A 57671-nucleotide genomic window follows, 5' to 3' on the forward strand; every position below is an offset into this window, starting at 1 on the left:
CCGGTTTTAAAACCAGAATACTATCAAAAATCACTTCTTTAAAGGTTATACAATACATTAATAAAGTCATTTTTGATAGAAATATTAATAATATTAAAGTTAGTATTATTTAAAATGCACAACGGGTAATACTATATAAATATTTCTATTAAGGTAAGAAATAATTTTTATGGATTTGACATTGCTATTTTATGAATATTTTATTTTAACACTCTTTAACAAATAATTTTTATTTCTTATTTTTGTGGAATTTAATTTTATAAAATGAAATTACATAGATTTTCTTTATTGATGCTTGCTTTGGGTAATATAACATATGCTCAGACTCAACAATTCACCATGGCTGAAGCTGTCAATGGAATGAGAACTAATCTGGCAGTGAAAAATATTTCTCAGTTTTCATGGTCATCAGATAGTAGATCTTATGTTCAGGCTGTTAAAGATGGGTATTTAATTACCGATTTAAAGACAAAGAAGCAAGACACATTGATTTCTCTGAATCAGTTAAACCGATATTTTTCCGAGGAAAAATTTAAAGTCATTCCACAGATTAAGTTCGTGAGTCATTCACAAGGTTATTTCAGTGCAAATAATACAATGTTTTGGATTGAAAAATCTGGAAACGATTGGAAGGTTACCAATTCGAGTATTTTAGAGGAGAGTGCTACTAATGTAAAAGTCTTTGAGGATAATAAAACGGTAGCTTTTACCGTAAAGAATAATCTTTATATTAATAGAGATGGAAATTTGACCTCTGTGACCAATGACTCTGATCTCAATATAATTAATGGACAAGCAGTTCATCGAAATGAGTTTGGAATAGATACAGGAGTTTTTCCGGCTCCTAATTCTGAGAGTGTGGCATTTTATAGAATGGATCAAACGATGGTAGCAGATTATCCTATTATTGACTGGTCGGCAACACCTGCTGTTAATCAAAATATAAAATACCCAATGGCTGGGGAAGCTTCACATCAGGTTACCTTACATGTTTTTAATATTAAAAGTGGCTCTACTACAGTTTTAAAAATTGAGGGAGAAAAAGATCAATATCTTACTGCTGTTACCTGGAGTCCTGATTCTAAATATATTTTTGTAGGTGTTTTAAATAGAGAGCAAAATCATATGAAGATGAATCAGTATGATGTAGCAACTGGAGATTTGGTAAAAACTTTATTTGAAGAAAAAGATGCCCAATATGTAGAACCGCAACATTCTCTTATATTCTTTCCTAATTCTAATACAGATTTTATTTGGCAAAGCCAGAGAACAGGATACAATCATTTATTTCATTATAATTTAGAGAAGGGGTTGATTGCTCAGATTACTAAAGGTGATTGGGTAGTAACAGATGTTTTAGGTTTTAATGAAAAGAAAAAAGAAATTTATTTTACTTCGATTAAAGAAACACCTCTGGAAAGACACCTTTATAAAATAAACTGGACAAATTTTAAAATGCAAAGGCTGGAAAATGAAGAAGGTGTTCATAATGGAATTTTAAGTAATGATGGAAATTACTTGTATGATGTATACAGCAATGCATTTACCCCAAGGATTTCTAATATTATTAATACAAACACATTGAAATATGATCGCATTCTGATGGGGGAAAATCCCTTGAAGAACTATCAAAGACCTGAGGTGAAAAATGTGACTCTTAAGGCGGATGATGGAACACCTTTGTATGGGAAGGTTATTCTTCCAACCAATTTTGATTCGAATAAAAAATATCCTGTGATTGTTTATTTATATAATGGACCTCACTTACAATTGGTAACCAACAATTTTCCTGCTTCGGGAAATCTATGGTATGAATATATGGCCCAACACGGATACATTATTTTTACAATGGATGGAAGAGGGTCTTCAAATCGTGGATTGAAGTTTGAGCAGGCAGTATTCAGAAACTTGGGAACTAATGAAATGAATGATCAGATGAAGGGCGTTGAATATTTAAAATCATTACCGTATGTAGATGCCGGGAGGATGGGAATTCATGGTTGGAGTTTTGGTGGTTTTATGACTACAAGTTTTATGCTTCGTAATCCTGAAGTTTTCAAAGTAGGTGTAGCTGGTGGTCCTGTAATTGATTGGAAAATGTACGAAATTATGTATGGTGAAAGATATATGGATACTCCACAAGAAAATCCGGAAGGGTATGCTAAGGCTAATTTGTTGGATAAAGTTCAAAACTTGAAAGGAAAATTACTGATGATTCACGGAGCTCAAGATGATGTGGTGGTATGGCAGCATTCTATTAAATTTATAAAGTCGGCAGTTGATAATGGGGTTCAGATGGATTATTTTGTTTATCCGGGACATCCACATAATGTAATGGGTAAAGATAGAGTGCATTTGATGCAAAAGGTGACAGATTATTTTGATCAATATTTAAAAAAATAACAATATAATCCGGCCAGCAAGGTCGGATTTTTTATTGTTAGGGTAAGTGGAATTCTTGTTTAAAATATAAATGAAATTTCATATATCATGACTCATTGTTCTTATCAAATATCAATGTTTTTGGATTTTATTAATTGTAATTTTGGAAATCTAAAAATTTAAAAAACTAAAATATGGAATTAGGAATAGGAATGTTTGGTGACTTGGCTTTCGATAGGGAGACTGGGAAATATAGAGATGCAGGGGTGAAAATTCATGAAATTCTTGAACAAGTGAAGCTTATGGATGAGGTGGGTATAGATGTTTTTGCTATGGGAGAACATCATAGGCCTGACTATGCAATTTCATCTCCTGAAATCTTATTGGCAGCAGCAGCAAGTATTACAAAAAATATAAAACTTGCAAGTGGAGTAACTGTTTTGAGTTCCTCAGAACCTGTAAAGGTATATGAAGATTTTTCGACATTGGATCTGATTTCGAATGGAAGAGCCGAAATATTTGTTGGTCGTGGAAGTTTTATTGAGTCTTTTCCTCTGTATGGTTATTCTTTGGATGATTATGAGAAACTTTTTGAAGAGAAATTAGAGTTGTTACTAAAAATTAATTCTGAAGAAAATGTGACTTGGTCTGGCCAGCTAAGAGCCCCGATGAATAATCAAACGGTATATCCAAGAGCGAAAAATGCAGGCAAACTTCCAATATGGAGAGCTGTAGGAGGCACGCCTCAATCTGTTTTAAATGCAGCGCAATTAGGAATGCCTTTGGTGGTAGCAATTATTGGAGGAATGCCTATTCAGTTTAAAAGTTTGATTGAATTTTACAAACAAGAATATAAAAATGCTGGTCATGATATTGCTAATATGCAAATTGCAGTTCATTCACATACTTTTGTAAGCCATGATCAAAAAGTGATAGATGGATATTTTCATAGTTATAAATCTCAAATGGATAGGATTGGATCTTCAAGAGGGTGGGCTCCCTATACAAAAATGCAGTACGAGAGTGGAAGAGGTAAGGATGGGGCTTTGTTTATTGGGAATCCATCTGAAGTGGCTGATAAAATAGCATCCATAAAAGATCTTTTTGGGATTACTCGATTCATAGGGCATATGGATGTTGGAGATCCTACGCATGATATTATGATGGAATCTATTAGATTGTTGGGTGAAGAAGTAAAACCGGTTATACAGGCTTTATAAAAATTAACGGATAGTATTGCTAGATGAGATGAGGGTATATTTCATTCCGAAGTGCTTTTTAGGTAATAATAAAATCCTTGCGGGAGAGATTAGAAGGTGTGTTTTTTAGTTTATAATGTTAAATTTTAAAAATAATGAAGAAGGAGAATATCCCTATTTTATTAGATAAATTGTATTAAATGTTGATTGTGAATATGTATAAAATGCATGTTAATAGTATTTATTTTCTTGTTTTTGAATATTATAGTTATTTTTGCAGAAAATTTTTCATGATTATTGCGGCCGTGATAAAAAAGTAATATTGCTTTTGTAGACGTTAAATATTGTTTTGCTCTATTTTTATGGATATTTCTTTTATATAAAGGAGAAATTTATTAACTTTATGATTATAGTAGCGTGTTAATTATACTAATATTTAATTCTTTGTGGAATATTTTTAATGTATGATGGTCGAATGAGGTATAAGTTAGGGTTTTTAGAGTGATCTAAAAATGTCAAATTGATAAATATTAAGAACTAAAACTAAATTAGCTATGATGAGAAAAACAATTCTAACGCTTCTGTTCCTGAATTTTTTTTGTTTTTTCTTGGCACAAAGTACTAAAGCGTCCAATATTAACAGTAATGGGCTGAAGATATTAGTGTCAGAATATAAAATAATTTACAAAAAAATAAAAGGAACTGTAGAATCTTTACTTGCTCAAAAAGGACAACACTCAAATTCTGAAGATTGGAATCTTATTCTCAAGTCCGATAAAAGCCTTGCTTCAGTGAAGGCTAATAAATCAGAAGAAAAAAAAGATATTTTCAAAAAAATAAGACTCAATTGGATATCCGATATGGCATATAATTTTAAGCCAGGTATATTGGACGATGAGTTTTTCTTATATAGAGCTAGGATCTCGACGGGTATAGATTGGCTTGCTTTGGGGGAAGGTAGTTATAAAAATTATTATACAAGAAATGCTTTGGTTGCCAAGCAAAATGAAGTGGATGTACTGGAGAATATTTTACAGAAAAATCAACTTAGCACCAAAAGCAAACAGATAGAGGTACAGCGTTTCTTTGATAATGAAAAACTAAAGGTAGTTTCCATGTATCAGGATATTCTTGAAAAGCTTTATCATTTTAATGCCTTAGAAAAAGAGCATGGTTTGTTTAATGATGCTGAACTTGCTCTTTCTAAACATCAATTAGATAAAATATCGATTGAGAAAAAATATCTAGAGACTAAGTATGGATATGGTAACAATTCATTTCAAAACTATACTTCTCTTTTGTATTCGGAGATGCCTGATCTGCCTGCAGTTGAAAGTATTGATCTTGATTATATTATAAAAACAAAAGAACTCTCTTTACAATTGCAGAAAGATATGCTTAAAGAAAGGGAAAAAAATAGAAAGCAACTCGATGTAAGATTGAAGTTTAGATATAATTATTATGTTGCTGAAAAGAATTGGAATTTTGCTAGTGTCGGAGCAACCATTAACCTTCCTCTAACTTCAGAGAGTACAAAAAAAGCAGATGAATATATGATCAATGCAAAAGCAGATGAATTGAAAGACATGCGTTTGCTATATAAGAATACGCTTTATGATCTGTATAGAGAATATTATGATGCAAAGAAGGAGATAGAAATTATGGAGAATAAAGTAAATTATTTTCAAGCTTCTTTATCTCTAAAATCGGCAGATGAAAATAGCGATACTTTTAGCCCAGCCGGATATTTAAAAGATGCTGGAGGATTTATGGAAAATGAACTTAGTATCTTAGAAAAAAAGGCTGATTTATGTGATAAATACCTTGCCTACATGATGTATGCTAATAACCAAAATCAAGAAAAAATGACAACCATTACTAATCCTGATAATGTGGGGAAAGATACCTATTTGTGGAGTAGTTTTTTTAATAATAATACGAATACTTATCTTATTAATCTACTTAATCATTGGCATATTACGAGAGTGTATGTGTCTGCGGGAAGTTCTACAAATCAAACCAAATTGGCTGATTTTAGATCTCTTGCTCAAACGAATAATATTCAAGCATACAGACTTATAGGTGAAAACTCTTATGCAGCAACGGATAGTGGCTTTGTCAATCTTCAAAATGCCCTGATCGCTACAAAAAATATGGGATTTGAAGGGGTTCATTTGGATATTGAACCACATGTATTTCCTGATTATAAAGATAATGTAGAATTATATGCGCAGAGGTGGATTAATCTATTTACGAACTCCAAAGCTTGGTGCGATGCAAATAATATGCACTTGAGTGTGAGTGTGCCTATGCATCTTCCTTTGAGTGTAGCGACTGTATTGAGTCAAAATAATATATTAACTTATATCATGGCCTATGATTCATTAAGTTTGGATAAAAAACTAAATAAAACAGCAGATATGAGGACTATTTTGGGAAGTAGTAATTTTGTTTGGGTATTTCGAATAAATGATTTTACAGATTTTAATGCTCTTCTCAGTGCCGAAACAACGGTTAGTGGAGCTGGTGTCACCCAAATTGGGTATTATGATTTATCACAAATGAATTTATTTAAGCCCTAATGGAAATAGATTTCACTAAAAAAAATATTTCAGATCATTACGATGAAAAACCATTGAAAAAACGAAAGTGGGATAGATGGCTTTATATCGCGATTTTATTAATACTTCTTTTTTCTCTTTTAAAATGGCTTATATCTCCTTGGATATTCAATTACGCTGATGGGTTTTTATTGCAAAATCAGTTTGATGTTAAATTTGCTAATGATATTCGTGTATTGGAATATAAAGTAAAGCAAGGACAGACCGTAAGAAAAGGAGATACGATATGTATTTATGAACTTTATTCCGATACAGATATGGGGAAAACGTTTATCCAAGATTCGATAAAATCAATAATGGATGGACAGGGTTCAATAGAGAAGGGAATTGCATTGGATAACGAAATTAAAACGAAAGATCTTATTATCCAAGAATTGACTCAAAGGCTTGCCTTTTGGAAGAAGGAGAGAATCCGAAAGGAGAAGCTAGTTTATCTTAATTATATTACTCCTAATGAGCTTGCGAATGTAGATCGATCAATAGATGATGTTAATTTTCAGCTTCAGAGCCTAAAGGCTGAGGTTAGGGTGCTAAAAGGGCAGTATGGAGGCTTAACTGAAAATGATAATAAGAGAATATTACTGTCTCAGGAAAGAAATAATATATTAAAAAAACAGCGTGTTTTTGTATCTCCTGTAAACGGTAAAATAGATCGGTTACGAATTCTGGAAGGGCAGGTATGTTACAAAGGAGAAATTGTAGCTTCTATTGTTCATTCCGGCTATTTTGTAAGAGCTTATATTGAATTAAGCGACCTGGATGATTTTAGTGAAAATGATATTGTGGCAATAAAGCTTCCTTATGGATTTAATAATACATTGAAGGGGAAGGTTAAGAAAATATATTATGTATCCGAGCTGAAAGATATTACACTAATGAATAAGTATATGAATGATAACCAATACGGTGTTGTCGTTGATATTTCCCCGGAAGATGAGCGTACTTGGCAAAAAGTGAAAGTGAGTAACATACCCGTAAAGGTCAGAAAACTTAAATTTGATTAGCACATGGCAGAAAGAATTATCAATATAAAAGATTTTACTGTTCTTCTTCTTGAAGATTCTATTGAAAATAATATTTTGCCTGAAGCGACATCTGCTGATATTTGGATTGTAAATCATAAGAGTGCATGGCATGTACTTCGTTTTTTAAAAAAAATAATACGTTCTTCAGATCCGAGAATTTATTTGAAGCCAGTTTTTCTCCAAAGAGAATTTAAAAGCTTTTATAAATTTAATAGAGAGTATAATCTGAAACAACTATGCGATGGCTATATAGAAAATTTGGATATTTCAAAAAATATAATTGGGATACAGCATATTTTTGATTTTATTTCTGAATTGAAGAAACGATCCGGCTCCTTGTATGAAAATAATAATGAACATTTTTGCCGAATAGCTTACTATTGTTATTCCCGCCAGAAAGATATTAAGATATTTGAAAGCCATGACTCTTTAACAGGTTATTCATATCCACGATTGGAAGCGCATTTTTCAGATCGAAATGAAGCTTACTTAAAGGGAAGGAGGATTTTAAGAGAGGCACATAAAAATAATTTCTTAAAAAGAGAATATGTAGATACCACTCATATTTGCAAAAAATGTAATTCAGGTTTCTTGATTTATCGGGAATCATGTCCTAGTTGTGGGGGCCACGATCTACAAGTGAGATCCCTTATTCATCATTTTAGATGTGCGTATGTGGGACCGGAGGATGAATTTAGAAAAGAGAACCATCTTTCATGTCCTAAATGCTCGGCACAGCTAAGGAACTTAGCTGTAGATTATGATAAGCCAGGTAAAATATTTTATTGTAAAAATGAGAAATGTGGCAAAGAGTTTCAAAAGCCTCTTATCGCTGTACATTGTGTAAATTGTAGTACTGAGCAGATGCCTTACGAACTTAAAATTGAAAAAGTATATCAATATGAGCTTACTTCTGAAGCTATAAATGAAATTATAAATATAAAATCGTATTAGTGGGAAGCGTTTGGGGTTCTTTTTTTTCTCATTTGAGTGCGTGGGATTGGGAAACTATACTCCACTGGGGTTGGTATGTGTTTGTTATTGACATACCTAGATTCTTGATTTTAGAAGGTATTGTTTTATTTGCCAATTTTAGAGATCGTTTTTTTACGCGTGATGAATGGAAAGAAGCGCATAAAAAACTATTAAAAGAAGAGCCGTTGGTTACGATTTTGGTTCCTGGGCATAATGAAGGGAAGCATCTCTATAAATTAATTGTTTCTTTGAAGGATCAGACTTATAAAAACTTTGAAACAGTTATCGTAGATGATGGTTCGACAGATGATACAGCAGTTATAGGAAGGTATTTTGAAAAAACAGGAGCCGTAACTCAATTTCTTAGATCGGAAGTGAGAGGAGGAAAGGCTTCAGCTGCTAATTTGGGACTTAAGTATTCAAAAGGAAAGTTCATTGTTCACATAGATGCAGATTCTTCTTTGGCGCATGATGCTATTGAAAAAGCATTAATCCCTTTTTACAGATATTCTTCTGTGGGAGGATTAGGAGGTAACCTTGTCGTTCGAAATGAAGAAGACTCTTTGACTACTACGATGCAATATTTGGAATATCAACAATCTATTTGTACTTCAAGGATTGTGCTGTCTAAGCTTGGAATTTATAAAATTATTTCCGGTGCTTTTGGAGTTTTTCCCAAGGAAGTGTTAACTCGAGTGGGAGGTTGGGATGTAGGGCCGGGGCTAGATGGTGATATTACGGTTAAGATACGTAAACTAGGTTATAGAATTCTTTTTGAGGAGAGAGCTGTATGTAAAACGCATGCTCCTATAACATGGAGAGCGCTTGTAAAACAAAGGATTCGTTGGTCTCGTTCTCTTATCCGGTTTCGAGTAAGAAAGCACCATGATATTTGGGTTCCAAATAAGAACTTTAGGTGGTCTAATTTCTTCTCCTTTTTTGAAAATGTTTTTTTCGGCTTAGTGTTAGATATTACGTGGATTTTTTATATGCTTCGAATAATAATTGAAAATCCTGATTTTTTAATTGCTTGGATACCAGTTAAATATTTATTATATTTGTGCCTATATTTTGGTCAGTTTCTGATTTCTGTGAAAATTGTTAATGATCGGAAAAAGTTTTTTTCAAAGATATTATATGTACCACTTTATCCCATTTATATGGGAGGTTTTATGAGAATAGTAAGAACTATCGCATATATTGATGAATTCTTCTTTTACGATTCTTATCATGATTCATGGAACCCTCAAAAAACATCCAAAAAAGCAAGAGAGTATGGTGCTTAATAAAAGCATTTATACGTTTTTAATTAACTTTTATTTTTTTATAGTGTTTAAACAACTAATAACTGAAAAAAAACTTATGTATAAAAAACTGACTTTGGTGTTCGGGTGTTTATTGCTTTTAGTAGCAGTAAACTGTTCTGATGAGAATAATTTATTGCCCGAAAACAATGTAACTTCTGGAAATGAAATTACTGATGGATCTGTTACTCTAAGATATGGAGGAGGGGATTTGGATAAAAACCTTAATTTTGTCAATACTAAACTCTCTTTTGTCAATCTTAGTGAGGATGCGGGTGAGCTTTCTAATGCGAGCGCACAGGCGTCTGTAACCTATACGCCAAATCTTTCTGGAGCTATCGCAGCAACAGGAAGCAACTGGTATAATATTAATAATAGTGAAACGTATTATATTCCTGAAGGAACAACATTTACCGGTGGATTTAATTTTAATTCCGCAGGTAAAATAATTATTTTAGGAAATTTAGGAGGCTCTAACTGGATTAATGTACCTAATAACGGTAGAGTAGAGGTTGGTCCTACAGGAAAAATTTTAAGTACAGCTAATTTTCATTTAAATAATGGAGGTTTGCTTTACAACTATGGGGTGACAAATTATACAACAAACTCTGTAGATGGTACAATATACAATTATAATGAACTGGCTTTTAAAAATGCAATAAGCCTTAATAGTAGTTCTACTGTTAATAACTATTGTAAAATGACCTTTGAATCTCAAACAAATTACCTTAATGCAAAGCTTAATAATGAAGGGTATTTGATATTTACCAAAGGTTTTCATATCAATAGTTCAGGAAACTTGAATCTTATCCCTGGGTCTTATACTGAAGTTACGGGAGGTACAGTTTCTATGGATGGTAAAATTTCCAATTCAGGATCGGGATATGCAAGAATGGACTTCAGTAATGCAAGTTTGGGATATCTTAATGCTACACCAGCTGTAACAGGTTCTGTTGATCTTAATTTTACGAATACTAACTATACTATCTTCCAGGGAACTAACAATACGAAGATTACTTCACAGGTTACTCTTAATGGAAATACGGATATCGCTGCTAGCGGATGTGTACCACAGAAAGGAGTTCCTCCATGTAATAATAGTCAGCTTCAATTTACTCTTCTAGCCAATGTAACGAGTCCAACAGTGAATAGTGCTATCTTGAGTGCTACTTCAGTGAAAATGTTAAATGGACTAGCTTACGTATCTTATCATACTAATGATAACCTTTATGGAAGTAGTCCGTATGGAGCATTAAGAGTGTTCAATGTCTCTGATAATGCTAATCCATCCTTAATTAGCGAAGCTATATTCAATAAAGTTGAATTTAACGACGTAAATGTAGATAATGGAATCCTATATGCTGTGGGAGGAGATAAAAATGGGGCTAGATTGGTAACTGCACCGCTTGCGAATGGAACATTCAATACTCAAGATCTTACCTTGTTTAAAGATTATAAGCTTCCAAGTTCTTCTGGTAAAGGTTCTATATTCTATAATAATAGTCTTTGGGCAGTAACAGGAGCAACAGGAGGTGGATACTTTAAATTAAATCCTGCAAGTAATTATTCTGTTTCAGAACAAGTTTACTCTACAGGAGATAGATCTAAGTATGTAGCACGTAATGATGCTTATCAAGTATTCTTTGCGGTTGAAGCGAATGGAGCATTTGTAAGAATTGCAAATTCAGATGGCTCTAGCCCTAGAACTTATAGCTATTCAGGTCTTGCACAAACTGTTGTAGATGGTAAAAATACTTTAGTTTTAGATACTGAGTATGCCTATATTGCTTTAAGTGATAAAGGGGTTGCTAAAATAAAACTAAGTACAGGAGAGCTAGTGAGTCACTTTGTTCCAAGAAACTATATGGTAAACAGTGCGAAAGTATTCAGTCAAACTGGTCTTACCAATGGGGTGGCGGTGAATAATTGTTATTTATATTTGGCAAATGGTACTGACGGTGTTATTGTATTAAATAAAAATACATTTAACGTTGTAGGTTACTATAAGCTTAGTGCTTCTGCTAACTTTATCCATATTAACAATAATGTCGCATTCGTTGGAAATGGACAAAATGGATTAAGCATAATCAAAATTAACTAAGCGGATTGATTTTAATTTAAACAATATAAAAGAATAAAGTATATATGATGTCTCCTATATTTTGTATAGGGGGCATTTTTATTGCAAATGTATCTCAATGAGTCTATATAATGTTATTAATAAAAGCCCCAGGAAAAACTTTTTTCTGGGGCTTTTATTAATAATTTGAGGGCTTTATTATTTAATAAATCCTCGACTTCTCAAAAGAGGTTTAATATCGGGATCATGTCCGGTAAAATCTCTAAACGCTTGGTTAAGGTCTACCGAGTTTCCAACAGAAAGAATGTATTTTCTGAAGCGATCGCCATTCTCTCGGGTTAATCCACCATTATTGGTTATCCATTCCCATGCATCATTGTCTAAAGTTTCAGACCATAAGTAAGCATAATAGCCGGCAGAATAACCGCCTCCCCATATATGAGCGAAATAAGGAGTGTGGTATCTCGGTGGAACTGTGGGTAAAGTAAATCCATGGTTAGATAAAGATTGTTGTTCAAAATCTAGAACCGGAATAAGTTGAGCTTCATTAGATACCGTATGCCAGTCCATATCAACCGTAGCTGCAGAAACAAGCTCTGTCGTCATATATCCTTGGTTGAAGGTAGCTGCTTTTTTTATTTTATCCACTAATACTTGTGGTATAGGTTGCTTAGTTTCGTAGTGGATGGCGTAGTTCTTTAAAACCATAGGATCAAGTGCCCAGTGTTCGTTGATTTGGGATGGGAATTCTACAAAATCTCTTGGTACATTGGTTCCTGAAAGAGAAGGGTATTTTTGGCTCGCAAACATTCCGTGGATAGAATGTCCAAATTCATGGAAAATAGTTGAAACATCATCATAGCTGATTAATGAAGGTTTTCCCGGTGCTGGTTTCTGATAATTATAGCAATTTACAATAACTGGTTTTGTACCTAATAAATAAGACTGCTCAACAAAGTTGCTCATCCATGCTCCTCCGTTTTTAGAATCTCTCGTATAGAAATCAAGATAATAAATCGCAATAGATTTACCATCGTGATCGAAAACTTCATAGGTGACAACATCCGGATGGTAAGTTGGTAAATCAGTTCTCTTTTTGAATGTTAATCCATAGAATTTTTCGGCAGCGAAGAAAACGCCTTTTTCCAGAACTGTAGTGATTTCAAAATAAGGCTTTATTTCACTTTCATCCAGATCAAATTTTGCTTTTCTTACCTGCTCAGCATAGAAATTCCAGTCCCAAGGCTGCACCTTAAATCCTCCATTTTGCTGGTCAATTAAATCCTGAATATCTTTTGCTTCACGCTTTGCCGTTTCTACAGCAGGTGTAGCAACCTGATTCATTAGCTTAATAGCTGCGTCTGGTGTTTTAGCCATTTGATCCTGTAGTTTCCATTCTGCGAAACTTTTTTTGCCTAAGGTTTGGGCTTTTTTTAGTCTAAGCTTCGCCAGTTTTTCAATGGTTTCTCTAGTGTCATTTCCATCATTTTTTTCAGCTCTTAGCCATGATGCTTTAAATAGTTTTTCTCTGCTATCTCTGTTTTTGAGGTTTTGAAGCTGGGGTTGTTGTGTTGTATTTTGAAGAGGTAAAAGATATGAGCCTTCTTTACCTGCGTTTTTAGCATCTACAGCAGCTGCAGCAATTTCATCGGTAGATAGACCCTCTAATTCTTTTACATCTGAAAAGAATACACCTCCTTGTTTTCTAGCTTCAAGTAATTTATTGGAATATTGAGTAGAAAGAGACGCTAGTTCTTGGTTAATTTGTTTTAATTTTTCTTTATCCGCTGCAGATAGGTTAGCACCTGCAATTTCAAAGTTTTGTTTATAATATTGCAATAATTTTTTACTTTCAGCATCTAGGCCATTATCTGAAATAGACTTGATTCTTTTGTATAGATTTTCATTAAGGTATATTTTGTCAGTATGAGCAGCAAAGATTGGAGCATATTCTTCATCCAGGGCTTGTAGAGTAGGATTTGTGTTTGCACTGGTTAAATTTGAAAATACAATTACGGCTCTTTTAAGAACTTCACCGCTTTTTTCTAAAGCGATAATCGTGTTTTCAAAGGTTGCAGGTTGAGTATTGTTTGCAATGCTGATTATTTCAGCCTCTTGTTGTTTTAACCCAAAATCAAAGGCAGGCTTAAAATGTTCATTTTTAATTTTATCAAATTCCGGAGCTTCATATTGAAGCTTACTTTTTTTCATAAAAGGATTTGATGATAAAGCTGCTGGAATAGACAGCTCGTTTGGGGTATCGGTGTTTTTCATTGTAGTACAAGATTGATTAAATGCCAAGGTGGAAATTAATAATACCGATGAAATATTTTTCATAAATTAGTTGTTATTAAAGTATAAAGATATTAAAACTTAATTTTATAAAAACGATAAACATGAAATCAACAGCTCTTTTTATTTTTTCGGCTTTTCTATTTTTAACCTCTTGTAATGAAAAGCATGAGAAAAGTAACAGTGAATCAGGAGGATGGGTGGATAGGGTTATAAATAAAGATAATGGCCCTATAAAAGAAAAAGAATTTAAGGGAGATTTTGATGAAATTGAAGTTTCCCAAGCTATTGATGCAGAAATTATAAAATCAGATATAGAAAAAGTTGTTATTTCAGCACCTGAAAATATAATGAATGAAGTAATGGTAGATAATAATGGAGGCAGGCTTCATATTCATTATAAACCAGGTATTAGGATTATGAACTCAACAAAAGTTTCAGCAAAAATTTATGCCAAAGATTTTTCAAAACTGGTGGCTAATTCTGCGGCAAAAATTACGGTAAAAGATAAGTTCATGCAGGAAAAAACAGATATTACCATATCTAGTGCAGCAAGTATTTTAGGTGATCTTGAAGCCAATGATTTTGATATTTCTGCGGATAGTAGCAGTAGTTTTGACGGAAAAGTTTGGGCTGTAGATTTAGATGTGGAGACATCTTCTGCAGGGAGTATTACTATTTCAGGAAAAGCTAAAAATGCGGAGATCACTTCATCGTCAGGAAGTAGTGTTTCTGCAAAGGGCGTTATTGCAGATCATGTAAAAGCTTCAGCTTCTAGTGGTTCAAGCATTGAAATAAGCGCTACATCAAGTGTAAAAGCAGATGCTTCTTCTGGAGGAAGTGTACATGTGTCCAAAAAAGGGAATATAACATCTATTAATAAAGATGAAAGTAGTGGGGGAAGTGTAAGTATTCAATAAAAAAATAAAAAGGCCGGAAAAATCCGGCTTTTATTTTGTACTTAAAATTATTCTTTCGTTAAGTGGTTGTAAAGGTCTGTTATTACTCTTAGGAAGATGTTTAGAAATGTCTTCTATTTCATCCTCTGTCATATCAATTGGATTTTTAAAAACAATCCATGTCACATTATCAGAGCAAGGAGGGGTCGTTAAAGAACCAAAGTAGGTATAATATCCTTTATTTTTAGGAAACATATTTTCAGGATTGAATACAATGTCGGTATCCTCTTTTGCGTTTTTTGCTAATCCTTTGAATATTTTTAATTTTTCGAAATATGAATTTTCAGATCCTTCTTTTACCATAACAGCTATAACTAATACGGATCCATCAATTGCTTTGTGTACGAAATGCAACTCTAGAGGGTAACGCAATCCGTTGATAGTATGTTCGGATTCTTCATGAGCATGAAATTGAATTAAATTATATTTTTTTCCTCCATAATTGATGAAACTTCCTTCTTTGAAGTCAAATTGTAAAGAATGACCATTATCTTCAATTTCTTTAATATCGCCAGGAGTATAATTAAAAAATAGTTTCTCTAAATTTTTATCTTGTTTTGTTTTTTGCGTAACAATATTAATGGGTGATTGGCTTTTACTTTGTCCACATTTTTCGTTGCCTTCCATTTCGCTCCAGTGTTCAGGTGCTTCTTTTCCTTGATAACTCCAATGTTGTTGTGCTGAAATAGTAAGGGCTATAAATAAAGCCATCAGCATAATGATTTTTTTCATTTGAGTGTGTTTAAATTATTGTGACTATTTAGCTTACTAAAACTGTACCATAAATTTTATTCATTATTAATTTAAATTATAATGAATTATTTTCAATCTTGAAAATTGAAATATCTGGGAATAGATAATAAAGTATTAATTTTCTTCTATCTCGTCGTCTTCGTTTTCGTCAAAATAAGAGCCTTCCCAATTTTTGTTATCAAAGTTGAGATTATCATAGGCTAATAAATCTTCTTCTCTTTGAAGTATTTCTTTGGTAGTCAGGAGACTAAAGTCATTGTTTTCCTCTTTCATTTTGGCTAGTTTCCTTACAGAAGCTTTATCAATTGCCATGAATCTTTGTCCAAGACGTCTTGCTGCATATTTTCTCATGCCAGTTTCATGAAGAACATCCACAGCCATATTAACAGCAGTACCTAAGGTTTCACGATAGATATTCTCAATGCCGTTATTGAGATAATTATAAGCGTCTATTCTATTTTTTGCCCGAACAAAAATTTTTACTTTTGGGTAATGTTCGCGAACCAAGTCAGCAATGAATTTATTATCATTAGGATCATCCAAACAAAGGACTAGTAGTTCGGCTTCCTCAATCCCTGCAGCCCTTAATATAGGAATTCTGGTAGCGTCTCCATAGTATACTTTAAAGCCATAGCTTCTCAATAGTTTTACACGATCTGAGTCTCTATCTAAAACAGTAGCTGAGATTTTATTGGCTTTTAATAAACGTCCCACTGTACTTCCGAAATGCCCAAAACCGACAATAATAATTTTCTTCTGGACGATATTACTATCGAGAATATTAAAATCATATTCTTTTTCTTTGGGTATTTTTTTTATAAATTTTGAGGTAATTATTTTGTCGTTAATAATTAAAAAGAAAGGGGTAATGCACATCGTAATGGCAGTGACAGCCATCATTTGTGCATTGAGTTCAGGGCTTAAAAGATAAAGGTTAGAGGCATAATTAATCAAAACAAAAGCAAATTCACCCACCTGAGAAAGGGCAAAGGCATAAAATAAACTTTGGGTATTGTTTATTTTAAAGAATCTTCCTATTGAGTACAAAACAATAAATTTGACCATCAATACCGCAAAAACAGTACTGAAAATAAAAAGAGGGTCTTTCTGAATGATACTAAAATTCATGGTAGAGCCTACACTCACAAAAAAGACGGCAAGCAATAATCCTTTGAAAGGATCGATTTGAGCTTCCAGTTCATGACGAAATTCACTGTTGGCAAGCATTACGCCAGCGATAAAAGCCCCCAAAGCAGGAGATAGCCCTATGGCAAACATTAACTCTGAAACTCCAATCACTAAAAAAAGTGAAGAAGCAGTCAATAGCTCTGGCATATTTGACTTTGAAACATATCGTAAAAAAGGAACAAAAACATATCTTCCTAGTAATATTAAAATGGCAACCCCTAAAATTACCGTTCCGGCTTGCAACCATTCAGGAAGATTTTGGATGAGAACCTGAATGTCATTATCATGGTGCTTAGCTTTGTAATTAGCGATAATCGGAAGAATGGCTAATATAGGAATCACGGCAATGTCCTGAAATAGGAGAGTGGAAAATGAGGCTTCTCCCGCCATGGTTTTAAGATTGTTTTTCTCCTGTAACGTTTGTAAAACAATAGCGGTAGAAGATAATGCAAAACACATAGCAATTGCGATCGCTTTATCAATCCGCCAACCTGCCCATATAAAAATTAAGAAAAGTAGAGAAATGGTCAAAAGCATTTGAGTTAACCCTAAACCAATAATTTTCTTACGCATTTCCCAAAACTTTCGGGGTTCGAGCTCTAGGCCTATTAAAAATAGAAGCATAATTACACCAAACTCACTTACGTGCATTATACCATTAGCATTTTTTCCGGTAAGCCGAAGTACATAAGGTCCTATAATTATTCCTCCCACAATATATCCAATAACAGAGCTTAATCCCAATTTTCTTACAAGCGGAACCATAATGATGGCTACGCCTAAGAAAATAAGTGTACTTATGGCTAAACTCCCTTCCATATCTTATTGATTTAGGAGTGTGGTAAATTCCTTTTTATGTAAAATGATTTCTTTTTTTGTAAGCTTATTGGCTTCATAAACCACCTTTATGCCTTTGATGTTGGCTTTAAAAACTTTTAAACAAACAATAAGACCACTAATTAATTCTTCCACTGTAAATTCATAAGTGCCTTCTTTTGTGAAGGATCTTTCTTTTCCTCCGGTTGTTACTAAAATATAGATTTCTTTCCCTTCCAAGGGGTTGTGTTTATCTTCTTTTAGCCATTCCCGATCAAAAACTTCATCTATCCATAGTCGTAATAAAGGAGGAATTCCAAACCAAATTAAAGGAAATTGAAAAATGAATCGATCATAGTTTTGTAATCTTTTCCTTTCTCTGAAGGCTGCAATATGAAAATTGGAATATTCTTCGTAAAGATCTCTTAAGGTAAAATGTTGGTGGCGAACGTAGAAATTGATGAGCTCTACATTCGAGTTTGAGTGCTCTAAATAAGGATGCGCAAAAACAACCAACGTCTTCTTCATAAACCTGTTTTTAGTAAATGTAATGAAAATTTTTTTTATTTTATGTTGATTTTTGCTTTATTTATTAATTTATTAACATTGAAATGTGAAATTATATTTAAAAATGTCAATGAATCAGTAGGAATTTGAAGTTTTAAATAAAAAATCGGCTACATTGCAGCCGATTTTCTATTTATTCTATAATTGATTTTGTCTACCATCCTCCAGAGGCACCACCACCACCAAAACTTCCCCCACCACCGAAGCCACCAAATCCTCCTCCGCTTCCGCCTGAGCTTCCACTACTACCTCCAAAACTACCAGGAAAAGGGAAAAAACCGCCTGAGTAATTTTTTCGTCCTCGTCTACTAATGATTACGTCATCATCATCATTATTTCCTCCTCTTCCTCCACCCTTATTTCCAAAAATGATAATAATGATAACAAAAATAACAAAAGCAATAATGAGGATTGTAAATACGTCTCCACTATCTCCTGTGCTCTGAGTAGTTAAAGGTTTAAACTTTCCTTGTACGGCCTCCATAAGAGCAGACGTGCCTCGATTAATACCTTCATACCATTCTCCTTTCTTGAAGTGAGGAGTAACAATATAATCTAAAATCTGTCCTGCAACAGATGCTGTTAAATATTGTTCAACAGCTCTACCTTGTTGGATAGACATAGTGTGATCTTCAGTAGCAATTAAAAATACAATGCCATTATCAACTCCTTTTTTTCCAATACCCCATTTTTGCCCAAACATAGTAGCTAAGAAATTAACATCTTCTCCTTTTGTGGAAGGAATAATTACGACTTCAATTTCTGTTGAGGTTGAATCTGCAAATTTGATGAGCTTACTATTAAGATTATCTTTGTCTTGTTGAGTTAATAAATTAGCTTCATCATAAACAGGATATAGAATATCAGGTTTTGTAGGTACAGTATATTGGGCTGATACAAAACTGTAAAAGCATATTAATAGGAATGAAAATACTATTTTAAGAGAATGTAATTTCATTAGAAAGTTCATTTGGATTTTCTCCCGTTACCGGAAAATGTTTTTTTAGCTCTATACCAGTTTCCAGAATAGCGCTTTTGAGTGCTCTATAATAATTTCCTTTTGCAAATTCAGAAGTGATATAGTCATGCAGGTGGTCCCAGTAAGATTGCTGTACTTTTTCGTGAATACCGATATCTCCAATAATAGTAAGATATTTTTGTTCAAAATTGACATGAAAAAGAACTGCATTTTGATCTCTGGTTTTATTCATACATAATTCTTTGAAAACATCAAATGCATTTTGAGCATTCTGAATATCAGTATTTGAATTTATATGTACCCTGATCTCACCCGTAGAATGTTCTTCGGCCGACTGAATAGCATCTACAAGAGATGCTATTTGCTGATTTGTTAAGAAATTGTTCATTATTCTGAGAAAACATCAGGTGCTTTTTGCGCTCCGGCTTCTGCTTTGAAATAAGGTTTTTCCTTAAAGTTGGTAAAGTTCGCCAAAATATTATTGGGAAATGTTTTAATTGAAGTGTTATAATCCTGAGCAGCTTCATTGTAATATACAGTTTCTGTACGGATACTGTTTTCAATAGCCGTATATTCTCTTTGAAAATTAATATATTGTTGATCAGCTTTTAGATTGGGGTATTGCTCTACCACCGCCATTAATCTACTTAATGCACCTGTTAGTTCACCTTGGGCAGACTGAAATCTTGCGATATCTTGTTCTGTCATATTGGAAGGGTCCACATTAATAGAGGTTGCTTTAGATCGAGCTTCAATAACCTTTGTTAAAGTTTCTTGTTCGAATTTTGAATATGATTTTACTGTTCTTTCAAGATTAGGAATAAGATTCGCTCTTTTTTGGTAAACAGTTTCAACATTAGACCATTTTGTATTTACATTTTGTTCTTTCGTTACAAAGCTATTATAGCCATTTTTGCCCCAAAAGAATATTACAGCAAGAATAATAAGGAGAGCAATGCCAATAGTTCCGGCGCTCAGACAACCCTTGTTTTTCATAGTTTATTTTTTTAAATTTTTTGTGCTATCCAAATATACAAATTATGTGCTAATTTTGTGGAAAATTATTTAAATGACGACAATAGTGGTAGCAATGGGAGAGAACAATGAAATTGGGTTGAATAATCAGTTGCTTTGGCACCTTCCGAAAGACTTGAAACATTTTAAGGACCTTACATCTGGGCATCCTATTATTATGGGAAGAAAAACCTATGAGAGTATTGGAAAACCACTTCCTAATCGTACTAATATTGTTGTTTCTAGAAAAAAAGACTGGTTTGAAGAAGGAATTTTAATTGTAGGGAGCATTAAAGAAGCTATGAAATTTGCTAAAAAGATCGATGAAAATATTTTTATTATTGGAGGAGGAAATATATATGAACAGACCATCGACATAGTAGATAAATTAGAAGTTACTTTAGTAAAAGCTCATTGGGAAGCCGATACCCATTTCCCTAAAATTAATGAAAAAATATGGAAGAAAACAAATGAAATTTGTCACGAAAAGGATGAGAAAAACTCTTATGATTTCTGCTTTCAGACATTTGAAAAAATTAAGAATGAATAATTGTCATAATGCTAGTTTCCAGCCTTCAATTTTTTTATCTTTGCACTTCTAAAATTTTATAATGAATAAGTACATAAAAATTGTAATTGCAGCAGTTCTTATACTTACAGGACTATATATGATGATTTTTACAAGAAGTCTTGGTTGGGGCATCGTAATTTTTATTCTCGCGGCATTACCCATTTTGCTTTTTTTTAAAAACGAATATATTCTTCTGGCCTTTTGGCAGCTGAGAAAGCAAAGTATGGAAAAAGCAGCAGAATGGTTACAGAAAGTTACAAATTATCAGGCACAGCTCCATAAATCACAATACGGATATTTTCATTATCTGCAAGGGTTAACGTTAGCACAAGAGAATCCTACAAAGATTGAACCCTTCATGAAAAAAGCCCTTGAATATGGCCTCAATATGAAACATGATAGAGCGATGGCTACTTTGAATTTAGCTGCCGCAGCTATTTCTAAGGGAAGAAAACAAGAAGGACAGAAACTTTTGGAAGAGGCAAAAAGATTAGATAGTGCAGGAATGATGACCGATCAGATCAAAATGATGAAGGACCAATTGAAAATGCCTTCTATGCAAAAGCATATGCATAACCCCAATATGAGACAAAGAGGAAAATTCTTTTAAGAATTGACCAGTATGATACACAAATAAAAAGTTCTGATTTTTCAGAACTTTTTATTTTTTATCCGGATTTACATTTCAGCGTCATTTCTATATCCATAAAATTTAGGGATTTGCCAATGATACTTAACAGCTAATGTTCTTATTGTTACAATAAGCAAGATCGTTGAAATTTGAATAAATGTAAAGGAAAGTCGGGTATAGCGAGTTAGCCCTAAAAAGATAATTCCTCCTAATATACATGCTGTTGCATAAATTTCTTGTCTGAAAATTAAAGGAATCCTATTTAATAAAATATCTCGGATAATTCCTCCAAAACAACCTGTAATAGTCCCTAATCCAATACAAATTAAAGGAGATATATTTGCATTTAATCCTTTTTGTATACCAATTATAGTAAAAAGCCCAAGACCAAAGCTATCAAAGATAAATAAGGTTACTTTGAAGTTTTTTTCTATCGATTTAAAAATCATGGCAAATATACTTGTTACTAAAATCAGAACACATGTCAGAAGGTCATGCATCCAAAAAACAGGGACATCTAATAATAGATCTCGTACTGTTCCTCCTCCCACAGATGTTACAAATGCAATAATAAGAACACCAAATGGGTCAAGGCGTTTTTGCATAGCAGCAAAAGTGCCTGACATTGAGAATGATATTGTTCCAAGAACTTCTATCGCAAAATTGAACTGTTCATGCATATGATATAAGATATAAATGATAATTGATAAACGATGTCTCTATAAGCAAATTTTCTACCATTCTATCCATTATCATCTATAGCTTATATTATTTTTCCATCCTTACGGAGTCAGGAACCAATAATTCATATTCTCCTCCATGATTAATAATCTCTCGGACAATACTGCTGCTTATAAAAGATTTTCCTGATGAAGTTAATAAAAATACAGTTTCTAATTTTTTATGAGCTAAAGTTCTATTGGTGTGAGCAATTGCTTTTTCAAATTCAAAATCAGCAGGATTTCTTAACCCTCTAATAATGTATTGTGCATTTTTATCAAAACAATAGTCTACTGTTAGGCCTTCAAAGTAATCCACTTCTACATTGGGAAATTCCGCAACTGAATTTTGAATGAACTCCATTCTTTTTTCTAAGGGAAACATATATTTCTTCTGAGAATTTTGTCCTATTGCAATAATTAATTTGTCAAAAAGAGGCGCTGCTCTTTCTATAATATCATAGTGTCCTAGTGTAATTGGATCAAATGATCCCGGAAAAACAGCAATTTTCATGTCTTTATAAAGTTATGAATTCTGAAATTAAAATGATAAGTTAGAATGTATAGTCATTAACTTCTCATTTTATGCAACGCTTTTTCTACTTCGTTCCCACAAAGATCAGTAATGGAAATTCCATAATGTCTGGCTTGTTGAGGAAGTATGCTTGCGGGAGAGAATCCAGGATTTGTATTCATTTCTAACATATAAGGAATTCCGTCCATTAAAATATATTCACTTCTCGAAAAGCCTGACATACCCAACGACTCATAAGCTCTTTTTGCTATTTCTTCTACACGTATTCTGGTTTCTTCATCAATTCTTGCCGGCGTAATTTCTTCTGAAGCTCCTTCATATTTTGCTTCATAATCGAAAAATTCATTTTGAGAAACAATTTCGGTAATTCCCAAAACAATTGTCTCACCTTTAAAATCAATAACACCCACAGACACTTCCATGCCGTTTAGAAAACTTTCTATTAAAATTTCATGATCCTCTTTGAATGCAATTTCAGTAGCCTTCATTAATTCTGACTTTTCTTTTACTTTAGAAATTCCAAGAGAAGATCCGGATTGGTTGGGTTTTACAAAGAGTGGAAGTCCTAATTGTTCTACGATCTCATCCACATTAATTTCACTTCCTTTTTTTAAATAGATACTTTTAGCAGAAAGAATTCCATATTTTGATAGTACAGCAAGAGTATCTTTCTTGTTAAAAGTTAATGCACTTTGGTAAAAATCACATCCGGTATAGGTTTGTCCAATAGCATCCCAATAAGCTTGTAGAATTCCGTTTTCTCCAGGGGTACCATGAATGATATTGAAGCAAACATCAAATTTTAATGTTTCATTATGTAATGTTACTGAAAAATCCCCTTTGTTAATTTGATATTTCTTATCATTGCTATCTAAAAAGTACCATTCATCTTTTAGAATAACTACTTTATATACATTGTAAAGATTTCTGTCTAAAGAATCATAGATTAACTGGCCGCTTTTCAGGGATACTACATATTCATCCGAATAGCCCCCCATTACTACGGCAACATTTTTTTTGCTCATAACCATATAATATCAATTAAGGCAAATTTAATCATTTTATGTAATGAAATATGGGAAATTTATAAATTTTAAAATCAGAAATCAATTGTATTAAATTAAAAAGGACATTCTAAAATTATTGGCTATATTTGCCGTTATAATTAAAGTATTTTTAAGTATGCTTAAATCACTTTTCAACTGGAAAGTTTTACTGAATTTAGTGTTTGCCATAGTGGTTTTTGTAGGATTGGTTTGGCTTACATTTAGGTGGCTGGAATATCATACCCGTCATGGTCAGGAAGTTCCCGTACCTAATGTTATTAATAAATCAGTTCACGAAGCTGTTAAAGTATTGGATGATGCAGGGTTAGAATATGAAGTTGATAGCTTTAAATATGATCCTAAATATAGACCTTTTCAGGTATTACAAATTTACCCTTCCCCCGGATCTAGAGTGAAAGACGGAAGGGCTATACGTTTGGTTGTTAATCCTAGAAATTGGGCTCCTGTTGCGATTCCTGATGTTATTAATAAGTACTCTGGTTTGGCGTTTCAAAGGTTGGATCAAGTAGGATTGAAAGTAGGAGATACTATTTTTGAACCGAGTATTCAAAAAGAAGCAATTATAAGACTTTTATATAAAGGGAATACCATAAAGCCTGGGACACTGATTCCGAGGTTTTCCACAATAGATGTGGTTGTAGGATCTGGCCCTATGAGAAATATTTCAATACCTAATGTAGTTGGGTTAACTGTAAAAGAAGCAAGACAAGCTATTGCCAGAAGCTTATTTGAAGTTGGTTTAGTGGAACATGAAGATGGAAGCAAAGATGAATCTGATATTATTTATTATCAAGATCCTGCGGCAGGTGACGTAAGAGATCAGGGAATGCAAATTGACCTTTGGGCGAGTAAAAGGACTCCAGCAGAATTAAGAGCTAAAGTGGAGGAACTTAATTCAATATATCGTATGAAAATAGATACTTCTTTACCGCCGATACATTATGAAGAAGTTCCAAATCCGTCCGAGCCAAAAATCAATGAATTGACTCCTGTTACTCCTACAGCGGTTCCTAAAAAAGATAACCCTAAACCAGAAGTGGTAAAAAGTGAGACATCTAAACCAGCAGCAACTGCACCTAAGACAGATAATAAGGCAAAAACGACGAATACTACAGGTAATAAACCGGTAACAAATACGACTCAGCCATCTACTCAAAAGCCTAAAGCTAAAAAAGTAGTAGTAGAATAAAAGATATTTACTATAAAAATTATAGGCTTCAACTTTTTAATATGTTGAAGCCTTTTGTGTAAAAATTAAAGATCATGATAGAAGAAAATGAGGAATTTTTAGATGATGAATTACTAGATTCAAGCAATATTGATATTGATGATGAAAATAAAGGCTTGTATGAACATCTCAATATAACAGTGGATGCCAAACAAGAGCCATTACGAATAGATAAGTTCCTATTAATATATAGACAGAATTCTTCAAGAAATAAAATTTCACAAACCTGTAGAGCAGGAAATGTGATGGTAAATGGGAGCTCTGTAAAACAAAATTATCGTGTAAAACCTGGGGATCAAATTTCAGTATTACTCACTCATCCGCCGAGAGAAAATGTTATTATTCCACAGAATATTCCGATTAATATTATTTATGAAGACGATGATCTTGTCATAGTAGATAAAGAAGCAGGAATGGTGGTTCATCCCGGATTTGGAAATTGGGATGGAACATTAGTTAATGCATTAGCATATCACTTTGAGCAAAATAATGAGAAGTCCGATCTTGATAGAGTGGGACTGGTTCATAGGATTGATAAAGATACATCGGGTTTGTTGGTAATTGCTAAAAATGAATACGCGCTGAGTTTTCTTGCAAAACAATTTTTTGAAAGAAAGACCAAAAGATTATATTGGGCATTTGTATGGGGAAATTTAAAAGAAGATGAGGGGACCATTAAAGGGCATATAGGGAGACATCCTAAAAACAGAATGCAAATGTCGGTATATGAAGATGGAAGCCAAGGAAAGCATGCTGTAACTCATTATAAAGTTTTGGAAAGATTTAAATATATGACTTGGGTTGAATGTAAGCTGGAAACAGGAAGAACACATCAGATTAGAGCTCATTTTAAACATATAGGCCATACGTTGTTTAATGATGAGAGATATGAAGGGCATACGCCTTTAAGAGGTGTTAATTTACCTAAATATAAACAATTCATTAAAAATGTCTTTGAAATTCTTCCTAGACATGCACTCCATGCCCATACCTTAGGCTTTATACACCCTACTACTAAAAAGGAATTATATTTTGAAAGCCCAATGCCTCAAGATATGGAGGATGCCGTAAAAAAATGGAGAAAATATTTGGAAAACTAAAAATATATTGAGATTTTTTTTATATTTGTTGAATTGAAATCAAGATTTGTTATGAGAAAACTATATGCTATAGTGTGTTTGGCTCTTTTGTCAAATGCATACAAAGCACAAGAAACACTACCATATTATCAACAATATCTCTTAGATGGTGAGTTTCTATTCAATCCTGCACAATACGGTAAAACAGACTATGTTCAGCTTAATCTCAACTATCAACAACAATTTTCAAAGTTCAGCGAATCTCCAAATGTACAATCGGTAGGGATAAATGCTAATATTTTTGATAGAGTGGGTGCAGGAATTTCAGTTTTCAGAGATAGCAATGGTCCTATTTCAGCAGGAGGGATTACAGCAGGTGCTTCATATTTTATTCCTCTTAGTAGTGAAGGAGAAAGAAAAGATCAATTCTCTTTTGGTACAAGTGTTAGCCTTTATAACATGAATTTTGATTATTCAAAACTAAATACTGAAGATGGTACAGATCCATTAATTACTGGCGATAATAATATTTTTATGGCATATGCTAATTTTGGATTATCCGCAACTTATAGAAATATTTTTGCAGGGGTATCCGTAAATGATATTGCTTTGACAAACGATGAATCAATTGTTAATGGACGGGAGCCTTCTCCAATTAAATTCTTCTTAAATTTAGGGTATGATTGGCATGTTGGTGATAATATATATTTTACACCATCTGCATTGGTCAATTTGAATACAAACTCTACAAGAACCATTGATTATAATTTAATGGCAACGTTTTTTAATGATATTAATGCTTTTTCTGTGGGGGTGAACTATAGATCAGTTCAGAATAGATTTGATAACCAACAGCTAAGTATATCTCCAATTGTAAAAGTAAGATTCAACAAATTCATGGTGGGTGCTACTTATAACCTTGGATTGTCTGATATTCAGACGTATGGAGGAAATAGTTTTATGATTGGTCTAGGATATAACTTTGACAATTTCATTAATGTGAGAGGATATAGATACTAATCAATTTAATTTAAATAAATTTGAGCTCTGATTTTTTCAGGGCTTTTTTTATGATTTATATCCACATACCCTTTTGTAAACAAAAATGCAGTTACTGTAATTTTCATTTTTCAACGTCTTTAAATTTTAAAGATGAGATGCTTGCTGCCATGAAGAAGGAAATCCTCCTGAGAAAGGATGAATTACAGAACAAAAAAATACAGTCTCTTTATTTTGGAGGAGGAACTCCCTCTATACTTTCTTCGGATGAAATTAATAGTTTGATTGATGAGGTATTACGATATTTCAGTTTTGAAAATGATATTGAAATTACGTTAGAAGCCAATCCTGATGATCTAGATAAGAATTTCTTAAAAAACCTTTCACAATCTTTCGTTAATCGTTTGTCTATTGGTACTCAAAGTTTTTTTGATGAAGACCTAAGGCTAATGAATCGTGCACATAGTGGATCGGAAGCGGAAAGCTCTATTAAAAGAGCGCAAGATTTTGGTTTTGAAAATTTAAGTATTGATTTGATTTATGGCTCACCTGTTTCAAATTTTGAAAGATGGAAAGAAAACCTCGCCAAGGCTATTGTTCTGGATGTCCCACACATTTCCTCATACGCTTTAACGGTTGAACATAAAACAGCTTTAGAGAATTGGATTTTAAAAGGAAAAGTGGCCAGTCCCAAAGAAGAAGAACAAAATAAAGAGTTTTATTATTTGTCTGACTTTTTAAAAGAACATGGATTTGATCATTATGAAATTTCTAATTTTGCGAAGCCCGGTTTCTATTCCAAACATAATTCTGCCTATTGGAAATACAAAGAATATTTGGGAATAGGCCCTTCTGCTCATTCTTATAACGGTTTTGATATAAGAAGTTGGAATGTGGCTAATAATCAGCAGTATATGAAGAAAGTACATTCGCATCTTTTGCCTAAAGAGGAAGAAGTTCTTTCACAAAAAGAACAGTTTAATGAAATGATGATGATTGGATTAAGAACAATGTGGGGAGTGGATCTTATAAGTCTAAAAAATAAATTTTCTGCTGAAATTATAGATAAATTTACCTATGTGATAGCATCTAAAATAGAAGAAGGAATATTGATTATGGAAAATGATCATCTTAAAATTCCTAAAAAACATTGGTTTTTGGCAGATGGAATAGCTGCTGATTTATTTCTGGTTTAAAAATCTAAAATCTAGAATCCGATAATCTAAAATCTTTGTATTTTTGCACAAAATTTCAACTCATTTGAAAACTAAAAAACAAGATTATTCTCACCTTTCACCGAATCAACCTATTGGAATTTTTGATAGCGGAGTAGGTGGCTTAACAGTCGCTAAAGAAATTAAAAGACTTCTTCCTAATGAAAATTTAATTTATTTTGGAGATACTAAACACCTTCCTTATGGGGAAAAATCAAAAGAAGCAATTATTGAATATTCTACAAAAATCACTAATTTTTTATTGGAACAAAATTGTAAAGCTATTGTGATTGCTTGTAATACGGCAACGGCAAATGCGTTAAATGAGGTGGTAGAATCTGTTGCTGGGAAAGTTCCGGTAATTGATGTTATTAATCCTGTCGCTGAAAAAGTATCATATGAAATTCACAATAATGTAGGGGTAATTGCCACAAAAGCTACTGTGAATTCAGGATTATACAAAAAAAGTATTAGAAAACATAATAAATGGATCAAGGTAGATGAGTTGGCGACTCCGTTGCTAGTTCCTGCTATTGAAGAAGGATTTAAAAATCATCCGATTACTCATGCAATCATATACAATTATTTGAGTAATAATAAACTGAAAAATATTGAAACATTGATTTTAGGATGTACACATTATCCATTATTAATTGATGAAATCAAACAGTATTATGGTAATCGTGTTCGAGTAATTGATTCCCCAAATATTGTGGCAAACCATTTAAAAATTATTCTGGATAAGTATAACCTCTTGAATGAGAGTAATCCAAAACCAGATTATCACTTCTATCTTTCGGATATTACGAAGAATTTTGAGAAAATTTCAAAGAAATTTTTCGGAAAAAGTATTGATTTAGAATTCAAAACATTATAAAAAATAAAAGACTCATTTGTTTGAGTCTTTTGTTTTTATATTTCCAAAATTACATTTTTACTATCCAACCTCCTTTTGGGAGTTATTTTTGGATGATTACTATCATGGTCTGCCCTTCTTCCAATAGTTACTGCAAATAATGTTTCATAATTTTTGTTATCTAAAATTGTATCATATTTATCACCTTCAATTCCCTCCATAGGAGTAGAATCAATTTCCATATCGGCACATGCTGCAAGTAGTACTCCTAACGAAAGATAAACTTGATTTTTAAGCCAAGATTTAATAGCAGGTTCACCTTGAGGTTTTACAAAGTTTCTATAATAATTTACCGCTCCTTCTGGCAAATTTTCTTCAATCTGCTTTTCAAAATCATCTGGATTTTTAATTACTTGAAAAACAATTAACAAATTACTTTCTAACACTTTTTCTTTATTAAAGAAAGAGGCTTCGGCTAGCAGTTCTTTAGTTTTCAAATCATTGACAAAGAAGAAATTCCAAGGCTGACTATTAATTGAGGAAGGGCTTAAATGTAAAATTTCTTTAAGCTCTTGTATTTGTTCTGCACTGATCTTTCCTTGAGGGTTATACTTTTTCACAGTATATCTCGATTTCATTTTTTCTAAAAAATTCATACTTGTACTATATTTTTTATAGTTACAAAATTAATTTAAGTTTTGTAACTTTGCAATAACGGTAAAAAATGATAGTATAAAATGTATACAATAGATAATAAAGATTACCCTTGCTGCACCAGCATAACAATGAAGTTTATAGGTGGGAAATGGAAAGCAGTTATTTTATTTTACCTTATAGATGGAGCAAAAAGGTATAGTGAATTAAAGAAATTACTGAAAGAACATTAAGTCTTCAATTGAAACAATTAGAGGAGGATCATATTATTGATCGAAAAGTTTTTACTGAAAAACCACCTTTAATGGTTGAGTATAGTTTGACAGATTTTGGTAAAACGCTATTGCCGGTTCTTCATGAAATTACAAAATGGGGACGAGAAGCAGCTACTAATTCAAAAAAAATAACCAAGAAGAAAGCTTCTTGATTATTCTAGGATATTTTTTTCTTCTTTTATAGATTCAAAAAAGCTAAAACTCACATTTCCATATTTTCTTGTGTCAATTAAGCTAGGATGGTTAAATTTCATTCGGCTTTGATGTTCTACAACAAGAATTCCATTTTCTTTTACATATTTATTATTGAGAATTAAAGAAATCATTTCATAATATTTACTTTCTTCCATTTCAAAAGGTGCATCAGAAAAAACGATTTCAAAGCTTTTTTTGTTCCTGAATTTTTTTAGCCAGTCAAATGTATCTCCTCTTTGAACATTGATTTGTTGGGCCATATCGAGTTCGGCAGCAGTCGTGTTAATGAAAGCTGTATGTTTAGGATTCAACTCTACAGAAGTAACATCTTGGCAACCTCTAGATGCAAATTCTAATGAAATAGAACCAATCCCGGCAAAAAGATCCAGAACAGCAATAGATTGCATATCATATTTGTTCTCCAAAATACTAAATAATGCTTCTTTTGCAAAATCTGTTGTGGGCCTCACATCGAAATTTCTTGGGGCTGCTATTTTTTTAGCTTTCCATCGGCCTGATATTATTCTATACATGTTTTTTTAAGTTTTGAGTAGTAAGAAGCTTATTTATAGAGTCTAAGTCTAGTTTTCTAGAGTTAACTTAATATGAAATTTTTGTTAGGAACATTATCAAATACAATTTTTAGGTTCTTTACAAATTTTTGTAACTCAGAGATAAATGTTTCATTTTCAGTGGTTTCTCCATAAGCGAAGAAAGTTGTTTCGTGGATTCCAAAATGTATTTTATTTAAGGTAAACATAATGAAATAAAGAAAGTCAACTTCTGAATTAATGTCCAGATTATTGTATAAGATTACTTTTTTATTGTCTATAGCAAAAAATTCACATTGATTATGATAGAGATTAATATGGATCTCTTTATTATTTTTATTATTAATTGAGTTCAGGAATTTTTCGCCTGAGAAATTAAAATAAGTAGGAATTCCCAACTGTTTTATTTTTTTATAAAAATCTTTTGGGAAAGTATAATAAAACTGAACTTTGAATTTTTCATTTATGGAAAGCATCAGCTCTTCTTTTTCTTTTTCAACATGTGCGTTGTAAGAAATAAGATCATATCCTATTCCATGATCAGAAAATCCCTCAGGCATTAAAGTGAAATGATTAAGGGCAGAAATAACATAAATTTCATCGAAGCTTTGTTTTGCCAGAACTTCATCTAGCTTTTCTCCAATAAAATTATACGGAGTTTCTTCATCAACAAAATAAGATCTCTCTTCTAAAAAGTCTTTGTTTTTATAGATTTGGAAAATTAATCCGTCTTTCGTAAAAAGTAAATTAAGTATGTTCATAATCAGTTGTTGCAAATTTAATGAAATTCTACCATTACTGCACCTGATTGATGATGAAGTATTTCCTTATTATAAAAATCAAGGTTAGTCTGGTTTTCTAAAATATCCCAAACCAGCTTTTGAAGGGTGCCATTACCAATTCCATGAACAATTTCTAATTTTTTTAAATGATGCTTTCTACAAAATGCCAATGTTTCTAAAAGTTTTTCTTTTTGGATAAATAGCCTTTCAAAACTCTCATAGTCATTAGGGTTTTTAACCAAATTATGAAAATGAAGATCCAAAATCAGAGGATTTTTCTGGTGCTTTTTTGATAAAACTTTTTTAGCTTCTATTTTTTTTTCAACACGAATATTCTTATAGAAATCAGGATTTTTGAGAATGAGTTGATCTTTTGGATATTGATAAATAAATCCATACTCGTCTTTAAAAGCCACAAGGTTTCCATTTACGGAAGTTATTGTTCCATTTAAATTTTCATCAATAACTGAAACTTGATCGCCTATCTTCATGTATTTTATTAATCAGTATATACTCAAACTTTGGGTCCGAGTTCAATAATTTCTAAATCTTTTATTTCCGCTCCATCAATTATAAAGCGCATCATCGTTCTCGTTTTATGCCATCCTTGTTTTCCGCAAGCTCCTGGATTGAGGTGCAATAAATTATATTTTTTATCAAACATGGCTTTTAAAATATGTGAATGTCCTGAAATAAATAATTGAGGTGACTTTTTTGAAATTTCTGTTTTTGCTAAAAGAGAATATTTTCCGGGATACCCTCCAATGTGAATCATTAGAACTTCTACCTGCTCGCAGAAAAACCTATTTACTTCGGGGAATTCTGAGCGAATTTTTGAATTGTCAATATTCCCGTATACTCCCCTAAGAGGTTTTATTTTTTCAAGTTGTTCAATAACCTCCATACTTCCGAAATCTCCTCCATGCCAAATTTCATCAGCTTGTTTTGCATATTCTACAATTCGATCATCAATATAAGAATGAGAGTCGGAAAGAAGAAGTATTTTGGTCATTTTGTTGAGTTTCTTTAAGAATATTTTTTGCAAATATAGGGGGTAGAATTATTTTTTGTTTAGTTTATAGAATATTTTACTTTATCATTTAGGTAAAAGCAATGAAATCAAAAGGTAATTTTTTGAAATTATAGTTTTGAAAAATAGAGCGAGAGTAATTATACATTTAGAATAACAAATTTTCTTTATATTTTTGGAAAAATAATAAAATGAAGCAGAAACTTACTCTTTTCCTTTTTCTTTTATTTATTGGTGTACTCCATGCACAGATTGAAGAAAAAATGCTGGATGGTTTGATCCAAAATACATTGAAAACTTTTGACGTCCCCGGAATGTCAGTCGGAATTATAAAGGATGGCAAAGTAATTTACTCAAAAGGTTTTGGAGTTCGTTCTTTACATACCATGCAACCTATGGATGATGCTACATTAGTGGGCATTGCATCCAACTCGAAAGGTTTTACATGTACTGCGTTGGCAATGTTAGCAGATGAAGGTAAACTGAATTGGGATGATAAAGTTTCAAAATATATTCCTGATTTTCAAATGTATGATCTCTATGTTTCTCAAAATATAACCATTAAAGATTTGGTAACTCACAGAGCGGGATTAGGTCTTGGACAAGGAGATCTGATGTTTTTTCCTGAAGGAGGAAGCCTGACAGTAAATGATATTATTCATAATATAAGGTATTTGAAGCCGGAAAATCCTTTTAGAACAACGTTGGATTACAATAATATCATGTTTATTGTAGCAGGAGAGGTTATTCATAGAGTTTCAGGGTTAAGTTGGACCGAGTTTATAGAACAACAAATTATGAAACCTGTTGGAATGACGTCGAGTTTTGGAAGCTATAATAGAGCAAAATCAACGATCAATAAAATTGACGCACATGCGCCTGTAAATGGAAAAGCAATAGTAGTTCCTCATGATTGGAATGAAACTGCAAATGCGGCCGGGGGAATTATGAGTAATATTAAAGATATGACCCTTTGGGCAGATTGCCTTTTGAATAATTTTACGACAAAGGAAGGGAAAAAATTAGTTTCAGATAAAAATATACAAGAACTTTGGAGCCTGCAAATTTCAGAAAAGATTACGACTAAAATGCCTTATGATACTCATTTTTTCGGGTATGGGTTGGGTTGGTTTTTAAGTGATGTTAAAGGATATAAACAAATTCAGCATACAGGAGGTTTGATTGGAACAGTGACGCAGTTTACTCTGATTCCGGATTTGAACTTGGGGATTGTTGTACTTACAAATCAACAATCAGGAGAAGCCTTCAATACCATTACTAATACGGTTAAAGATCTATATTTGGGTATTTCAGATAGAAATTGGTTGAATATTTATAGTGATAGAGTGATAAAAAGGACTGCAGAATTCGATCAGCAAAAGAAAAACGCTTTTGCAACATCTGACATTTATAGAAAAGAAAAGCATCTTCAACCTCGGGCAAGCCAATTTGTGGGAATATATAATGATGCATGGTTTGGAGATGTAGAAATTACACAACAAGGAAATACGTATAAAATAGGATGCAAAAACTCTCCAAGATTAAGAGGAGAACTACTTCCTTATTCTTATAACTCTTTCATTATAAAATGGGATGATAGAAGCTACGATGCGGATGCATATATTATTTTTAATTATGATGAAAATGGCCAGGCGCTATCAGCTAGATTTAAACCCATTTCTGATATTACTGATTTCAGTTTTGATTTTGATGATCTTGATTTGAAGAAAAAATAATCTTCAATTATACAACAAATAGGTGTATAAAATAAAAGTGCAAGTAAAAAATACCTGCACTTTTATTTTTATTGTCAATTTGTTAGGGTTGTAAATATTTACAATAGATTATTTAAATTTTTCCTGGTTCATAAAAAAAGACTAATTTTTTATTAGCAGTATCAAATTCGGCCCACGAATTACAATCTATCTCAAAGCATGCTACTCCACAGGTGGGGAAATGAAAAATGTCTTCAGAAATAGAGTTGGCAAAATTCGAAATTCCATTATTATGAGAGAAAAAAGCAACTGAATTATGATCATCATTTAAATCATAAATGACTGATTCAAAATTTCTTTCAGAAGGATTATATAATTTATCATGAGTCTTCATTTTCAGATGATATGTCTGATTGAATATCTTGCATGTATTTAAAGCTCTTACCGCTGGACTGGAAACAAAACAATCAATGGAGATATTGTTGTTTTTCAAAAACCTAGACATGTGCATAGCTTCTTCCAGCCCTTTGTCAGCTAACGGTCTGTCAAAATCCTCTGTTTCCTCTGGCCAATCACTTTTGGCATGTCTTACGAGGATAAGTTTTTTCATACTTTTGTTTTTAAAAAATTAAAATTATAAAAAAAATAACGGAATAAAACATGATTTACAAAAAAAACTGTGTTAGGAATAAAATCATTAAAATTTACTAAATTTGCAGATCTATGGGACAAATCATTTCAATTGACTATGGAAAAGTACGTTCAGGTATTGCTGCAACAGATGATATGCAGATTATTGCAAGTGGGGTAGATACTATTCAAACCAATTTTTTACTAGAGTTTTTGAATCAGTATTTTAGCCAAAATAAGGTGGATGGAGCAGTGGTTGGGCTTCCTGTAGACCTGAAAGGTAATATTTCAGATGTGGAAGAGGATATTTTAAAATTCATTGAAGAATTTGAGAAAAAATTTCCTAATATTCCAGTTTATCGCCTGGATGAAAGATTTACCTCCAAAATTGCTTCATTTTTTATTTCACAAAGTGGTAAAAATAAAAAACAACGGCAAGAAAAAGGATTAATAGATAAAGTAAGTGCAACAATTTTATTGCAAAATTTTTTAGAAAAAAGAATAAGATGATATTACCAATAAGAGCGTTTGGAGACCCTGTTTTAAGAAAAGTAGCCAAAGAGATAAACAAAGATTATCCAGAATTAGGAGAGCTTATCGATAATATGTTTGAGACAATGTATAGTGCGAATGGCATAGGATTAGCAGCTCCTCAAATCGGATTAGATTTACGTTTGTTTGTGATTGATGTGACTCCTTTGGCAGAAGATGAGGATTATGCAGATATTAAAGATGAATTAGCAGAGTTTAAGAAGGTTTTTATTAATGCCACAATCTTAGAAGAATCGGGTGAAGAGTGGAAGTTTAATGAAGGTTGTCTTTCTATTCCGGATGTACGAGAAGATGTGAAAAGAAAAAGTACAATAGTTATAGAATATTATGACGAAAATTTTGTTAAACATACAGAAACTTTTTCCGATATTAGAGCCCGCGTAATTCAGCACGAATATGACCACATTGAGGGGATTTTATTCACTGATCATTTAAGCGCATTGAAAAAAAAGTTAGTAAAGGGGAAATTAGTGAAAATATCACAAGGTGATGTGAGTATCAATTATAAAATGAGATTTCCAAAGTAATTAAGAAAGAACTAAAAATAAGAAATAATACACAGTAAAAAGCTAAGGCTTATTGCAAAATTTACAAAAAATAAAATTATGCTGTTAGAAAAAATAATTTCAATTTCAGGAAAACCAGGACTTTATAAATTAGTTTCTCAGTTAAGAAACGGGTTTATCATTGAAGATGTTACCACTAAGAAAAAAGTAAGCATTGGTAACTCAAGTCAAGTAAGTTTGTTAGATAACATTGCGATGTTTACATTTGATAAAGAGGTTCCTTTGTTTGAAGTTTTTGAAAATATTGCTAAAAATAACGACTATAAAGAAGCGATTGGGCATAAATCTAATGACGCTGAATTAAAAGAATTCATGTCGACCTCTCTACCTAATTACGATACAGAAAGAGTATACACTTCTGATATCAAGAAATTGGCTCAATGGTATAATATCCTTCAAAAAGCGGGATATATCACTCCTGAAAGCTTTGTAAAAGCAGAACCTGAAACATTGGAACCTGCTCAAGAAGAAAAGACTGTTGAAAAAGAGGCTCCTAAAAAAGCAGCTTTGAAAGCTGAAAAACCAGCAACCCCAAAAGTAAAAGCTACTTCAGCCGCTAAAGCCGCTCCAAAGAGTACACATACTAAAAAAGGATAATTCATTTATTTGAATTTAAAATATAGCCTTATCAGAAATGATGAGGCTTTTTGTTTTGTGATAAAAAGATATTAAAGAAGATTTATCTTACATTTGTATCTCTTTGAATGCCCATTTATGAATACTAAACAAGAAAAATTAGAAGCCTTCGGAACACTATTAGATATTATGGATGATCTTCGTGAAAAGTGTCCATGGGATAAAAAGCAAACCTTACAATCGCTTCGTCATTTAACCCTTGAGGAAACTTATGAGCTTTCTGATGCCATTTTGAAGGAAGATTTACTGGAAATAAAAAAAGAGTTAGGTGATGTACTTCTCCATCTTGTTTTCTACGCTAAAATTGGTTCCGAACAAGAGAGCTTTGATATTGCTGATGTAATTACTTCTTTGAATGAAAAACTCATTTTTCGTCATCCTCATATTTATGGTGACATGGAAGTAAAAGATGAGGAGGAAGTAAAACAGAATTGGGAAAAATTAAAGTTAAAAGAAGGAAATAAATCTATTTTAGGAGGTGTTCCGAAAAGTTTGCCTAGTTTGGTGAAAGCCTATAGAATACAAGATAAAGTTAAGGGAATTGGTTTTGAATTTCATGATGCCGAAGATGCTTGGAAAAAAGTTGATGAGGAAATCAACGAATTTCATAGGGAGACAGACCTCAGAAAAAAAGAAGAGGAATTGGGTGATGTTTTTTTCTCACTGATCAATTATGCACGAATTTCAGGGATTAACCCGGATTCAGCTTTGGAAAGAACTAATTTAAAATTCATTTCAAGGTTTCAGAAAATGGAAGACTTGGCTGCTGAGCAAAGTTTACAATTGGAAAACATGTCGTTAAAGGAAATGGATGTCCTTTGGGAGCAGGCAAAAACGCTGTTATAAGCTATGAAAGTAGGTAACCCCATACATCATCAATTTCAATATTTATTAGAGATTAAAAAAACGGAAAGGAAGTGGCATTTTCCTTTTCTAGCTTCTTTGTGTATTGGGGCTTGCCTTTTTATTGGATATTTCTTAGGAAAACCAAATTATGGTAGTCTTTCCAGCTTGGGTGCTTTAACGATTTTATATTTTACTTCAGCTCCGATTACACAGAGAATGATTCATTTAGTTGTTTGTGCTTTTGGAATTGTATTTTCTTTTACGATAAGCCTGTTTTTTAGTTTTAATATATATGTGGCAGGTATATCACTAGGAATAATTTCTTTTTTAGCTCATTTTTTATCGTCCTATTTTAAAATTCCTCCTCCCGGAAATTTTTTTTTCATTATGGTTGCCTCCATGGCAAGCACATACAGCTTTGATTTGGAAATGATACCCATTCGGGTAGGACTAGTGGCTATGGGAGCTATTTTATCCTGTTCACTGGCTTTTTTATATTCGGTTTTTATTGAGAAAAATGAGATAATCATAGCTCCTAAGAGATCCCTTAGTAAGAAAAGATATACAAAGTTTGTTGAAAGTACCATTATTGGTTTCTTTATGATGCTGACTTTAATGGTTGGGCATATCTTGAATTTTCAGAATACATATTGGATTTCTATTGCTGCGGTGGCTATTATTCAAGGGCGGAATTTTGAGCATGTAAAGCAAAGAAATATGCATAGGATATTGGGTACATTTATTGGAATTGGTTTTGTGTGGTTGATTTTGCTATTTAATCCGGATACAATAATCATGATTGTTATTATTACGGTATTACAATTTATTATTGAATTATTGATTGTTAGAAATTATGGTTTTGCTGTTATCTTTATCACTCCTTTAACCATTCTGCTTACCGAAATAGGAAGCGGGGCCCATTATCATGCCGAAAACCTAATACACGCGAGATTGATTGATACCATTATAGGAAGTTTGATTGGTTTGGCAGCCGGTTTTTTTCTCCATCATCAGCAAATTATTAATAAATTAGAGAAAAATATCCGCTATTCTTATTTTAAGTTTAAAAATATAAAAAAATAGATATGGTACGAACTTTACTTCTATCAATTTTCTTAGTGTGGAGTTGTAGCCCAAAAGCACAGGATTCACCCCACACTGAGACCCTAGCTAAAGAATTTTCTTTGCCTAAAAAACTGAAAGAAGTTTCAGGAATTACCTTGTCTCAGGATAAAAAAATAATTTGGGCTATAGAAGATCAAGGAAATAAGAATGTTATATATGGTATTGATTTTAAGGGAAGTATAATAAAGGATGTACTTGTTAAAGATGTGGAGAATAATGACTGGGAAGATATTACGAGTGATTCTCACGGTAATCTTTATATTGGAGACTTTGGGAATAATGATAATAATAGGCAAAATCTAGCTATTTTGAAGGTTGATTTGAAGGATACTTCTCAAAATACAACTAAAATTATTCAAACAACAAAATTTCATTATCAGGGACAAACTGAATTTCCACCCAAAAAGTCGAACTGGTTATATGATTGTGAAGCATTTATCCAAATGAATGATAGCTTTTACCTATTTACAAAAAACAGAAGTAAGGGTTTTGACGGTACTTTTTTAGTATTTCAAATTCCTAATAAAGAAGGAGATTTTGAGGCTAAATTAATAGGAAAGTTAAAGCTTCAAGGAGGGTATAATGATGCTGCTATTACTTCCGCTTGTCTCAATAGGAAAGAGGATAAAATTGTTTTGTTAACTCATAAAAATATCCATATACTTTCTGGGTTTACAGATCATGATTTTAGTACTGTGGATATTCAGAAGATTTCATTGAATCATCATTCGCAGAAAGAAGCAGTAACATTTTTGAATGATGAAACATTACTTATTGCTGATGAAAAAGATAAAAAAAGGGGAGGTAATGTATATAGATTTTCTTTTTAAATTAATGGATATAGGTTTTATGTTATTGAAAACATAAATCCGAAGAACATTCTTCGGATTTTGTATGTAATTAAAAAGTCATTCCAACACCGGCCGAAATTCTACCCCCATCTGTACCTTGGAAATAGTTTAATCTTGCAGAAAACATTTCAACGATACTCATCCAGAATCCGACTCCTACAGATTGATGCCATTTTCTAGAGTTCTCATTATTATTCCATACACGACCTACATCGTAACCGAGTAAAATTCCCATATTGGCCGGTACGATGTTATTTCTCACTCTTCCAAAATCCCAACGTATTTCAGAATTGTTGGTAAAATAAGATCTTCCGGAGAATCTTTCATTTCTAAAAGCCCTCATCCCATTATTACCTCCAATGCTCGCCGCTTGATAAAACTCAAAATTGGTATTGCTAATCCACATGGCATTACTAGAATTGGCCAATACAAAATTCCCTCTTTTGTCTAATCTATGATCTATAGTGAGGGCTCCACTGAGTGTCAAGAAATTTTTATTAAAATTTGAAAGATTGGCTTTCCAGTCGGCATTAACCATAAATTCCATACCAAGAGTTGGAAAAGCAACATTATCTAGATTTTTATAGCTGAATGTATAGTTAGCTCCCGCAAACTGTTGATTAGTAAAAACTTCAGGTCTTACATCGGGAGATATATCCACAAAACGATTGTCTTTTCTCTGAACCTTATTCTTTTCGAAACTGAGTTGAAATTGATGTTGTAAATTCATCCAGCTTTTCTTTGAAATGGAAGGAGCAAAGCTAAATTTTGAAATTCGGGCTCTATTATATCTTCTTTGTGTTCCTTCCTTGTAATATTGACTTTCATTAGACAAACCAAAAAAGTTTTCTGAGAATCTTGGGGTGGTATAAGCGGCATCTATGTTGAAATCTAATCCCCATATTGCTTTTTTAAAAATACCTTTATATATGAGATTGAACCCTGCAGTAGCACTATAGAAATTACCTTTTAGACTGTGCTTTTGGGAATAAGGATCCCTAATAAAATTATTGACGGTGTAGTTGGCTAAGAAACCAAGGATTAAGCCATCATCGGGATTATAATCGATATTAGGATAACCTGCAAAATAATTATATTTTGGATGTTTATAATTGTAGGTGTTTATATTGTAATCATCTGAAATATTCTTGGTAGCGGAAGGAGCGTTATAGGTATTTTTTTGAGATTTAAAATCATAAATTTTCACTTTACTTCCATTCTTCACATTGTATACATCATGATCATATCCTCCAATTAATCGAATGTTTATTTTCGGCTTTCCATCTCCCAAAACTTCATATAGATCATCATCTTCCAACCCATAAATCCAAAGTTCTTTTGTTTTGGTGTCATAATAGGTCTTTTCAAATACAAGCTCAGGATTTTCTTTATTTTTACCTAATTTATATTGTTTCACATTCACTGAATTACCTGTTTTTGTGATAGTGAATTGATCCGGATTGGTGGTCCCTGCTAATGGAACTTTTTCTTGGAGAACATCATAATATCTAGTGGCATAATCTTGTAATTTTAGTCTTCTAGATTTTAGTTTTCTTTTAATATCAGCTAGAGTTTCATCTTGAACTTCTTTAGGCAAATTTTTGAAGGCATTTTCAATATCTTGATCACTAATATGTTCTTGAATGAATTTTGCTTGCTCAATCCAGTCTTTTTCTTCAGAACCTTTTAAAAATACAAGGTCCAGAGGATAAGGTTCCATGTTCACCCATTTTACATTTTTAATATCGTCCTTGAATGTTTTCATATGGCGAATAGCGGGGATGTTCATAATAATTTTAAATGCAGCCCCATCATATTTGCTAAATGCCTGGTCTCTATCTCTGGCAATAGGTTTATATATTATTTTGTCTCCTTGGTGATATTCTGCCCATTTCCATTGATCCGAATGTCTATCCCAATCTCCAATGAACATATCAAAAATTCTGGCTCGGATATATGATTCTTTATCAATCGAGTATTTATAGTTTTTGGTGAAGTTTTTTAGGATATCATCGGTAGAAAGAATGTCTTGTGCATTGTCAAGTGCTTTCAATGTTTTAGAATCTGATGAGAAACGTTCCTCTATCATATACATTTCATTACCATATTTATCGTTGTATTCTCCCAAAGCAGATTGTTTTGGGATATAAAATAATCTTGGATTACTGTGGAAAATATGTATTTTATCAGCAAGATTTCCTACTGAAAATGAAGTGAAAGGATGATTTGTTGTGTAAAAATCTAGTAAAAATTTCTCAGGGAAAGTATTTTTTAGTTCATCTCCAAATGTACTTTTCTTAAAAGCCATATTATTAAGAAAACGAACAGCACTTTTCTTTACTCCTCTCATAACAAACTCCTGACCATCCTGAGCCTTTAGTCGTAAGCTGTTTGATTGATTGCCTCCGCCTTCTCTGAAAGGGATATATCCTCCGTCTAATTCGGACAGATTTGCTGTAGGAGCCTCAATAGGTATTCCATAGTAGTATCTGTAATGTTCTCCCCATAGCCATTTATAGAATTTACCTTTTTCTGTTAATTTTTTAGGATAGATAGTAGATGAAAATGTTTTTGGAAAAGAATTGGGATAGGGATTAATAAATTCCTTAGGTTTTTCAATAACTTGGATATGAGAAAGTCTTTTGAATTGATTATTTTTTGTGGAAAAAAATTCAACATCTGTACTCTCGTCTTTTCGCATATTTAAAATGGCAAAACCACTCCCTCCATAAGAAAAATCAGTATGTTCTGCAATAGTGGAAGGATCTGTTTTGGACCCTGCTCCACTGATTATTTGTTTAATATTTCTATCCTCATGATACTGTAGGTTATGATCATGACCGGAGACAAAAATAATATTTTCTTTATCTTGGACTATACTTTTCAACCTTTTGGCGAGATCTGCATAGTGTTGATTGTTTATATCTTCTATACTTGCACCTGATGAACTTCTTAAGATATTAAGGGCGCTAGCAAATCCTGGAGCCGGAAATTTGCTTTTCAAAGGATAAAGATGGGATTTAACAGAGTTATATCCGGCATGAGTACCTGTGCTGATGACAGGATGGTGAAGGGCAACAATAATTCTTTTGTCTTGGTTTTTATTGATGAGGTCTTTAAACTCCGTAAAAAAGTCTTCCCGCGTTTTGATCGTACAATTTTTATTAATACCCGGAAATTGATTCCAATTGATCAAAGCCCATTCGGAATCAATAACAATCAGTTTAATGTCTTTTGTTAAATTAATATCATCAATAGGGCAGGAGCCTTTAGGTAAAAAAGCTTTTTTGTCATTGAAATAATTTTTTACAAAATCTTCTTGTGCTTTTAATCCCTCTAGTCCATGATACCAATCATGGTTTCCGGGAATAATTAACGTTTTTCCTTTAAAATTTTGAGTGATTATAAGTTGATTTTCTAGTTTCTTTTTTGCTAACGGGTATTCTTCATCAGTATCTTTGGGCATTCCTAAAGGATAGATATTATCTCCTAGAAAAATTAGCATGGAATTCGAGTCAGCAGAATCCAGCTTATTTTTTAGAAATTTCAATGTATGCTGAGCTTGAATTTCATCCGCATTACCTGCATCACCAACTAAGAAAATTTTAAATTTATTTTCTGATTTTATATCATTAACTTCATATAAGTTTTTTCCTTTTTTTACGTTATATGTTGCACAGGAATATAGCAGAACTGCAGATAGTATTATTCTGAAAGGAACAGATTTTTTTTTAAAAGAAGTTTTCAAGGATAAATTCATAAATTTACATTACAAAAATTCAGGAATGAGTATTTTACACAAAGCTAAAAATTATGTTGAAATCTTATTCAAAGATAAGTTATCTTCGGTATACTTTTATCATAATTTTATACATACTACTTATACAGTAAATAAAGCTGAAGAGATTATGGCATATACTCCTGTGTCGCAAGTGGATCAGGAAAAAGTCTTGTTGGCTTTATGGTTTCATGATATAGGGTATATTGAATGTGCTCAAAATCATGAGGAAAAAGGGGTAGAGCTCGTGAAAGTATTTCTTCAAAATGAAAAATATGATGAAGAGTATATTAATGATGTTGCGCAACTCATTTTAGCCACAAAGATTACTTACGAGCCACGAAATCTGCTGGAAAAAATAGTGAAAGACGCAGATTGTAGCCATTTTGCAAGCCATGATTATACTACCATTTCTGATGCATTGAGAAGAGAATGGGAACTTACTAATGTTAAATGTTTTTCTAATGAAGAATGGAATGAGGGAAATCTGGATATACTAAAAAATAAGCATCATTATTATACAGATTATGCGATAGAAAATTGGGACCCTTTAAAGAAAAAGAACATTAATAAGATTGAAAAGAAACTAGAAAAAGAAGAGGATAAAAAAGAAAAATCTGAAAATAAAAAAGAGAGGCCGGATAGGAGCGTAGATACTCTTTTCAGAGTAACGTTGAATAATCATACAAGGCTAAGTGATATCGCAGATAGTAAAGCAAATATTTTACTTTCTGTAAATGCTATTATTATTTCGGTTTGTCTTTCTGTTTTGGTACCAAAATTAGATACACCCAAAAATTCACATTTAATTATTCCAAGTTTTATTTTATTACTTTCTAGTGTTTTAACGATAATCTTTGCTATTTTGTCCACCAAACCCAATGTGACTAAAAATAAATTCAGTATTCAAGATGTTGCGGATAGAAAAGTAAATCTTTTATTTTTCGGTAATTTTAATAGAATGCTGTTTGAGGATTTTCACAATGCTATGAATGCTATGATTAAAGATAGAGATTATATTTATGACTCCATGGTTAAAGATTTGTATTATTTGGGAAAGGTTTTAGATAGGAAATATAGATTATTATCAGTTACGTATAAGATTTTTATGGCGGGGATAATCATATCTGTTTTATCATTTGGATATGCATTCCTGACGCTGTAAATCTTAAAATGAAATAAATAAACTGAAAATAATTTTGTTTGAGAGTATTGAACTTTACAATATATATAGTTCTAAACTAAAGAAACTCTTAATGCTAATAGCCCGGTAATTCCTTGCAAATCTTCGACTTTTAAAAACTCAATATCATGTTGGAGAATGTTTTTTTTCTGTAGCTTATTAATGTATTCTAAATATTCTTTTTGGTTTTCCATTCCGAAATATACGATGGTAATTTTTCCCGGACAGGTAATTCTTTCGGTAGAATCTTTTATATGGGCTTTATCTAAACGTTTTTTTATAATTTCATAATAAGAATTATAGGCGCCGTCTACATCAAAACGTTTTTCGTCCATTCGGAAACGAATATCTACTTTTTCATTATATACGAAAATGAGGGAAGCAATGTCCAATGAAGAAATAGGTAAATCTTTTTTAAAGTTACGGAATTCAATCTCCATTTTACAGATTGCCTTCAGTTGCCAGTATCTTAGTCTGTGAACATCCTTGGATGTATAGTGGAGCTCTGGAGAAATACTAGATCCAATAAATAAATTATGTTCAATCCCGTCTGATTTAAATCTTTCATAATAATGAGGAAAAATTTGTTGTGCCTTGATTTGATTTTCATCGAGTACATCAGCAAGCTTTCTATTGACTAACGTTATGGAGTCATCAAGATTCTTTCTATTAGCATAGAATAAATCATTTTGAGGGAAGATGAGTGAAAAATAATCTTTAATCTTTGTTTTTACTTCTCTTGTTGTTTTTACTTCCAATTTCCCTTGTAAATAGGGGTGAACTTCTTCTCGGAGGAATCTTTGAAGTCGTTGTTCTGTATCTGCTTTGATTTCATTGTTGAGTTCATTCTCAAAAATATCCAATGCTAATATATACTTTTCTGAATCGGAATTAATAGACGAAAATATATCATGGAGGGAGTCTAGTTGTTGGTTTAGATCTTCTCGCATTAAAATAAAACGTTTTTCAGATGAAGAACGAATATCGGAAAAACCGAAAAGAGGAGTTAGGTTTTTAAATGAAATTTGTTTTAGAGTGTACATTTTTTTTGCTAAAAATGCGTTAAAATATTTTTCTGCTTCATTTCGGAATTTCCAAACTACACTCTCATGAATGGTTGTGTACTCTCGCTGGATAATGGCTTCAATCTGATTATTTCTTTCAAAATTAAATCGATTGAGAGAGAATAGAATCATATCGATGAAAAATTCCATTTTTTTTAATTTCAAACCATTAAAGCTATTGACAATAGGTGATGTAAATTCCATAATGGCCAACAATTCATTGTCCTTTGTGATGGGAATAAGCATAAAACTATTGATATTGTTATCTTTTAAGATATTGAATGAAGAAAGTTTTTTAACGTCTTGATCCAAATGATCCACATTGGATATGACAATAGGTTTAGAATTATAATTAAGGTTATTGAATGCTATTTTCTGAATTTCATCATCAGTAGTATTGATCCAAAAGTCTAAAATATAATGGGTGAAAACATTATTATAAATAGGAAGCTTTTCTAGCTTTTTATCTCTGCTATTAAAAAGCATCAAGCCAAAATTAAGTTCTGAAACATCAAAATATGACTTAAATATTTCATTTAAATTTTCATCAGGATGTAAGTTCGTCGGATCTATTTGAATCATACTCGATTTAAGATCTGATAATGCCACCTCAGAAGTACAATCGACTAAAGAAATGATAGTGAAACCTTGTAGTATCCAAGATTGTGAGGGAAAGTATTTTTTCCACAGTGTAAAATCATCAAGATTTTCTAGAAGCATTTCTAGTATATCTTCTGAGGGAATTTTTGCTTTTTCTGTAGGGAATATTTCTGTGAAATCTGAGTTTACAGTAATTTTATAATGCTTCATGATTCCCTGTTTATTGGGAATATCATAATAAAAAGGAAGCGATGCTTTAATATCTTTTTTGAAATAGCTTTGTAATATAAGACAGCAACAAAATACATAGAACTCGTTATCGTCAATATTTCTAAGTTCTATTTCAAAATCTTGTCCCGCATCTTTTAGAATATTTTTAAACCTCTCCGTATAGTTGAATGTAATGTTGGAAAGAGGAATACTTGCGGCTTTAATTTCATTATGCGTTAAGCCTGTTGGAAAGAGATCTGCGAGTAATAATTTGATAAGATCTTCATTTTTTTCTAACAGGGAAACATCCTGAAATCCATCTTTTAGTTCCTGAAAGTTTTTAATTCTATCAATAAGAGATTGGGCATAATTAGCACGATATTCCAACCTATCATTATAACGAATATGCTCAAGAACATCCAAATATTTTTTGAATGATATATAAACCTGAAATGGGGCATCTTTTTTGTAAAGATCTGCCATTGTTACAATTTCGGGCTAAGTTATGAAAAAAACATAAGTTATGAAATGATAGTCGTAACCTTAGCTCAAGCTATATACTTAGCTTATCTTAATAAAATTAGAATTATTGTTTTGTAAAGAGGATGTAAAAACTGGCTTTAATCTATTCTTATGATTAATAATTTAAATACTATGTTTCTCATTATAGAAGGAAATGTAAAAGAAAAAATAATGTTCATTAATGCGTGTTTTTAGAATAAATTAAAACACTTAGTTGTGATAATTGTATTATTTTTATTATTTTTATCAATATTATTTATATTATTAATTTAAAATTTCCTTTATCGATAAGGTAATTTTTATTTACAAAATATTATAATGTGTGATATAAACATTTTAAAACCTATTTACGTATGAGAAAATTAGTATCTTATTTAGCAGCATTTTCTGTTTTAACGGTCGTTTCCTGTAGAAGTGATAATGATAGCGAGGTGCCAAACGAACAAGATAAAGGCATTATCCTTAATTCTGATGCTAAAGCATTGAGTATGCGAATTAGCTACAACAATTCCGGAGTTTTAGATATGATACCTGGTTCTACCGTTAAAGATACAAATGCAGGTGATTTTCCCCTTGTATTAGTGGCAGAGGTAGCGCCCCCTGTCTATAATGGAAAAACACTTCGTGCTACTCATGTGGCACTGGAAGGAAATTATGCTTATGTTTCCTATAATACAGAAGGAGAAACTTATTTAGGAGCAGTTGAGGTTTTAGATGTTACTAATCCTAATGCACCGCAACTTGTAATGCAAGCGATACTTCCAAATACTGATGTAAGCTCTGTACGTTATGACAGCGGAAAATTATATATTGCAGGAGCACATAATGTGGATGATTCTGGTGCTCCCACTCCTGCTTTTGTAGGAAGCATGACACTGAGTGGAGGAATGTTGAGTAATTCATTACAAGAGACTGTTTTAACGGGTAAAGTAGGAACAGATGTTACTTCAAGCAGTTCTAAATATTATGCGGTTACAGGAGCAACTGGGGTATTGGCTCAGTTGAATAAAACCAGTCAACAAGTTGAAATGTCTATTCCTATCAATGATTTGAGAGCTTTAGGATATAATAACAATAAAATTGTAGTTCTAAGTGGAACAGAGGGAGTAAAAATATATGATGCTAATGGGCTTAGCCTACTAACTTCTTTTGCTACATCAACTGATGTTGCAGAAGCAAAAAGAACCCTTGACTTTCTTGACACTAAATTATTAGTATCTGAAGGATATGCTGGAGTAGGTGTTTACAATTTATCTACAGGGGCAAAACTTCAAACCCTTGCAGTACCTACATCTGTTCCTGGTGTGGATCCTTCTGATATTGTAAGTAATGCCGTATCTGTAAACAGTAATCGTGTATTTGTAGCTAACGGTGGAGCGGGAATATATGTTTATGCGCCTACCAATAATACACTTACACTTTTGGGTTCGTTGGACTTAACTGGATCTTCCAATTATGTACTTAGTAAAGGAGAATATATTTTTGTAGCTACGGGTGCCGGAGGATTGAAAATCATTAAAACAGTGGCTCCTCAAAGCGGAGCGATAGATTGTTCCGGTTATCCTGTTTATAATGGAAGCGAATGGCTGAATGTAAACTCAGGACAAACTTTAGCGTATTCAGGAACAAAAAGTCTTCAGGGGATAAATGTTAATCAAACACTTACTTGGTGTGGTGCTCTTACTGCTTCACAAGGAGTGAATATAAATAGTAACGCTACATTTAATATGTATGGACAATTCTTTCAAGGTAGCCAAAGTAATCCTTGGAATTCTTTGAATATCAATAGTGGTTCCCTATTAAATCTTAAAGGAAACCTTACTACTTATGGACATATGACATTGAATAGTAATGCCAATTGGAAAATAGAAGGGAATGTAACAATTCTTGGAAACCTAACCATAAATCAGGGTTCTAAAATCGAATTTGTAGGAACTACTTCAACCATTACAATTAATGGAACTGTAACCAAAAATGGAACTTCTACAATTACGGGTACTTATACAGATGTTAATCATAAACTTTAGTATCCTATAGATTCCAAAGAATTAACAAATAAATAAAGTTAATAGTGCAGATATGATTATTTGCACTATTTTTTTTGATATAATACTTATTAGATATACCACGTCATCTTCTGAAATAAGATATGGATTTTAACCTGTCGTTTCCAAAGTTTACCTTTGATCTACTACGTAAAGGGTGTGTTCAGAAATGATAAAATAACGGATAAAAGAAAAGCACAACAAAATGCTGTGCTTTGTATATTATTATTGTATAAACGTTTTATAACGTAGATAATTTTGCAAATAAATCAGGAAAAACTCCTAAAATAATAATTGTTGCAATAATAAATAGGGCAACCATATTAAAGGTAAGAGTAACTTTTTCTGAAGACTTGAATGAACTCTCTTTAAAGAAAAACATAGCAATAATGAGTCTTAAATAATATGCAATGGAAATAGCAGAACCTAAAACTGCTATTAAAACCAAGAAAGCAGCTCCATTCATTGCTTGAGAAAATAAAGCAAATTTACCCATGAAACCTGCTGTTAAAGGAACCCCAGCCATAGAAAGGAGAGAAATTGCAGCAGCTGTAGCGAGTATAGGCTCGGTTTTTGCCAATCCTTTAAATGCCGCAAATGAAGTTTCTCTTTTTAACTTTTCTACCCAGATTAAGCACATAAAAACACCTATAGTGGATAAAGAGTAAGCAAATAAATAAAATGCTAAATTATAAGTAGAAAGACTTGTTACTCCAAAGAATACCAATCCTATATATCCTGCATGAGATACGGAAGAGTAAGCCAACATTCTTTTTACATTGGTTTGGGCAAGCCCCATAACATTGGCAAGAAGCAATGTTATAATTAAAAATACGCCTAATACATTAATCCATTCATGAGTAACTCCTGCAAACCCTATTGTCATTAATCTGAATAACGCAAAAAAGCCCGATATTTTTACCACACTAGCCATAAAAGCTGTTATTAATGATGGAGAACCATAATAAACATCAGGACTCCACATATGAAAAGGAGCTAAAGCTACTTTAAATGCTAAGGCACAAAGAATAAGTAAAACTCCTAGTATAAACATTACATTAGTAGAGTTTGCGATTCCAAAATCATGTATTTTATATAAATCGAAACTTCCAACACTGCCATAAATAAATGCGATACCGAAGAGTAAAAAACCTGTCGCAAATGCACCCATTAAAAAATATTTTATTGAAGCTTCATTGGATCTTAAATCTGTTTTATTAGCTCCTGCCATTACATATAAAGGAATGGAAAGAATTTCAACACCTAAGAATAATGTAACCATATTTTGGAATCCGAAAAGTGTAATTCCTCCACAAAGAGCAAATAGCATTAATGCATATAACTCAGATTGATGGCTTCGGTGATTACTGAAAGCAAAGCCCCCTAACAAGAATAATAATATGGTTGTTAGGATTGATATTTTAGTAAATAATGCAGTATTTGCACTGTAGTCATACATATGTCTGTACTGTTCAAAGAATGTACATTCTGGCATGAAACTTACATATAATGCAATGATTAATCCCAAAATCCCAATGTATCTTGCGAATTTTCCATGTTCAAAAACTCCTGAAAATAACGCAATAACTGCCGTTAGGAAAACAATAATTAAAACACTCATTTCTTAAAATATCAAATTAATTTACCATTGATTGGTAGATAAACTTTAACGAACTATTCACCATTTCGATTATCGGTTGTGGTAAAATACCTAATACAATTACGAAAATCGCTAAACTTGCCAATACAGAAAATTCTACTCCGGATAAATCTTTTACGGTACTTAATACGGCTTCGTCGCCCTGTCCAAACATTGCTTTCCCATAGAATCTTAATAGATATACCGCACAAAGAATTACCGTTAGTCCAGCAATCACAGCAGCAGTACCATTAAAATCATATACAGACTTTAATAATATGAATTCTCCTACAAAACCATTTGTTAATGGAACACCCATAGATCCTAATAAAATAATGAGAAATAATACAGCAAATTTTGGAGCTACTTTTGCAAGACCTCCCATTTGTCTTATATCTCTCGACTTAAATCGTTTGTATAAGATATCACAACAGTAGAATAAACCGACTACATTAATACCATGGGCAAATGTTTGTACTAAAGCTCCTTCACCACCCTCAATATTTAAGTTTCCTCTTAATGTAATTACTGCAGAAGAGAATATCCCGGCAACCATCAATCCAACATGAGAGAAAGAAGAATAGGCAATGATTCTTTTCATATCAGTTTGTATAATGGCGATCAATGCGCCGTGTACAATACCAACAATTGCCAGTATGATTACAATTTGTCCAGAGATTCCCGCAATGGGTATCGGAGTAATTGCTAATAGATAACGTATTACACCATATATTGCCATTTTAAGCATGATACCTGATAATAGCATAGATCCTTGAGTAGGAGAATAGGTATAAGTATCAGGTTGCCAAGTATGAAAAGGGAATACTGGAAGCTTTACGGCAAACGCAAAGAAAATAAACCAGAATACGATGGTTTGCTGTGTCTCGTTTAATTGTGCATTATATAAATCTGTTAAAGAGAATGAAGCTGAATGGTTATAGACATAAATCAATCCAGCTAACATAAATAATGATCCTACAAATGTATAGACAAAAAATTTAGTAGTGAATTCAAATCTTTTATTTTCTTGTCCCCAAAGTCCGGCGATAAACCAAATAGGAATCAAAGTTACTTCCCAGAAAATATAGAATAATAAACCGTCCAGTGAAGTGAAGACTCCTACAAGTCCAAACTGCATCAACAATATCAAGCCATAAAAAGTATTTCTATAGTTTATATTTTCATTGAAAGAAGATAAAATGATGATTGGCATCAAAATATTGGTCAACAATAAAAGCAGCATACTCATTCCGTCTATACCAAAATGAAGTGAACTCTTCATAAATTGTGACCATGGATAATTGATTTCGTGCTGTAATACACTATCTACTGTCGGAGTAAAATCAAAATCCGAAAGTACATAGAATGTAAGAAGCATCTGTATCAATGCAATTCCTAACGCCAAATATTTGCTGGAATGACTCTTCCATGCAAAAACTAATCCCGAACCTACTAGAGGTAATAGTAATAATGTTAATAACAAACAAGACATTATCTATTGTAATAAAAAGTTAACAATTAATATAATTCCCACAGCTAACGACATGATAAGAATGTAATTTTCTACATTACCATTTTGAACACGTTTCATTGCTTTCCCACTATCTTCAGCTCCATCACCCACAAAGTCTACAAAACGATCCAAAACTCCTTTATCAAACATCTTTCCTCCGCGTCCTAATCCTTCAACAGTTTTTACAATCAAAGCATTGTAAAGTTCGTCAATATATAATTTCTTAGCAGAAAGTTTTTCCCATCCTGTATATTGTTCCTCTGGAAGTGCTTGTTTTTTCTTATTTACATACGTGTTTTTAACAATAAACCAAACACCGAAGAACATGATAACAGTGGCTGCTAAAAGTATCATTTCAGTACCAAATGGGACACCGGATAAAGTGGTCTCCATTTGTTTAAAGCTTTCCTCAGTAAGAACAGGCTTTAGCCACTCCATTAATTTCGCATAGTGACCATGACCAATAAAATGAGGAAGATTAATAAAACCTCCAATTACGGAAAAAATAGCCAATATGATCAAGGGTAAAGTCATATTTGAAGGACTCTCATGTAAATGATGTTTTTGTTCCTCCGTACCTCGAAATTCCCCATGAAAAGTCAAATAGTATAATCTGAACATATAAGTTGCAGTCATTGCTGCTAAAACAAATAAAATAACCCAATAAATAGGATTTTTAGCGAATGCTGCTACCAAAATTTCATCTTTGGAAATCATCCCTGAAAGTAATGGAAACCCCGAAATGGCTAGAGTTCCAATAAGGAAAGTAGCATGAGTAATAGGAATGTATTTTTTTAGCCCTCCCATAAAGCGCATATCTTGTTCGTTGCTCATTGCATGAATTACAGAACCTGCTCCTAAGAATAATAAAGCCTTAAAGAATGCATGCGTCATTACATGAAACATAGCTGTTGTATAAGCTCCTAATCCTAAAGCAATGAACATAAAACCAAGTTGAGAAACTGTAGAATATGCTAATACTTTTTTGATGTCATTTTGACGAAGAGCATAGAATCCTGCTAACGCAGCAGTTAAGAATCCGATAAATAAAATTCCTCCTTGAACAGTAGGGGCTAAAGTAAATAAGAAATTTGATCTCACTACTAAATAAATACCTGCGGTTACCATCGTAGCAGCATGAATCAATGCTGAAACAGGAGTTGGACCGGCCATTGCATCCGGTAACCATGTATATAAAGGAACCTGAGCGGATTTACCGGTTGCACCAATAAACAAACTCGCTGTAATAAATATAATTACTGTTCCGTCTAATTCAAATTTTGAAGCGTTGTGTGCTACAGAAAGATAATCAACAGCATTTGTTTGAGAAGCAATCATAAAGATACCTATCAACAAGGCAAGATCACCAATTCTATTCATGATGAAAGCTTTTCTTGCTGCTTTACCATATTCTTCATTAGTATACCAAAAACCAATTAATAAATAAGAACAAAGACCTACACCTTCCCATCCAATAAATAAGATAAGATAATTACTTCCCATTACCAAAAGTAGCATGGAGAAGATGAATAGGTTCAAATAAGTGAAAAATTTATAAAAGCCTTTATCGTGGCTCATATATCCAATGGAGTAGAGGTGGATCAGAGAACCAATACCTGTAATGATCATTATCATCATTAATGATAACTGATCAATTTGGAATCCAAAATTAATCTGGATGCCATTTACTCTAAACCATTCAAAGGCTTTTACAATGACAGGTTGGCTTTCAGAATTGAAATTTATGAAAAGACTTACTGCAATACAGAAAGAACCAAAAACTACAGAAGTTGCCAATGAACCTACCAAAATTTTTGGAAGATTTTTTCCGAATAAACCGTTAATAAGAAAACCTATAAGTGGTAAAAGTACTATTGCATACACTAAATTTTCCATTCTTTATCCTCTTAATTTATTAAATATACTTACGTCTACAGAACGGGTATTTCTATATAGCATAGCAATAATTGCCAGACCTACTGCTACTTCTGCTGCAGCAACCACCATAATGAAGAAAACCAAAAGCTGTCCGTCACCATTTCCTTTATATGCCGAAAAAGCAGCCAAAAGTAGGTTTACAGAGTTCAGCATGAGTTCTACACAGCCCAAAATTACAATAGCATTTTTTCTCAATAATACTCCTAATACTCCCAAACAGAATAATACTGAAGAAAGAATTACGAAGTATTCTAAAGGAACGCTTTGTATAAATGTATTTACTTCTCCCATAATTTTTTATAGATCTTTTTTACCGATTAATACAGCACCTACAATACCTGCTAAAATAAGTATGGATGCAAGTTCAAATGGTAAAACATATTCATTAAATAAAAGTCTACCCAGATTTTTTGTAAGACCAACCCCTCTGTCTACGTTTTCAACAACGATATGGTTTTCCTGAACTCCTCTAAAAATACCTAAAATACCTACTAAAAGTAGACCTGCTGTAAAAACTCCAACAAATTTTAAAGTATTGTTCTTCCTACTTTCGTCTTCTTTATTAAGGTTAAGCATCATCAGAATATAAAGAAATAATACCATGATGGCTCCTGCATAGACAATAATTTGAATGATTGCTAAAAATTGAGCGTTCAAAAGAACGTACATTCCTGCAATTGAAAACATCGTAACAATTAATGACAAAATAGCATATAAAGGATTTCTTGCAAATACAAAATAAACAGCACTTGCTATTGCTAAAAAAGCCACCAAGAAAAATAAAAACTGATCCATTATTTTACCGCATTTTTTTGTTTCTCGGACTGTCTTGTTGTGATATCAATCCTTTCATTTATTTTTTCTACTAATTTATCTTTACCATAGATAAAAGAGCCTCTATTTGTTTCTACATCTACTAATCTATCGGTAAGATAAATCGCCGATTTAGGACACGCTTCCTCACACATACCACAAAAAATACATCTAAGCATATTGATTTCATACACTGATGCATATTTTTCTTCTCTGTAAAGATGCTTTTCTTCTTTTGTTCTTTCCGAAGCAGTCATTGTAATGGCTTCAGCAGGACATGCCACTGCACAAAGTCCACAAGCTGTACATCTTTCTCTTCCTTCTTCGTCTCTTTTCAGGACATGCTGCCCTCTCCATATTGTAGTTCTTGGCTTTTGTACCTCTGGATAAGAATAGGTAGGTGGACCTTTTACAATATTTCTTACAGCATGCTTGAATGTAATCCCCATTCCTGTAAAAATCGCGGGTAAGTAGATTTTTTCAGAAAGGGTCATTTCTTTATTAGAAACAACTTTTGATCTATTCGTAAGTTTCATTTAGTTATAGATATTAGATGTTAGACATGAGATTTTAGACTAATCTTGTCTGTTATCTTAATTTTATATTTAATTTAATTTCCAAATGCTAATATTACAGCACCTGTCACTAGCAAGTTTACTAATGCCATAGGAATCAATGTTTTCCATCCTAAGTGCATCAATTGGTCATATCTGAATCTTGGTAATGTCCATCTAATCCACATAAAGATAAGGATTCCGATGATAGTTTTTGTTAAAAATGCTACAATACTCAAAATGCCGGCCGCATTTTCTCCCCAATTTTGATTTACCCATTCAATTCCTGGATAATTATATCCTCCAAAGAAAAGGACTACCATGAAAGCGTTTGAAATAAACATATTCACATATTCTCCAAACATATATAAACCTAGTTTCATAGAAGAATATTCTGTGGAATATCCAGTAACTAATTCAGATTCACATTCAGGTAGATCAAACGGGTGTCTATTAGTTTCCGCTAATGCAGCCACAAAGAAAACAAGAAATGCGATGGGTTGGTAAAGAATATTCCAATTCATACCATCAATGGCAAAAAGCCCCCAAATTTTTCCTCCAGCTTGACTTTCAGAAATCTCTTTTAAATCTAAACTTCCTGTCATCATAATAATAGAAAGCAGCGCTAATCCCATAGCTAATTCATAAGAAATCATTTGAGAAGAAGCACGGATTGCTCCTATTAATGAATATTTGTTATTGGATGCCCAACCTCCAATCATAATTCCATATACTCCAATTGAAGCCATTCCGATGATGTAAAGTACACCTACGTCAATATTAGCCACTTGAAGGTCGAAAGACGTTCCATCAATATTTAAACTTTTACCCCAAGGAATAACTGCTCCTGTAATGAGTGAAATAAACATTACCAATGCAGGACCCAAGATGAATAAAAATTTTTCTGCATTAGCAGGAGTAAAATCTTCTTTAAAGAAAAATTTTCCACCATCGGCAAGCGGTTGTAGTAGTGCGAATGGTCCGGCTCTGTTTGGTCCAATTCTATCTTGCATAACAGCAGCAACTTTTCTTTCTGCCCAAGTAGAGTAGGCAGCTATTGTTAATGATAACAAGAAAAGTGCTAATACAAGTATAAGTTTAAATGTAATTAAATCCATTTTATTTTTATAGATATTAGATATAAGAAGTCAGGTGAAACCTTTGTCTGATGTCTGAAATCTGATGTCTTTAAATTAATATTATTGTTCGTCTTTTTCGCTGATTTCTTTTGCCATAGGATTATCTAAAACTCTTAGTTCATCTTTTGGCTTTTCGTAATGATTTAATGAAATGACAGAATGTCTATCAATATGTCTAGGACCTTCGATATTCCAGTCTTTCAATTCCTTTCTATCAAAACGACAAGTATCACAAATAAACTCTTCAACTTCTCCCCATTGATCCTTTCTAGCTGTAATTCTTACAATTTCATCACCTTTCATCCAAACAACAGCTTTTCCAGAACATTTGTCACACGTACAAGAAGCATTCATAGGCTTGGTAAACCACACTCTACTTGCGAATCGAGCAGTTCTATCTGTTAATGCACCTACAGGGCATACATCAATGACATTTCCTATGAAGTCATTATCTAACGCTTTATTTAGATAAGTAGAAATTTCAGCGTGATCTCCTCTGAAAAGAATTCCATGTTCTCTGGTATCTGTAAGTTGATTAGCTGTAAGTACACATCTTGCACACAGAATACAGCGGTTCATATTCAATTTAATATTTGGACCAAGATCATCTGCCTCATAAGTGTTTCTCTCAAATTCGGTTCTTGTATTTTCAACCCCATGTTCATATCCCAAATCTTGAAGATGGCATTCTCCTGCTTGATCACAAATAGGACAATCTAAAGGATGATTTACTAATAAAAATTCAGTAACAGCCTTTCTCCCTTCCTGAGCTTTTTCAGAAGTAAGGTTCTTTACTTCCATTCCGTCCATTACATTTGTTCTGCAACTTGCAACTAATTTTGGCATAGGACGAGGATCAGCTTCAGATCCTTTGGATACTTCTACTAAACAAGTTCTGCATCTCCCTCCACTGGTTTCCAATTTGCTGTAATAGCACATTGCAGGAGGTACAGATTTTCCACCAATTTGTCTTGCTGCTTCCAAAATAGAAGTTCCCGGCAAAACTTCAGTAGTTTGTCCGTCTATCGTTATTTTGAATTTTTTTACCTCTTCGCTCATATTCTATGCTTTTCGCTTATGCTGTTAAAAGCTTTTAAGCTATATTTTAATTATACTTCTTTGTATTAAATGTATATCCGATGCCTGCAAAGATTTCTCCGAAAACAAAATCTTGACGAGCTTTGTCCGGTTTATTATTTAATGTAGTCTTAA

The 57671-nt window shown here is 32.6% G+C and carries 51 protein-coding genes and 2 pseudogenes (1 of these 53 running past the window's edge); 26 read left to right on the top strand and 27 right to left on the bottom strand.

The window, feature by feature from the left end:
• From CHRY9293_RS18705 to CHRY9293_RS10950, 8 genes and pseudogenes are all read left to right on the top strand, one after another.
• A pseudogene (locus CHRY9293_RS18705) lies at positions 1-113 on the top strand (IS982 family transposase); the annotation flags it as partial.
• A 151-nt stretch (positions 114-264) separates the two neighbouring features.
• The gene (locus CHRY9293_RS10920; protein ID WP_162033012.1) at positions 265-2403 is read left to right on the top strand and encodes a S9 family peptidase; all 2139 of its coding nucleotides are present in this window, start codon (positions 265-267) and stop codon (positions 2401-2403) included.
• 173 nt (positions 2404-2576) lie between these two features.
• Positions 2577-3602 (top strand): LLM class flavin-dependent oxidoreductase, encoded by a 1026-nt coding sequence (locus CHRY9293_RS10925; protein ID WP_162033013.1) that lies wholly within the window; start codon positions 2577-2579, stop codon positions 3600-3602.
• A 536-nt stretch (positions 3603-4138) separates the two neighbouring features.
• A complete protein-coding gene (locus CHRY9293_RS10930) occupies positions 4139-6163 on the top strand; it encodes a hypothetical protein (RefSeq protein ID WP_162033014.1) in 2025 nt (674 codons plus the stop codon).
• Positions 6163-7206, top strand: a complete 1044-nt coding sequence (locus tag CHRY9293_RS10935) for an HlyD family efflux transporter periplasmic adaptor subunit (RefSeq protein ID WP_162033015.1) — start codon at positions 6163-6165, stop codon at positions 7204-7206. The genes CHRY9293_RS10930 and CHRY9293_RS10935 overlap by 1 nt, the downstream gene beginning before the upstream one ends.
• Positions 7207-7209: 3 nt before the next feature.
• Positions 7210-8181: a TackOD1 domain-containing metal-binding protein gene (locus CHRY9293_RS10940; RefSeq protein WP_162033016.1), complete on the top strand. Its 972-nt coding sequence runs from the start codon at positions 7210-7212 to the stop codon at positions 8179-8181.
• Complete coding sequence (locus CHRY9293_RS10945) at positions 8181-9488, top strand: glycosyltransferase family 2 protein (protein ID WP_228455515.1); 1308 nt, start codon at positions 8181-8183, stop codon at positions 9486-9488. The genes CHRY9293_RS10940 and CHRY9293_RS10945 overlap by 1 nt, the downstream gene beginning before the upstream one ends.
• A 76-nt stretch (positions 9489-9564) precedes the next feature.
• Positions 9565-11607: a hypothetical protein gene (locus tag CHRY9293_RS10950; protein WP_162033017.1), complete on the top strand. Its 2043-nt coding sequence runs from the start codon at positions 9565-9567 to the stop codon at positions 11605-11607.
• A gap of 177 nt (positions 11608-11784) precedes the next feature.
• Here the strand turns inward: CHRY9293_RS10950 and CHRY9293_RS10955 are convergent, their stop codons facing one another.
• Positions 11785-13923, bottom strand: coding sequence for a M3 family metallopeptidase (locus CHRY9293_RS10955; RefSeq protein WP_162033018.1), 2139 nt, complete (start codon positions 13921-13923; stop codon positions 11785-11787).
• A 59-nt stretch (positions 13924-13982) separates the two neighbouring features.
• On the opposite strand from CHRY9293_RS10955, the gene CHRY9293_RS10960 reads away from it, so the two are divergent.
• Positions 13983-14798 carry a head GIN domain-containing protein gene (locus CHRY9293_RS10960; protein WP_162033019.1) on the top strand — a complete coding sequence of 272 codons (816 nt, stop codon included), beginning with the start codon at positions 13983-13985 and terminating at the stop codon, positions 14796-14798.
• A gap of 30 nt (positions 14799-14828) precedes the next feature.
• Here the strand turns inward: CHRY9293_RS10960 and CHRY9293_RS10965 are convergent, their stop codons facing one another.
• The 6 genes from CHRY9293_RS10965 to CHRY9293_RS10990 form a co-directional block, all read right to left on the bottom strand.
• Entirely contained in the window at positions 14829-15569 is a 741-nt protein-coding gene (locus tag CHRY9293_RS10965; protein WP_162033020.1) for a carbonic anhydrase, read from the bottom strand.
• A gap of 135 nt (positions 15570-15704) precedes the next feature.
• Entirely contained in the window at positions 15705-17597 is a 1893-nt protein-coding gene (locus CHRY9293_RS10970; RefSeq protein WP_162033021.1) for a monovalent cation:proton antiporter-2 (CPA2) family protein, read from the bottom strand.
• A gap of 3 nt (positions 17598-17600) precedes the next feature.
• Positions 17601-18122 carry an NAD(P)H-dependent oxidoreductase gene (locus CHRY9293_RS10975; RefSeq protein WP_162033022.1) on the bottom strand — a complete coding sequence of 174 codons (522 nt, stop codon included), beginning with the start codon at positions 18120-18122 and terminating at the stop codon, positions 17601-17603.
• Between the two features lie 193 nt (positions 18123-18315).
• Positions 18316-19119, bottom strand: coding sequence for a TPM domain-containing protein (locus CHRY9293_RS10980; RefSeq protein ID WP_162033023.1), 804 nt, complete (start codon positions 19117-19119; stop codon positions 18316-18318).
• Positions 19100-19528 (bottom strand): TPM domain-containing protein, encoded by a 429-nt coding sequence (locus CHRY9293_RS10985; protein ID WP_183147882.1) that lies wholly within the window; start codon positions 19526-19528, stop codon positions 19100-19102. The genes CHRY9293_RS10980 and CHRY9293_RS10985 overlap by 20 nt, the downstream gene beginning before the upstream one ends.
• Positions 19528-20136 carry a LemA family protein gene (locus CHRY9293_RS10990; protein ID WP_162033024.1) on the bottom strand — a complete coding sequence of 203 codons (609 nt, stop codon included), beginning with the start codon at positions 20134-20136 and terminating at the stop codon, positions 19528-19530. Before CHRY9293_RS10990 ends, CHRY9293_RS10985 begins: the two co-directional genes overlap by 1 nt.
• A 73-nt stretch (positions 20137-20209) precedes the next feature.
• Between CHRY9293_RS10990 and CHRY9293_RS10995 the strand changes: the two genes are divergently transcribed.
• Both CHRY9293_RS10995 and CHRY9293_RS11000 read left to right on the top strand, forming a co-directional pair.
• Positions 20210-20704 (top strand): dihydrofolate reductase, encoded by a 495-nt coding sequence (locus CHRY9293_RS10995; RefSeq protein ID WP_162033025.1) that lies wholly within the window; start codon positions 20210-20212, stop codon positions 20702-20704.
• Positions 20705-20765: 61 nt separating this feature from the next.
• Positions 20766-21335, top strand: a complete 570-nt coding sequence (locus CHRY9293_RS11000; protein ID WP_162033026.1) for a DUF2892 domain-containing protein — start codon at positions 20766-20768, stop codon at positions 21333-21335.
• Between the two features lie 68 nt (positions 21336-21403).
• Here CHRY9293_RS11000 and CHRY9293_RS11005 read toward each other — a convergent pair whose 3' ends face one another.
• The 3 genes from CHRY9293_RS11005 to CHRY9293_RS11015 all read right to left on the bottom strand — a co-directional run bounded on the left by CHRY9293_RS11005 (position 21404) and on the right by CHRY9293_RS11015 (position 23635).
• A complete protein-coding gene (locus CHRY9293_RS11005; RefSeq protein ID WP_162033027.1) occupies positions 21404-22036 on the bottom strand; it encodes a trimeric intracellular cation channel family protein in 633 nt (210 codons plus the stop codon).
• A gap of 88 nt (positions 22037-22124) precedes the next feature.
• Positions 22125-22589 (bottom strand): pantetheine-phosphate adenylyltransferase, encoded by a 465-nt coding sequence (coaD, locus tag CHRY9293_RS11010; protein WP_162033028.1) that lies wholly within the window; start codon positions 22587-22589, stop codon positions 22125-22127.
• A gap of 56 nt (positions 22590-22645) precedes the next feature.
• Positions 22646-23635 (bottom strand): D-alanine--D-alanine ligase, encoded by a 990-nt coding sequence (locus CHRY9293_RS11015; RefSeq protein WP_162033029.1) that lies wholly within the window; start codon positions 23633-23635, stop codon positions 22646-22648.
• A 157-nt stretch (positions 23636-23792) separates the two neighbouring features.
• On the opposite strand from CHRY9293_RS11015, the gene CHRY9293_RS11020 reads away from it, so the two are divergent.
• From CHRY9293_RS11020 to murI, 5 genes are all read left to right on the top strand, one after another.
• A complete protein-coding gene (locus tag CHRY9293_RS11020) occupies positions 23793-24866 on the top strand; it encodes a PASTA domain-containing protein (protein ID WP_162033030.1) in 1074 nt (357 codons plus the stop codon).
• A 74-nt stretch (positions 24867-24940) separates the two neighbouring features.
• Positions 24941-26005, top strand: a complete 1065-nt coding sequence (locus tag CHRY9293_RS11025; protein WP_162033031.1) for an RluA family pseudouridine synthase — start codon at positions 24941-24943, stop codon at positions 26003-26005.
• Positions 26006-26056: 51 nt separating this feature from the next.
• A complete protein-coding gene (locus CHRY9293_RS11030) occupies positions 26057-27004 on the top strand; it encodes a PorP/SprF family type IX secretion system membrane protein (RefSeq protein ID WP_162033032.1) in 948 nt (315 codons plus the stop codon).
• Positions 27005-27054: 50 nt separating this feature from the next.
• On the top strand, positions 27055-28179 hold the full coding sequence (gene hemW, locus CHRY9293_RS11035; RefSeq protein WP_162033033.1) for a radical SAM family heme chaperone HemW: 1125 nt from the start codon (positions 27055-27057) through the stop codon (positions 28177-28179).
• 64 nt (positions 28180-28243) lie between these two features.
• A complete protein-coding gene (gene murI / locus CHRY9293_RS11040; protein WP_162033034.1) occupies positions 28244-29074 on the top strand; it encodes a glutamate racemase in 831 nt (276 codons plus the stop codon).
• 35 nt (positions 29075-29109) lie between these two features.
• Here murI and CHRY9293_RS11045 read toward each other — a convergent pair whose 3' ends face one another.
• On the bottom strand, positions 29110-29709 hold the full coding sequence (locus CHRY9293_RS11045) for a nitroreductase family protein (RefSeq protein ID WP_162033035.1): 600 nt from the start codon (positions 29707-29709) through the stop codon (positions 29110-29112).
• Between the two features lie 81 nt (positions 29710-29790).
• On the opposite strand from CHRY9293_RS11045, the pseudogene CHRY9293_RS11050 reads away from it, so the two are divergent.
• Positions 29791-30134, top strand: a pseudogene (locus CHRY9293_RS11050) (winged helix-turn-helix transcriptional regulator).
• Here the strand turns inward: CHRY9293_RS11050 and CHRY9293_RS11055 are convergent.
• The 4 genes from CHRY9293_RS11055 to CHRY9293_RS11070 all read right to left on the bottom strand — a co-directional run bounded on the left by CHRY9293_RS11055 (position 30135) and on the right by CHRY9293_RS11070 (position 32522).
• Positions 30135-30710, bottom strand: a complete 576-nt coding sequence (locus CHRY9293_RS11055) for an RsmD family RNA methyltransferase (RefSeq protein WP_162033036.1) — start codon at positions 30708-30710, stop codon at positions 30135-30137. It lies immediately after the preceding pseudogene.
• 62 nt (positions 30711-30772) lie between these two features.
• The gene (locus CHRY9293_RS11060; RefSeq protein ID WP_228455516.1) at positions 30773-31504 is read right to left on the bottom strand and encodes a DUF3822 family protein; all 732 of its coding nucleotides are present in this window, start codon (positions 31502-31504) and stop codon (positions 30773-30775) included.
• Positions 31505-31506: 2 nt separating this feature from the next.
• The gene (locus CHRY9293_RS11065; RefSeq protein ID WP_162033038.1) at positions 31507-32001 is read right to left on the bottom strand and encodes a Smr/MutS family protein; all 495 of its coding nucleotides are present in this window, start codon (positions 31999-32001) and stop codon (positions 31507-31509) included.
• 23 nt (positions 32002-32024) lie between these two features.
• Positions 32025-32522 carry a metallophosphoesterase family protein gene (locus CHRY9293_RS11070; RefSeq protein ID WP_162033039.1) on the bottom strand — a complete coding sequence of 166 codons (498 nt, stop codon included), beginning with the start codon at positions 32520-32522 and terminating at the stop codon, positions 32025-32027.
• A gap of 209 nt (positions 32523-32731) precedes the next feature.
• Here CHRY9293_RS11070 and CHRY9293_RS11075 point away from each other — a divergent pair, with 209 nt between their 5' ends.
• Positions 32732-34276, top strand: a complete 1545-nt coding sequence (locus CHRY9293_RS11075) for a serine hydrolase (protein WP_162033040.1) — start codon at positions 32732-32734, stop codon at positions 34274-34276.
• A gap of 112 nt (positions 34277-34388) precedes the next feature.
• Here CHRY9293_RS11075 and CHRY9293_RS11080 read toward each other — a convergent pair whose 3' ends face one another.
• The gene (locus CHRY9293_RS11080; RefSeq protein WP_162033041.1) at positions 34389-34865 is read right to left on the bottom strand and encodes a SixA phosphatase family protein; all 477 of its coding nucleotides are present in this window, start codon (positions 34863-34865) and stop codon (positions 34389-34391) included.
• Between the two features lie 113 nt (positions 34866-34978).
• On the opposite strand from CHRY9293_RS11080, the gene ruvX reads away from it, so the two are divergent.
• The 6 genes from ruvX (at position 34979) to CHRY9293_RS11110 (ending at position 39440) form a co-directional block, all read left to right on the top strand.
• Positions 34979-35395 (top strand): Holliday junction resolvase RuvX, encoded by a 417-nt coding sequence (ruvX, locus tag CHRY9293_RS11085; protein WP_162033042.1) that lies wholly within the window; start codon positions 34979-34981, stop codon positions 35393-35395.
• Complete coding sequence (def, locus tag CHRY9293_RS11090) at positions 35392-35964, top strand: peptide deformylase (protein WP_162033043.1); 573 nt, start codon at positions 35392-35394, stop codon at positions 35962-35964. The genes ruvX and def overlap by 4 nt, the downstream gene beginning before the upstream one ends.
• 78 nt (positions 35965-36042) lie before the next feature.
• Positions 36043-36600 (top strand): DUF5606 family protein, encoded by a 558-nt coding sequence (locus tag CHRY9293_RS11095; protein ID WP_162033044.1) that lies wholly within the window; start codon positions 36043-36045, stop codon positions 36598-36600.
• 117 nt (positions 36601-36717) lie between these two features.
• Positions 36718-37485, top strand: coding sequence for a nucleoside triphosphate pyrophosphohydrolase (gene mazG, locus CHRY9293_RS11100; RefSeq protein ID WP_162033045.1), 768 nt, complete (start codon positions 36718-36720; stop codon positions 37483-37485).
• 3 nt (positions 37486-37488) lie between these two features.
• A complete protein-coding gene (locus CHRY9293_RS11105; protein ID WP_162033046.1) occupies positions 37489-38568 on the top strand; it encodes an FUSC family protein in 1080 nt (359 codons plus the stop codon).
• Positions 38569-38570: 2 nt separating this feature from the next.
• The gene (locus tag CHRY9293_RS11110) at positions 38571-39440 is read left to right on the top strand and encodes a hypothetical protein (RefSeq protein WP_162033047.1); all 870 of its coding nucleotides are present in this window, start codon (positions 38571-38573) and stop codon (positions 39438-39440) included.
• 70 nt (positions 39441-39510) lie between these two features.
• Here CHRY9293_RS11110 and CHRY9293_RS11115 read toward each other — a convergent pair whose 3' ends face one another.
• Positions 39511-43221: a metallophosphoesterase gene (locus tag CHRY9293_RS11115; protein WP_162033048.1), complete on the bottom strand. Its 3711-nt coding sequence runs from the start codon at positions 43219-43221 to the stop codon at positions 39511-39513.
• Between the two features lie 25 nt (positions 43222-43246).
• On the opposite strand from CHRY9293_RS11115, the gene CHRY9293_RS11120 reads away from it, so the two are divergent.
• On the top strand, positions 43247-44404 hold the full coding sequence (locus tag CHRY9293_RS11120) for a Pycsar system effector family protein (RefSeq protein WP_162033049.1): 1158 nt from the start codon (positions 43247-43249) through the stop codon (positions 44402-44404).
• A 71-nt stretch (positions 44405-44475) separates the two neighbouring features.
• On the opposite strand, the gene CHRY9293_RS11125 is transcribed toward CHRY9293_RS11120, so the two are convergent.
• Positions 44476-46779: a GAF domain-containing protein gene (locus CHRY9293_RS11125; RefSeq protein ID WP_162033050.1), complete on the bottom strand. Its 2304-nt coding sequence runs from the start codon at positions 46777-46779 to the stop codon at positions 44476-44478.
• A gap of 392 nt (positions 46780-47171) precedes the next feature.
• Between CHRY9293_RS11125 and CHRY9293_RS11130 the strand changes: the two genes are divergently transcribed.
• Positions 47172-48845: an LVIVD repeat-containing protein gene (locus tag CHRY9293_RS11130; protein ID WP_162033051.1), complete on the top strand. Its 1674-nt coding sequence runs from the start codon at positions 47172-47174 to the stop codon at positions 48843-48845.
• A 259-nt stretch (positions 48846-49104) separates the two neighbouring features.
• On the opposite strand, the gene CHRY9293_RS11135 is transcribed toward CHRY9293_RS11130, so the two are convergent.
• The 9 genes from CHRY9293_RS11135 to CHRY9293_RS11175 all read right to left on the bottom strand — a co-directional run.
• Positions 49105-50484, bottom strand: coding sequence for an NADH-quinone oxidoreductase subunit N (locus CHRY9293_RS11135; protein WP_162033052.1), 1380 nt, complete (start codon positions 50482-50484; stop codon positions 49105-49107).
• A 16-nt stretch (positions 50485-50500) separates the two neighbouring features.
• A complete protein-coding gene (locus CHRY9293_RS11140) occupies positions 50501-51994 on the bottom strand; it encodes a complex I subunit 4 family protein (protein WP_162033053.1) in 1494 nt (497 codons plus the stop codon).
• A gap of 3 nt (positions 51995-51997) precedes the next feature.
• The gene (gene nuoL, locus CHRY9293_RS11145) at positions 51998-53911 is read right to left on the bottom strand and encodes an NADH-quinone oxidoreductase subunit L (protein ID WP_162033054.1); all 1914 of its coding nucleotides are present in this window, start codon (positions 53909-53911) and stop codon (positions 51998-52000) included.
• Between the two features lie 3 nt (positions 53912-53914).
• Positions 53915-54244 (bottom strand): NADH-quinone oxidoreductase subunit NuoK, encoded by a 330-nt coding sequence (gene nuoK / locus CHRY9293_RS11150; RefSeq protein WP_122546184.1) that lies wholly within the window; start codon positions 54242-54244, stop codon positions 53915-53917.
• Between the two features lie 6 nt (positions 54245-54250).
• On the bottom strand, positions 54251-54748 hold the full coding sequence (locus CHRY9293_RS11155) for an NADH-quinone oxidoreductase subunit J family protein (protein WP_122546185.1): 498 nt from the start codon (positions 54746-54748) through the stop codon (positions 54251-54253).
• Positions 54748-55302 carry a NuoI/complex I 23 kDa subunit family protein gene (locus CHRY9293_RS11160; RefSeq protein ID WP_122546186.1) on the bottom strand — a complete coding sequence of 185 codons (555 nt, stop codon included), beginning with the start codon at positions 55300-55302 and terminating at the stop codon, positions 54748-54750. Before CHRY9293_RS11160 ends, CHRY9293_RS11155 begins: the two co-directional genes overlap by 1 nt.
• A gap of 74 nt (positions 55303-55376) precedes the next feature.
• Positions 55377-56438, bottom strand: coding sequence for an NADH-quinone oxidoreductase subunit NuoH (gene nuoH, locus CHRY9293_RS11165; RefSeq protein ID WP_162033055.1), 1062 nt, complete (start codon positions 56436-56438; stop codon positions 55377-55379).
• An 81-nt stretch (positions 56439-56519) separates the two neighbouring features.
• Entirely contained in the window at positions 56520-57518 is a 999-nt protein-coding gene (locus CHRY9293_RS11170; RefSeq protein ID WP_162033056.1) for a 2Fe-2S iron-sulfur cluster-binding protein, read from the bottom strand.
• 46 nt (positions 57519-57564) lie between these two features.
• Positions 57565-57671, bottom strand: partial view of a hypothetical protein gene (locus CHRY9293_RS11175; RefSeq protein WP_162033057.1) — the final stretch only. It continues 775 nt past the right edge of the window; the window shows 107 of its 882 coding nt (coding positions 776-882); its start codon lies beyond the right edge, outside the window — the gene reads right to left on this strand; the stop codon is at positions 57565-57567.

Source organism: Chryseobacterium potabilaquae, assembly GCF_902728265.1.
GTDB lineage: Bacteria > Bacteroidota > Bacteroidia > Flavobacteriales > Weeksellaceae > Chryseobacterium > Chryseobacterium potabilaquae.

Coding starts and splice junctions, on each gene's coding strand:
- CHRY9293_RS10920 (WP_162033012.1), top strand. CDS start 265: ATGAAATTACATAGATTTTCTTTATTGATGCTTGCTTTGGGTAATATA.
- CHRY9293_RS10925 (WP_162033013.1), top strand. CDS start 2,577: ATGGAATTAGGAATAGGAATGTTTGGTGACTTGGCTTTCGATAGGGAG.
- CHRY9293_RS10930 (WP_162033014.1), top strand. CDS start 4,139: ATGAGAAAAACAATTCTAACGCTTCTGTTCCTGAATTTTTTTTGTTTT.
- CHRY9293_RS10935 (WP_162033015.1), top strand. CDS start 6,163: ATGGAAATAGATTTCACTAAAAAAAATATTTCAGATCATTACGATGAA.
- CHRY9293_RS10940 (WP_162033016.1), top strand. CDS start 7,210: ATGGCAGAAAGAATTATCAATATAAAAGATTTTACTGTTCTTCTTCTT.
- CHRY9293_RS10950 (WP_162033017.1), top strand. CDS start 9,565: ATGTATAAAAAACTGACTTTGGTGTTCGGGTGTTTATTGCTTTTAGTA.
- CHRY9293_RS10955 (WP_162033018.1), bottom strand. CDS start 13,923: ATGAAAAATATTTCATCGGTATTATTAATTTCCACCTTGGCATTTAAT.
- CHRY9293_RS10960 (WP_162033019.1), top strand. CDS start 13,983: ATGAAATCAACAGCTCTTTTTATTTTTTCGGCTTTTCTATTTTTAACC.
- CHRY9293_RS10965 (WP_162033020.1), bottom strand. CDS start 15,569: ATGAAAAAAATCATTATGCTGATGGCTTTATTTATAGCCCTTACTATT.
- CHRY9293_RS10970 (WP_162033021.1), bottom strand. CDS start 17,597: ATGGAAGGGAGTTTAGCCATAAGTACACTTATTTTCTTAGGCGTAGCC.
- CHRY9293_RS10975 (WP_162033022.1), bottom strand. CDS start 18,122: ATGAAGAAGACGTTGGTTGTTTTTGCGCATCCTTATTTAGAGCACTCA.
- CHRY9293_RS10980 (WP_162033023.1), bottom strand. CDS start 19,119: ATGAAATTACATTCTCTTAAAATAGTATTTTCATTCCTATTAATATGC.
- CHRY9293_RS10985 (WP_183147882.1), bottom strand. CDS start 19,528: ATGAACAATTTCTTAACAAATCAGCAAATAGCATCTCTTGTAGATGCT.
- CHRY9293_RS10990 (WP_162033024.1), bottom strand. CDS start 20,136: ATGAAAAACAAGGGTTGTCTGAGCGCCGGAACTATTGGCATTGCTCTC.
- CHRY9293_RS10995 (WP_162033025.1), top strand. CDS start 20,210: ATGACGACAATAGTGGTAGCAATGGGAGAGAACAATGAAATTGGGTTG.
- CHRY9293_RS11000 (WP_162033026.1), top strand. CDS start 20,766: ATGAATAAGTACATAAAAATTGTAATTGCAGCAGTTCTTATACTTACA.
- CHRY9293_RS11005 (WP_162033027.1), bottom strand. CDS start 22,036: ATGCATGAACAGTTCAATTTTGCGATAGAAGTTCTTGGAACAATATCA.
- coaD (WP_162033028.1), bottom strand. CDS start 22,589: ATGAAAATTGCTGTTTTTCCGGGATCATTTGATCCAATTACACTAGGA.
- CHRY9293_RS11015 (WP_162033029.1), bottom strand. CDS start 23,635: ATGAGCAAAAAAAATGTTGCCGTAGTAATGGGGGGCTATTCGGATGAA.
- CHRY9293_RS11020 (WP_162033030.1), top strand. CDS start 23,793: ATGCTTAAATCACTTTTCAACTGGAAAGTTTTACTGAATTTAGTGTTT.
- CHRY9293_RS11025 (WP_162033031.1), top strand. CDS start 24,941: ATGATAGAAGAAAATGAGGAATTTTTAGATGATGAATTACTAGATTCA.
- CHRY9293_RS11030 (WP_162033032.1), top strand. CDS start 26,057: ATGAGAAAACTATATGCTATAGTGTGTTTGGCTCTTTTGTCAAATGCA.
- hemW (WP_162033033.1), top strand. CDS start 27,055: ATGATTTATATCCACATACCCTTTTGTAAACAAAAATGCAGTTACTGT.
- CHRY9293_RS11045 (WP_162033035.1), bottom strand. CDS start 29,709: ATGAATTTTTTAGAAAAAATGAAATCGAGATATACTGTGAAAAAGTAT.
- CHRY9293_RS11055 (WP_162033036.1), bottom strand. CDS start 30,710: ATGTATAGAATAATATCAGGCCGATGGAAAGCTAAAAAAATAGCAGCC.
- CHRY9293_RS11065 (WP_162033038.1), bottom strand. CDS start 32,001: ATGAAGATAGGCGATCAAGTTTCAGTTATTGATGAAAATTTAAATGGA.
- CHRY9293_RS11070 (WP_162033039.1), bottom strand. CDS start 32,522: ATGACCAAAATACTTCTTCTTTCCGACTCTCATTCTTATATTGATGAT.
- CHRY9293_RS11075 (WP_162033040.1), top strand. CDS start 32,732: ATGAAGCAGAAACTTACTCTTTTCCTTTTTCTTTTATTTATTGGTGTA.
- CHRY9293_RS11080 (WP_162033041.1), bottom strand. CDS start 34,865: ATGAAAAAACTTATCCTCGTAAGACATGCCAAAAGTGATTGGCCAGAG.
- ruvX (WP_162033042.1), top strand. CDS start 34,979: ATGGGACAAATCATTTCAATTGACTATGGAAAAGTACGTTCAGGTATT.
- def (WP_162033043.1), top strand. CDS start 35,392: ATGATATTACCAATAAGAGCGTTTGGAGACCCTGTTTTAAGAAAAGTA.
- CHRY9293_RS11095 (WP_162033044.1), top strand. CDS start 36,043: ATGCTGTTAGAAAAAATAATTTCAATTTCAGGAAAACCAGGACTTTAT.
- mazG (WP_162033045.1), top strand. CDS start 36,718: ATGAATACTAAACAAGAAAAATTAGAAGCCTTCGGAACACTATTAGAT.
- CHRY9293_RS11105 (WP_162033046.1), top strand. CDS start 37,489: ATGAAAGTAGGTAACCCCATACATCATCAATTTCAATATTTATTAGAG.
- CHRY9293_RS11110 (WP_162033047.1), top strand. CDS start 38,571: ATGGTACGAACTTTACTTCTATCAATTTTCTTAGTGTGGAGTTGTAGC.
- CHRY9293_RS11115 (WP_162033048.1), bottom strand. CDS start 43,221: ATGAATTTATCCTTGAAAACTTCTTTTAAAAAAAAATCTGTTCCTTTC.
- CHRY9293_RS11120 (WP_162033049.1), top strand. CDS start 43,247: ATGAGTATTTTACACAAAGCTAAAAATTATGTTGAAATCTTATTCAAA.
- CHRY9293_RS11125 (WP_162033050.1), bottom strand. CDS start 46,779: ATGGCAGATCTTTACAAAAAAGATGCCCCATTTCAGGTTTATATATCA.
- CHRY9293_RS11130 (WP_162033051.1), top strand. CDS start 47,172: ATGAGAAAATTAGTATCTTATTTAGCAGCATTTTCTGTTTTAACGGTC.
- CHRY9293_RS11135 (WP_162033052.1), bottom strand. CDS start 50,484: ATGAGTGTTTTAATTATTGTTTTCCTAACGGCAGTTATTGCGTTATTT.
- CHRY9293_RS11140 (WP_162033053.1), bottom strand. CDS start 51,994: ATGTCTTGTTTGTTATTAACATTATTACTATTACCTCTAGTAGGTTCG.
- nuoL (WP_162033054.1), bottom strand. CDS start 53,911: ATGGAAAATTTAGTGTATGCAATAGTACTTTTACCACTTATAGGTTTT.
- nuoK (WP_122546184.1), bottom strand. CDS start 54,244: ATGGGAGAAGTAAATACATTTATACAAAGCGTTCCTTTAGAATACTTC.
- CHRY9293_RS11155 (WP_122546185.1), bottom strand. CDS start 54,748: ATGGATCAGTTTTTATTTTTCTTGGTGGCTTTTTTAGCAATAGCAAGT.
- CHRY9293_RS11160 (WP_122546186.1), bottom strand. CDS start 55,302: ATGAAACTTACGAATAGATCAAAAGTTGTTTCTAATAAAGAAATGACC.
- nuoH (WP_162033055.1), bottom strand. CDS start 56,438: ATGGATTTAATTACATTTAAACTTATACTTGTATTAGCACTTTTCTTG.
- CHRY9293_RS11170 (WP_162033056.1), bottom strand. CDS start 57,518: ATGAGCGAAGAGGTAAAAAAATTCAAAATAACGATAGACGGACAAACT.